This window comes from Bacteroides sp. NSJ-48, from assembly GCF_014287405.1.
Lineage (GTDB): Bacteria > Bacteroidota > Bacteroidia > Bacteroidales > Bacteroidaceae > Bacteroides > Bacteroides stercoris.
This window is the reverse complement of record NZ_JACOOD010000038.1, coordinates 1-42,770: the sequence shown is the minus strand read 5'-3', so window position 1 is coordinate 42,770 and position 42,770 is coordinate 1. Positions and strand designations below refer to the sequence as shown.

At 43.6% G+C, this 42,770-nt stretch carries 39 protein-coding genes; 24 read left to right on the top strand and 15 right to left on the bottom strand.

Annotated features, from left to right (window positions below; all coding sequences use genetic code 11):
• Window positions 1-93 precede the first annotated feature (93 nt).
• The 4 genes from H8S52_RS15350 to H8S52_RS15335 form a co-directional block, all read right to left on the bottom strand.
• On the bottom strand, window positions 94-1,359 hold the full coding sequence (locus tag H8S52_RS15350; protein ID WP_255470094.1) for a zinc-dependent metalloproteinase lipoprotein: 1,266 nt from the start codon (window positions 1,357-1,359) through the stop codon (window positions 94-96).
• Between the two features lie 64 nt (window positions 1,360-1,423).
• Window positions 1,424-2,197: a biotin--[acetyl-CoA-carboxylase] ligase gene (locus H8S52_RS15345; protein WP_186910165.1), complete on the bottom strand. Its 774-nt coding sequence runs from the start codon at window positions 2,195-2,197 to the stop codon at window positions 1,424-1,426.
• The gene (locus H8S52_RS15340) at window positions 2,181-2,537 is read right to left on the bottom strand and encodes an MmcQ/YjbR family DNA-binding protein (RefSeq protein ID WP_005657644.1); all 357 of its coding nucleotides are present in this window, start codon (window positions 2,535-2,537) and stop codon (window positions 2,181-2,183) included. Before H8S52_RS15340 ends, H8S52_RS15345 begins: the two co-directional genes overlap by 17 nt.
• 23 nt (window positions 2,538-2,560) lie before the next feature.
• Window positions 2,561-2,926, bottom strand: coding sequence for a YraN family protein (locus H8S52_RS15335; RefSeq protein ID WP_117856958.1), 366 nt, complete (start codon window positions 2,924-2,926; stop codon window positions 2,561-2,563).
• Window positions 2,927-3,327: 401 nt separating this feature from the next.
• On the opposite strand from H8S52_RS15335, the gene H8S52_RS15330 reads away from it, so the two are divergent.
• From H8S52_RS15330 to H8S52_RS15235, 20 genes are all read left to right on the top strand, one after another.
• Window positions 3,328-4,386: a helix-turn-helix domain-containing protein gene (locus H8S52_RS15330; RefSeq protein ID WP_186910160.1), complete on the top strand. Its 1,059-nt coding sequence runs from the start codon at window positions 3,328-3,330 to the stop codon at window positions 4,384-4,386.
• A 152-nt stretch (window positions 4,387-4,538) separates the two neighbouring features.
• Window positions 4,539-4,778 carry an NVEALA domain-containing protein gene (locus H8S52_RS15325; protein ID WP_186910159.1) on the top strand — a complete coding sequence of 80 codons (240 nt, stop codon included), beginning with the start codon at window positions 4,539-4,541 and terminating at the stop codon, window positions 4,776-4,778.
• Window positions 4,762-5,811, top strand: coding sequence for a BF3164 family lipoprotein (locus H8S52_RS15320; RefSeq protein ID WP_186910158.1), 1,050 nt, complete (start codon window positions 4,762-4,764; stop codon window positions 5,809-5,811). Before H8S52_RS15325 ends, H8S52_RS15320 begins: the two co-directional genes overlap by 17 nt.
• Before the next feature lie 207 nt (window positions 5,812-6,018).
• A complete protein-coding gene (locus H8S52_RS15315; protein ID WP_186910157.1) occupies window positions 6,019-6,315 on the top strand; it encodes an NVEALA domain-containing protein in 297 nt (98 codons plus the stop codon).
• A gap of 64 nt (window positions 6,316-6,379) precedes the next feature.
• Window positions 6,380-7,414 carry a 6-bladed beta-propeller gene (locus H8S52_RS15310; RefSeq protein WP_117742552.1) on the top strand — a complete coding sequence of 345 codons (1,035 nt, stop codon included), beginning with the start codon at window positions 6,380-6,382 and terminating at the stop codon, window positions 7,412-7,414.
• Window positions 7,415-7,622: 208 nt separating this feature from the next.
• Complete coding sequence (locus H8S52_RS15305) at window positions 7,623-8,483, top strand: DUF1573 domain-containing protein (RefSeq protein ID WP_186910156.1); 861 nt, start codon at window positions 7,623-7,625, stop codon at window positions 8,481-8,483.
• Window positions 8,484-8,918: 435 nt separating this feature from the next.
• Complete coding sequence (locus tag H8S52_RS15300) at window positions 8,919-9,158, top strand: NVEALA domain-containing protein (protein ID WP_186910155.1); 240 nt, start codon at window positions 8,919-8,921, stop codon at window positions 9,156-9,158.
• Window positions 9,159-9,337: 179 nt separating this feature from the next.
• The gene (locus H8S52_RS15295) at window positions 9,338-10,405 is read left to right on the top strand and encodes a BF3164 family lipoprotein (protein ID WP_186910154.1); all 1,068 of its coding nucleotides are present in this window, start codon (window positions 9,338-9,340) and stop codon (window positions 10,403-10,405) included.
• A 44-nt stretch (window positions 10,406-10,449) separates the two neighbouring features.
• On the top strand, window positions 10,450-11,334 hold the full coding sequence (locus H8S52_RS15290) for a DUF1573 domain-containing protein (RefSeq protein ID WP_186910164.1): 885 nt from the start codon (window positions 10,450-10,452) through the stop codon (window positions 11,332-11,334).
• Between the two features lie 40 nt (window positions 11,335-11,374).
• Window positions 11,375-13,087, top strand: coding sequence for a family 43 glycosylhydrolase (locus H8S52_RS15285; RefSeq protein WP_186910153.1), 1,713 nt, complete (start codon window positions 11,375-11,377; stop codon window positions 13,085-13,087).
• Window positions 13,088-13,119: 32 nt separating this feature from the next.
• Entirely contained in the window at window positions 13,120-15,054 is a 1,935-nt protein-coding gene (locus H8S52_RS15280) for a hypothetical protein (RefSeq protein ID WP_186910152.1), read from the top strand.
• A gap of 36 nt (window positions 15,055-15,090) precedes the next feature.
• The gene (gene lepB / locus H8S52_RS15275; protein WP_186910163.1) at window positions 15,091-15,975 is read left to right on the top strand and encodes a signal peptidase I; all 885 of its coding nucleotides are present in this window, start codon (window positions 15,091-15,093) and stop codon (window positions 15,973-15,975) included.
• A 122-nt stretch (window positions 15,976-16,097) separates the two neighbouring features.
• On the top strand, window positions 16,098-17,114 hold the full coding sequence (locus tag H8S52_RS15270; RefSeq protein WP_186910151.1) for a 6-bladed beta-propeller: 1,017 nt from the start codon (window positions 16,098-16,100) through the stop codon (window positions 17,112-17,114).
• Between the two features lie 37 nt (window positions 17,115-17,151).
• A complete protein-coding gene (locus H8S52_RS15265) occupies window positions 17,152-18,774 on the top strand; it encodes an O-antigen ligase family protein (RefSeq protein WP_186910162.1) in 1,623 nt (540 codons plus the stop codon).
• Window position 18,775: 1 nt separating this feature from the next.
• A complete protein-coding gene (locus H8S52_RS15260; RefSeq protein WP_186910150.1) occupies window positions 18,776-19,879 on the top strand; it encodes an efflux RND transporter periplasmic adaptor subunit in 1,104 nt (367 codons plus the stop codon).
• Between the two features lie 37 nt (window positions 19,880-19,916).
• Window positions 19,917-22,994 (top strand): efflux RND transporter permease subunit, encoded by a 3,078-nt coding sequence (locus H8S52_RS15255; protein WP_186910149.1) that lies wholly within the window; start codon window positions 19,917-19,919, stop codon window positions 22,992-22,994.
• Window positions 22,995-23,021: 27 nt separating this feature from the next.
• On the top strand, window positions 23,022-24,494 hold the full coding sequence (locus H8S52_RS15250; RefSeq protein WP_186910161.1) for a TolC family protein: 1,473 nt from the start codon (window positions 23,022-23,024) through the stop codon (window positions 24,492-24,494).
• A gap of 42 nt (window positions 24,495-24,536) precedes the next feature.
• Entirely contained in the window at window positions 24,537-27,725 is a 3,189-nt protein-coding gene (locus tag H8S52_RS15245) for an efflux RND transporter permease subunit (protein ID WP_186910148.1), read from the top strand.
• Window positions 27,726-27,914: 189 nt separating this feature from the next.
• Complete coding sequence (locus tag H8S52_RS15240; RefSeq protein ID WP_004293731.1) at window positions 27,915-28,148, top strand: hypothetical protein; 234 nt, start codon at window positions 27,915-27,917, stop codon at window positions 28,146-28,148.
• Between the two features lie 62 nt (window positions 28,149-28,210).
• Window positions 28,211-28,645, top strand: a complete 435-nt coding sequence (locus tag H8S52_RS15235; protein WP_005657638.1) for a nucleoside deaminase — start codon at window positions 28,211-28,213, stop codon at window positions 28,643-28,645.
• 107 nt (window positions 28,646-28,752) lie between these two features.
• Here H8S52_RS15235 and H8S52_RS15230 read toward each other — a convergent pair whose 3' ends face one another.
• From H8S52_RS15230 to H8S52_RS15220, 3 genes are all read right to left on the bottom strand, one after another.
• Complete coding sequence (locus H8S52_RS15230) at window positions 28,753-29,067, bottom strand: DUF4834 family protein (protein WP_005657637.1); 315 nt, start codon at window positions 29,065-29,067, stop codon at window positions 28,753-28,755.
• A 67-nt stretch (window positions 29,068-29,134) separates the two neighbouring features.
• Window positions 29,135-29,842: a CDP-diacylglycerol--serine O-phosphatidyltransferase gene (pssA, locus tag H8S52_RS15225; RefSeq protein ID WP_186910147.1), complete on the bottom strand. Its 708-nt coding sequence runs from the start codon at window positions 29,840-29,842 to the stop codon at window positions 29,135-29,137.
• Between the two features lie 2 nt (window positions 29,843-29,844).
• Entirely contained in the window at window positions 29,845-30,534 is a 690-nt protein-coding gene (locus H8S52_RS15220) for a phosphatidylserine decarboxylase family protein (RefSeq protein WP_005657633.1), read from the bottom strand.
• Between the two features lie 172 nt (window positions 30,535-30,706).
• Between H8S52_RS15220 and dnaE the strand changes: the two genes are divergently transcribed.
• The 3 genes from dnaE to H8S52_RS15205 all read left to right on the top strand — a co-directional run bounded on the left by dnaE (window position 30,707) and on the right by H8S52_RS15205 (window position 35,273).
• The gene (gene dnaE / locus H8S52_RS15215) at window positions 30,707-34,504 is read left to right on the top strand and encodes a DNA polymerase III subunit alpha (RefSeq protein WP_182416735.1); all 3,798 of its coding nucleotides are present in this window, start codon (window positions 30,707-30,709) and stop codon (window positions 34,502-34,504) included.
• Window positions 34,505-34,588: 84 nt separating this feature from the next.
• Complete coding sequence (gene trxA / locus H8S52_RS15210) at window positions 34,589-34,903, top strand: thioredoxin (protein ID WP_005657629.1); 315 nt, start codon at window positions 34,589-34,591, stop codon at window positions 34,901-34,903.
• 37 nt (window positions 34,904-34,940) lie between these two features.
• Window positions 34,941-35,273, top strand: coding sequence for a hypothetical protein (locus H8S52_RS15205; RefSeq protein ID WP_022103869.1), 333 nt, complete (start codon window positions 34,941-34,943; stop codon window positions 35,271-35,273).
• 93 nt (window positions 35,274-35,366) lie between these two features.
• On the opposite strand, the gene H8S52_RS15200 is transcribed toward H8S52_RS15205, so the two are convergent.
• From H8S52_RS15200 to H8S52_RS15165, 8 genes are all read right to left on the bottom strand, one after another.
• Window positions 35,367-35,585, bottom strand: coding sequence for an immunity 17 family protein (locus tag H8S52_RS15200; RefSeq protein WP_005657624.1), 219 nt, complete (start codon window positions 35,583-35,585; stop codon window positions 35,367-35,369).
• Window positions 35,586-35,621: 36 nt separating this feature from the next.
• Window positions 35,622-36,047, bottom strand: coding sequence for a tRNA (adenosine(37)-N6)-threonylcarbamoyltransferase complex ATPase subunit type 1 TsaE (tsaE, locus tag H8S52_RS15195; RefSeq protein ID WP_016661944.1), 426 nt, complete (start codon window positions 36,045-36,047; stop codon window positions 35,622-35,624).
• A gap of 81 nt (window positions 36,048-36,128) precedes the next feature.
• A complete protein-coding gene (locus tag H8S52_RS15190) occupies window positions 36,129-36,950 on the bottom strand; it encodes a metal ABC transporter permease (RefSeq protein ID WP_060385326.1) in 822 nt (273 codons plus the stop codon).
• Between the two features lie 10 nt (window positions 36,951-36,960).
• A complete protein-coding gene (locus H8S52_RS15185) occupies window positions 36,961-37,383 on the bottom strand; it encodes a hypothetical protein (protein ID WP_005657616.1) in 423 nt (140 codons plus the stop codon).
• Window positions 37,384-37,546: 163 nt separating this feature from the next.
• Window positions 37,547-38,821, bottom strand: a complete 1,275-nt coding sequence (locus H8S52_RS15180) for a 3-phosphoshikimate 1-carboxyvinyltransferase (RefSeq protein ID WP_117856963.1) — start codon at window positions 38,819-38,821, stop codon at window positions 37,547-37,549.
• Window positions 38,822-38,925: 104 nt separating this feature from the next.
• A complete protein-coding gene (locus tag H8S52_RS15175; protein WP_186910146.1) occupies window positions 38,926-39,525 on the bottom strand; it encodes an aminotransferase class IV family protein in 600 nt (199 codons plus the stop codon).
• The gene (locus H8S52_RS15170) at window positions 39,509-40,492 is read right to left on the bottom strand and encodes an aminodeoxychorismate synthase component I (RefSeq protein ID WP_186910145.1); all 984 of its coding nucleotides are present in this window, start codon (window positions 40,490-40,492) and stop codon (window positions 39,509-39,511) included. Before H8S52_RS15170 ends, H8S52_RS15175 begins: the two co-directional genes overlap by 17 nt.
• A 4-nt stretch (window positions 40,493-40,496) precedes the next feature.
• Window positions 40,497-42,092, bottom strand: coding sequence for an aspartate:alanine exchanger family transporter (locus H8S52_RS15165; RefSeq protein ID WP_117903567.1), 1,596 nt, complete (start codon window positions 42,090-42,092; stop codon window positions 40,497-40,499).
• A gap of 130 nt (window positions 42,093-42,222) precedes the next feature.
• On the opposite strand from H8S52_RS15165, the gene H8S52_RS15160 reads away from it, so the two are divergent.
• On the top strand, window positions 42,223-42,612 hold the full coding sequence (locus H8S52_RS15160) for a DUF2721 domain-containing protein (protein WP_005657607.1): 390 nt from the start codon (window positions 42,223-42,225) through the stop codon (window positions 42,610-42,612).
• The last annotated feature ends 158 nt before the right edge of the window (window positions 42,613-42,770 follow it).

The window sequence follows — 42,770 nt, the reverse complement described above, 5'->3', positions numbered from 1 at the left end:
GGATAGAATTATGTGAGAAAGCACCGAAAAATGGCAATAAGAATGGCATATGAAGTGGTCATGTCCTATCATCTTCATATGCCATCTTATTTTTTAGGGACATTTACTGAATATCCCTATCAGAGGACTGTATAACAAGACATGCCGGATGCGTGCCCGCTGCTCGGGAGTAAATTGGTCGGAATAGCTGATTGCGTAATCCATGATGTTGTGTGAGACAAAGGTTTCGCCTGTCAGGCAGTTCTCACGGTTCACCAAATTGGCAAATGTGAAGTTTTCCGGTTCATTCACCGCGATATATGCGTAATTCATATCATATTCTTCCTTATTGTAGGTGGGAGTATCTGTGCAATAGTCGGTATCTTCACAACTGTTTCCTCTTTCTGTTTCGGAGAATACATGGTGTAATCCTAAATAATGCCCTAATTCATGAGCCAACGTAACGGTAATGTCTGCTGGTTTGTATATGGTTCCCTTACTTTCTTCGTTGATGAACAGACTGTTGATGGACACACAATAGGGAAAGGGCAAGTCCTTCAGTTCTAATCGGGATACATTGATTTCACTGAGGCCTGCCAGACTGTTCGCCCCTTTTGCGGTAAACGGCAGATGGGATATTCCTAATGTCGTTGTATTGCTGCCGGGCTCATTGGCAAAGTTGTAGACCATTATATTGATATATCTGTTGGGGTCCCATACATATCTTACATACCCTTTTCCCGTAGTTTTGTTTATATCATCATTCATAAAGACATCGCAATCTATCGGATAGCTGCCCGGCCATGAAATGTATTCCACTCCCGGCTGGTCCATCTTTTCTCCATCTGGATTTACGGTGGCGAGTGTAAAAGTAAGGTTCATGTCTGCACTTTGCATGCTCTTCTTATAAAGCCGGTTTACTGCGTTCAATATTTCAGATAAGCGGTTGGGGCTGACATACTGTAGCGGGGCGGACTTGTCTTGGTAAAGCACATGAAAGATCACCGGCAGATTATAGTGATATTGTTCTATGGGTGTATATCCAGCCGCTTGAGTGATTTCTATTTTCCTGCTCATCTTGGTGGCTGGTGATGCGACTGTTACTGTAACTTTTCTTTCTTTACTGTCGGGGTTGGCTTCTATTTGCAGGGTCAATGCCTGATTTCCGAAGCCTTTGCTTGGAGTGACGTTGCACCATTGTGCCGTTTTGGATATTTGCCACTCCACATCGCTTGTTACGGCAACCGTCGATGTGGCTCCGTCGCCATCGACATTGCTGAATGACGATTCGGAGAGTTCCAAATAATTAGTTTCATTATCTTCGCAACCATATAAAATAAAACTTGATATAACGGCTGCAATTAAGACTTGTATCTTCATGAATTTATAGATTGATTTTATACAAAACATGTTTTACAAAGATAATGTTTGCCAATTTGTCTAATCAGATAATGTATTGCACCTCTTTAAATAAATATTCCCGTTCCTTGCCGTTCTCGTCTTCCAGGACAAAACGTCCGTCTTGTTCCACACGCAGCAGGCGGGCAGAGAATTTGCCGCCGGCATCTTCGTAAGGGTGAAAACCTCTGCGGCGGAATAGGGAGCGGGCATAACGGGCGGTTATTTCAGCGGTATAAGTACCGCTGTCTTCCGTTTGCAAACCGTTGTAGTAGATTTGTACCCTTTTCAGTATGTGCGATAGAAGCTCATAGCGGTCGTGTTCCTGACCGGTAATTTGTTTCAGCGATACCGGATTGGGGGCATCACTGTGAAACTCATTCTGATTGATATTGATTCCGATGCCGGAAATGCTGCGTCCGATGAAGTGTCCGGATAGGTCGTTCTCTATCAGTATGCCGCATATTTTCTTGTCTCTCCAGTAAATGTCATTCGGCCACTTTATCGTAATTTCGTCCGACCATCTGTCCAGCTCTTCCTTAATGGAAAGAGACACGATTTGTGATAGGATAAACTGGCGGCGCGCTTCCAGAAAAGTAGGATAGAGGACAAAGCTGAAAAGCAGGTTCTTGCCTCTTTCCGCTTCCCAGGTATTGCCGCGCTGGCCTTTGCCGGCTGTTTGAAATTCGGCTGTAACTGTAGTCAGTTCGGCAACGGATTCTTGCAACTCATTACATAACTGGCTGATGTACCGGTTGGTTGAGTCGGTTTCATCCAACGCTATCAGCGGATAAGGAAACGTTTCAGGGCAGGGCTTCATACTCATTGCGCATTTTTTTAGTGAATTTCTTTATTACTTCTTCGTAGGAGTGGTCTATCAGATGCTTTATCAGTTTGTCATCTGCATCACTGTCCAGGAGCACCTGGTTCCAATACTTCTTGTTGAAGTGCCAGGCTCCTTCAACGGCATTGTAGCGGTCGCGCAATTCCAGCGCGTATTCCGGGTCGCATTTCATGGTGATGCGGTCGGGAGTGTTGAGATTGATGCATAAAAACATCTTTCCCATTACCCGGATAACGAGGAAATCCTCACCGAAAGGAGTATCTTCGGTTGCGGCCTTTTTACTGAGGCAATATTCGCGGGCGGTTTCTATATTCATTGTATTCAGGGGTTAGGGTTCTTTTAAAACACAGGCGGGTAAAATGCTTCTTTGATGTGCTCTATCTCGAAAGCACCGGCATCGCCCACCGCTGTAATGATGTCGAAGCGCACGGGGGCGTCAATGCGGAAATGTTTTACGTAAGCATCGGCTGCTATGACAATGCGGCGTATTTTCTGCCAGTTGACGGCATCTTGCGGCTTGATGTATTCCGTGTTACTTCGGGTTTTTACTTCTACAATAATCAATCCGTTGTCCTTGGTGGCAACAATGTCCAGTTCCAAACGGTTTTTCCGCCAGTTCCGGTCGCGTATCACATATCCGTTATGTTCCAGATAAGCCGCAACCGCATCTTCTCCGGCTTTTCCCAGAGCATTATGTATTGCCATAGTACAATTTTCTTTCTTTCAGTACAAAAATACGTTTTTTGTTCGAAAGTGGAAATATTTGTTCCTGTATATTCTCAAAGAGCTATAAATTAATCATATATTGAGGTGCTAAACTTCAAACTTGAAATTAGAGCATTCATTTCTTTTCGTACTTATAACCAAATATTGTAACCTTACTTGGTATTGTTATTGAAATAAGATTTATACAGTTACATGTTTAATTATTGCGGTTTCTTCTTTGGCATTTAATCTGGTACAGTTGCGTTGTTTATGTTTGTGTCGGCTATGTAATATAGACAAAAGAATATGTAACATAATAATTGCCTTGATATTTTATAACGATTTACATTTGCAGTTGGTATGATATTTATTGTTATTGATAGATCATATTTGAACACAACATGAAGAAGGAAAGAGAGAACTTAGAACTACTATTGATATGTATGGTTATAGGTATCATAGCGGCTTGTATTACCGGATATTTCTTGTATGAGAATAAAAAGGAATATTGGGAGGTGCAGGCTCGTGATACTTTTGATGAGGCTTTGACGGAAGAGATGCAGAAGCGAAGTGGAATGGAAGTGTTTTTTTGTACAGAAGGAAATATTCATATGCCAGTTGATAAGAAGAAAGAACCAATAACAGTTTTTATGGAAACTGAGTATGGTAAAAAGAACTTTGTTATTCCCTATGAAAAGCATACCCATAATATAATTCGGTCCTCAGATCAGAGAATGTTATATACATATTTGTTATATAAAGATCCTTTGAAGGCTGATTCTTTGAATATGATTTGGAGCGATTTATTGGCAAAAGTGAAATTTCCTGGCAAGACAATAGTGCGTGTATCTGTAACAGACTGGTGGGAACATGAAACTAACGCATACTCGAATGATTTATCCTATTTATCAAAATCGGATAGTCTCGTATCTTGTTATTTAGGATATAGGTGCGAGGTTGGTGTGACTGGATTTACATATTCTGCTTGGTGGAAGGTTCTTACCTTGAAAGATAAGATTTTATTAGGTGCTTTGGTCGTTGCCTCTCTTTTGTTATTCTTTGTTCAGGAGTTTATGATTCGGATTTACCGCCGTTTATTTATCAAAGAAATACCTGTGATTGCCATGGATAAAAGTCAATCGCATATTTATCAGTTGGAAGATGATTGTTTCTTTGACGCAGGCTCTATGAATTTAAAGAGCTCTGCTGTTAATGTGAAATTAACTCCTCTGCCAGCCACATTATTACAAGGCTTTTTGGACGCCCAAGATAACAAACTATCCATTAATGAAATTATGATGTTATTGTGGCCGGATGGTACAGGTACATCTGAAAGGGTACATACTACTATTAGAAGATTGCGTAAATATTTGTCTGAAATTGATTGGGTAGTAGAAATTGGTAATTCTGCTTATCAATTAAAAAATTGCCATTCCATCGAAGAAAAGCTTGAGAAATAGAGCTTGGTGTGTAGGTTGACAATATCTGACATGATAAAAATGAACGTTTGTCAGACTTTGTCAGTCAATTAATTTCTAATTATCTTTTGTTGCCGCTACATTTAACACATCATTTAGAAAAAGAATTTATTAACGTGAAAAACATAACAAGCATGAAAAAGAAAGTATTGCTTATCAGCTTATTTTTGGTAGCAACAGTAGTTGCATCTTTTCAATTTAGTTCAGAAAAAGAAAATTTGCAGAGTTTAATGTTGGAGAATATAGATGCTTTGGCATCCGATGAATGGGGGGGAACTCCTCGTTGTATTGGGTCCGGTTCTGTGGATTGTCCGATTGCTAATGTAAAAGTCTATGCTGTAGGAGGGCCTTATAGTCTTGAAGAATCCTATTAACATATTACTCCTATTTGTTTTACTGGCTGCATGTACTTCAGTACCTGCCGGTAAAGGTATCTCTTATTCTGATTTTCCGAAAACGGTTAAGTTGGAGGGGCAGGTAATCCTGTTAGATACGGCTGTTTTCCGCTATCCTTTTCGCATACGGATACAAGGTGGCAGGGCAGTAGTGCTTGATTTGCATGGTACAGATCATTTTTTTCAGATATTCACTTATCCCGATGGGAACTATCTTACCTCTTATGGAAAGCGTGGTGATTCATCGGTTGATATGCTCTCTGCCGAAAACTTTCGATGGAATGGGCATAAATTGTGGATGTTGGATGCTAATAAAAGCGAATTAACAGGGGTTGTTTTCTCTGAATCCGGTGACTCACTGCTTCGTAAGGAAGCGGTGACACTGGACAAAGAAATCCTTCGTGCTTTGGATTTTGTACAGTACGATGATTCCACCTTTATTATTCCTGATTACTCGGGAAATAATCGTTTCTGTTTTTTCAATCGTAAAGGGGAACTGCTTCGTAAGTTCGGTAATATCCCTACAGCTAAAGAAGAGGCTTTGGAACGTTCTCGCCCTGCATTGGCGCAGGCATGGCGTAGCTTTATTGATTATAATCCTAAAAATGGTGTGTTGGCTACTGCCACTCAATTGGGGGAAGTTCTTGAAATCTATAATTTGAAGGACAGTACACAGGTGGTACGCATCGGTCCGCATAACGAACCGGAGTTCAAAGTTTCCCAAGGGTATGGTATTCCTGTCGGTATAATGGGCTTTAGTGATATACAAGTGACTGACCAAGCTATTTATACGGTTTTCCACGGACGTACCTTTAGGGAATTGTCACAGCAGCCCAGGGGTAAAGAAATTGATGGCGGACAATATATTTATGTATTTAGTCTAAAAGGAGAACCTCTAATGAGATATGTCTTAGATCGTTATATCTATGGAATTTCAGTAGATGAGGAGCGGGGCGTTATTACAGCTACGGATGTAAATAGTGATGAACCGATTGTGGAATTTAAGATGTAATGGTTTTATAAAAAGATTATATAACTGAAAAAGGAACAGATTTGAATGTTTGTTGGAGCAAGCTATTCCATCCGTTCCATAACCCGCTAAAGAAAGGAGGTCGTGGCAAAGATATAACTAAGAATTGAATGTAGCAAGCTATTTGCTTTACTGCTGAAATGATAGATGCAGAAATTAATTTATAGATAATCATAAATGAAAAACAAAATGAAAAAAGTAGTAAAATTGGCTTTTGTTGCAGCATTTGTAGCAGTTGCTGGATATGGAGTTTATGCTAATCAAACATCAGATGCAATGTCTGATTTGGCTTTGGCTAATGTAGAAGCCTTGGCAATGGATGAGTATCCCGGCCCCGACCCTATTGATCCTAATAAAGCTTATGGCTATCAGTTGCAAAATTGTTATGATAAAAGTAATCCGCCCAGAGTAATAGGTGCTACTTGTGTACAAGTGGAAGATAGAGAGGCAGACTGTCTTTATAGTAGTTGCTGGGGTAAGTGTTAATTAATATAGAGATTGTATTGTGAAAATGTAGCAATACAATCTTTATTATACAAAAATAGTAAACATGAGAGTTTGTAAAGTTTTAAATATGTTATTGTTTGCTGTGCTTATAATATCTTGTACAGAACTTAAAACTACGTCCAAATGGGAGCCGAATTTACAAAACGAAGCAGTAGACAGTATTGGATATTCTTTGTTTGTGGACTCTATTGAGTATGTTTATTTAGAAACAAATGATAGTTGTTTGATTAGAAGTATTACTGACATGGCAGTAAATAATAATCGTTTGTTTGTATTTGATGAACCGCAACAAACTATATGGGTTTTTAATCGTGAAGGCAAATATATAAATAAAATATGTAAGAAAGGTAGCGGTCCGGGTGAGTACTCTCAAATTTATCAATTTGAATATGATCAAAGAAATAATCAGATAGTTATTTTATCTTCTTGGGAACGTAAACTGTTGTTTTATACTCCTGATGGTGATTACTTAAATACGATTGAACTGAATCTTAAAATGAAAGATTTCAAGATATGTCCTCAAGGAGGTTTTATTCTATCGAATTCGGGAATTGATAAGACGACTGCCGGCATTTATTATGTGAATGCCCAAGGTAAAGAAGAAAAATTATTGGTCGGTAGGCAAAACAACCATTTAGTTTATATTACTCCTCTTTGGGAATTATGTTCTTATGGGGATGTAATTTGTTTTATGGCTCCTAATTTCAATAATGCGGTCTATCATTATGAAAATCAACAACTATCCTTAGAATATCCCTTTCGGATGAAACCGGATCTGAAACATGACTACAAAGAAACAGTTTCTTTACAGCGTTTTGAAGATTTTATTCGTACCTTTTATTTGGAAGGCGAGAAATGGATTTATGCTGGCTATTGGTCGTCTGTTGATGATACGCGAGCATTTCTCTATTCTAAAGAAAAAGGTGAGTATTGGATAGGTAAGTTTATGGTGAATGATTTGGATGATAAAGGAACCGGAACGACAACCTCTTTCAGTGATAATAATATGTTCGTAACTTATATGAATAATGATAATCCGGACGAGAACCCGGTTATTGGTATTTTGCATCTGAAATAATACAGTTGATAAGGAATGTAGCTTGATGAATATTATATAAAAATGTTGAATGTATTATTTGTTGTAGTAATATTTACAGTAATTGCAAGAATAAGATAACCGATTGATACAGTTATTAAAAGGAACAATGAAAAATGATAATCTTATTTTTATTGCTTTTTTCATTTAAGAAATAGATGATTGTTTTATAAATAATTTTAGTAATGTAATGAAAAGATTTGTTTTCATACTTTTCATATTTTCATTGTTTTCTTGTAAAGAAACAAAGAAAGAAAATATATCCCATTTAGTGAAAGAATGGAATAATAAAAAAATTGTTTATCCTGATATAATGCATTTTACGGTATTAGGTGCTGACACGAACTTTTTATTCAAAAGTGAATATCGGATTATTACTTATGTGGACTCGGCTGGTTGCACGAGTTGTAAGTTAAAATTAGAATGGTGGAAAAAGTTCATTAGTCAGTTGGATACTATTGGAAACTTACCTGTTTTATTCTTTTTACATCCCAAAAACAGGAAGGAACTTAATTATATCTTGAAACGTGACAACTTCAATTATCCTGTTTGTATTGATGAAAACGATTCCTTGAATAAGTTAAATCATTTTCCATCAGACTTGATGTTTCAAACTTTTTTGTTGGATAAGGATAATAGAGTTCTTGCTATTGGTAATCCTATTCATAATCCTAAAGTAAAAGAGCTTTATTTAAAAATAATTCAAGGAGAGAAAGTAGAGAAAGACAAGGGAACTGAGGTGATAAATACTAAAGTCACTATAGATAAAACTTCTATTTCTTTGGGTCGCTTTAATTGGCAAAAAGAGCAGAAAGTAACTTTTACATTGAAAAATACGGGAAATAAGCCATTGGTGGTGCAGGATATAAATACTTCTTGTGGCTGTACTTCTGTTTCTTATTCTAAAGAACCTGTACAACCGGGTGGAGAATTGAAATTAGAAGTGACATATACAGCTGAACATCCGGAGCATTTTAATAAAACTATAATGGTGTATTGTAACATGGAATCTTCGCCATTGGTTTTGAAAATTATGGGAGATGCAGAATAGCACTTGTTCCATCTAAAAAATGGAGGTAATAAAGCTTGTTTTACAAATTAGTGGTATCTGACATGACGAAAATTAGTGTTTGTCAGACTTTGTCAGTCGATTAATTTTTATATATCCTTTGTTGCCGCTATTTTTGATACGTCGTTATAAAATGAAATCACTCAAAGAATTATTACGGTTACGGATGTAAATAGTGATGAGCCGATTGTGGAATTTAAGATGTAATGGCTTTTATAAAACGATTATATAACTGAAAAAGGAACAGATGTTGAATGTTTGTTGGAGCAAGCTATTCCATCTGTTCCATAACCCGCTAAAGAAAGGAGGTCGTGGCAAAGATATAACTAAGAATTGAATGTAGCAAGGATATTTGCTTTACTGCTGAAAGGATAGATGCAGAAATTAATTTATAGATAATCATTAATGAAGAACATAATGAAAAAAGTAATAAAATTGGCTTTTGTTGCAGCATTTGTTGCAGTTGCAGGATATGGAGTTTATGCTAATCAAACATCAAATGCTATGTCAGATTTGGCTTTAGCTAATGTAGAAGCATTGGCTCAAGGTGAAAGTGGAGGTGGAGGAAGTTATTGTTGTGCACCATATAGCATTGTTTGCTATTATGTTTTGGGTGGAGGTGTTGTCTATGGACTGAAACTTCCTTTGCCTTGCTAAGAGGATTTGTTTGAAATCTAATTCCATGTCATTCATGACACTATAATAATATGAAATGAGTGTTTTGCGTGATTCCAAACCTTTAGGTTCCGACTTTAATTCGGATTATATTAAGCATAACTATGTTAAAGTGAAAGTGATGGCATGGAATTGGAGATTATATATAAAATAGAAACTATATGAATAAAATGAGTAGATTCTTTTTGGGGGTATTGTGCATAGGTTTCTTGGGTGCCTGCAATAATAAACCATCCCAAACAATTGAGGAATTATTTCCTGAAACAGTTTCTTTGAATCAAAGAAAAGAATGTCTGATCAGTGAGGATTCTTTGGGACGTGTAGAAGGTATTGCATGTGATGAAGAAAATCTGGTTGTTTTTGATACACGTTCTAATCAATGTTTCACGTTGTTTGATCAATCATCTGGTAGGCAGATTGCTCGTTTCGGGAATATAGGACAAGGTCCCTTGGAAGTTTTGTTTGGTAGTAGTGGCTATTTAGGAAAAAAATGTCTTATAGCCTATAATGACCAAAGCAAAATAGTAATGAAATATAACCTTGACTCTTTACGATGCGGTGTGATCGATGGCGCTCCTATTCGATTAACAAAGCATAATATATCGAATGCGCTAATATCAAGGCTTATTCCTATTGATGATTCTACATTTGTAGCAGGAGGAACGTATAAAACACATTATCAGCATTTAATATTTGATTCTTATGGTCGTGTGTTGGATTATGGTATAGATGTTTATAATGCTGCCGATAGCAGTTTCAATACTGAAACTAGATTCCTTTCCAATCAAGGCTATATGGCAAAACATCCATATAAAAACAAGTTTGCCTATTCTGTAAATTTTTCTTCTAACTTGGACTTTTTTGAAGTAGTCAACAATAAAATTGAACTCAAGAGATCTTTGCGTTTGGGGAACCCAGCGTGCGAATCTTTGGTTGAGAATGGTGGACAATTATTCAGTGCGCGTCCAACCAAAGAAAGTATTCATGGTTTCATTGAAGTGTGTGCGACACCTAAGTATCTGTATGCTCTATATTCTGATGGAAAAATTTATGAGGTTCAAAGAAAATCGAAAACTGTATTTGTCTTTGATTGGGATGGTAATCCTATAAAAGAGCTTCTACTTGATACGGATGTGTTCCATATTGCTGTAAATGAAAAAGAACAAAATCTGTTTGCGGTCGTAAAAAATGAAGACGGTGGTTTTAATGTCATATGTTATGTATTATGAATATCATAGCAGTATACGAATTGAATAAGCATATTTCTGTAGTGATGAAAAGTAGAAAAAAAGTGGCAATATACATTGTGGTATCATTGATTCTGTTTTCCTCATGTCAGAACGGAATAAAGAATGTTGAACAATTGGTGAGAGAATGGGAGGGTAAAGAAATACAATTTCCTCCTAATTCGGTGTTTACTGTTCAGGGGAAAGACACGATAGAATATATGGGAAATAGTAGTAGTTATAAGATAGTGACATATGTTGACTCTATAGGCTGCACTAGTTGTAAATTGCAATTGTTGAGTTGGGAAGAATTTATACATAGAGTGGATTCTGTAAGTTATGGTAAAGTGTCATTCCTTTTTTACTTTCATCCTAAAGATAAGTCTGAATTACGTTTAATATTTCGTCGTGATAATTTTGAATATCCTGTTTGCCTGGATGAGAATGATTGTTTTAATAAGCTAAATCATTTTCCTTCAGATATGATGTTTCAAACTTTTCTATTAGACAGAGATAATAAAGTACTTGCTATTGGTAATCCTGTTCATAATTTTAAAGTGAAAGAACTCTATCTGAAGATTATTCAAGGCGAGATATCAGGACAAACGAAAGAAGCCGAAGCGATAATGACCGAAGTCGCTATAGATAAAACTTCTATTTCTTTAGGTCGTTTTAATTGGCAAAAAGAGCAAAAGGCAACTTTTACATTGAAAAATACGGGAAATAGACCTTTGGCAGTGCAGGATGTGGATACTTCTTGTGGCTGTACTTCTGTTTCTTATTCTAAAGAGCCGGTTCAACCGGGTAGAGAACTGAATTTGGAGGTGACATATAAGGCTGAACATCCGGAGCATTTTAATAAAACTATAACGGTGTATTGCAATACAGAATCCTCACCATTGATTTTGAAGATTATGGGAGATGCGGAATAGAATGATGATTATATCCTAATGAAATGAAAAATACCATTGTATGAATAAATTGTATGTATGCTTGGCTTTGTTACTGATATTGTTTAGTTCCTGTCATTTTATGAACGACGCAGAGGTAAACGCTACAATGTGTAATCCCCTTCCGTTAAACTATGATTTTACGGTAGAAGAAGGGGTATCAAGGCGTGACGGAGCGCATCCTTGTGTCGTTTTGTTTCGGGATGTATATTATCTTTTTATGTCTAATATACAAGGGTATTATAAATCGGATGATTTACTGCATTGGACTTTGGTAACTACCAATTTGCCAACTACTGGCAATGCTCCTGCCGCAGTAGAGATGGACGGGCAGCTTTATCTTACTTTCTCCGGTGCAACGGGTACATTTTATCGCACTGCCATGCCTGAATCGGGACAATGGGAGGTGGCTACAAATAGTTTCCCTTATGATGTGGCAGAACCGTCACTTTTCTATGATGAGGGACGTTTGTTCTTGTATTCCGGGTCAGGAAATAAAGTATCTCTGACCGGCATAGAGATTGACCCGAAAACTTTTCTTCCGCTTACACAAACTATACCTCTGATAACAAACTGCAAGCAGACGAATGGTTGGGAAGTGGCTGGCGACTATCATGAATGGAAAACTCTCAGTTCGTGGATAGAGGGTACATGGATGACGAAGCGTGACGGCAGATATTACCTGCAATATGCGTCTTCGGGCATTCAGTATACAGGTTCCAATCAAGGAGTGTATGTTGCCGATAACCCTGTAGGACCATTTGTCTTGGCTACCCACAATCCGTTTGTTTATAAGCCCGAAGGTTTCACTAAGGGAGCCGGGAACGGATGCCTGTTCCAGGACAGGTATGGGAATGATTGGTATATGGGTACAACGGGCGTGTCGGTCAGGCATATTTTTGAAAGAAGAATTGTACTACATCCTGTTTTCTTTGATAAAGACAGTTTGATGTATGCTTATACAGGCTTTGGAGATTATCCCATGTCTATGCCAACAAAAAAGATCAATTCTCCCGAAGAATTGGCTACCGGATGGATGCTGCTGTCTTATCGCAAGTTGGTGCGTGTATCGTCCGAGCAAAGAAAACATCCGGCCTGTTGTGCTGTAGACGAGAGCATACGTTCGTGGTGGAGTGCAGAAACTGGAGATACCGGGGAGTTTTTATCTCTGGATTTGGGGGAAGTTTGCGAGGTTCGTGCTATTCAGATAAACTTTGCCGATGAAGATGCGCAACTTTCAGGCAGTGTCTCCGATACTTATCAATATCATTTGGAAACGTCTACTGATGGGAAGAAATGGAAGCCGGTGGGAGAAAAGTCGTTGCGAATTACTGATACACCGCATGACTATGTTGTGTTGGAGAAACCTTTGGCAAGCCGCTATTTGCGTATCACAAACGTGCACGTACCTGCCGGGAAGTTTTCTGTTTCGGGGTTTCGTGTTTTTGGTAAAGCGGATAAGCCTGCACCAAGTATGGTGGACTCATGGCATGGATTGCGTGATATAAATGATCGTCGTAATGCTACTTTAAGATGGAATAATGTGGAGGATGCCGTAGGTTATAACATCCGTTATGGAATATCACCGGATAAGCTATACCATAATTATATAGTGTATGGAGACAACGAGATAATTATCAAGGGACTGCATGCCGAATGGGAGTACTATTTCGCGATAGATAGTTTCAATGAGGGAGGTATTACCCGAGGAGAGAAGGTTGAGAAGGTTTTATAAATTTAGGTTCCTAAAATATCAGACGATAAAATATGAGAAAGCTTATTATATATGGAGTGCTGCTACTGCTCTTGGCAAGTTGTCGAAAAGAGTGTTTTATCTCTGCGACTGATGTGCTGGAACAAAATCCTCGGTTGGAGGAGGTATTGGAGGCTTGTGGCGATGACTCCTTGAAGCGGCAGGCTGCTTTATTTCTCTTGGAGAATCTTCCGTATTATTATTCGTATGAGAGAAGTACCGCATTGGATGCACATCTCAAGACTTATGAACTGTATGGAACGGGGAAGTATTCGTTGGAAGAAGTGCAGGATTCTGTTAGGAAGTTATATGGTAATACAAATCTTGCCGGATTGCGTTTAGTGTCCGATGTAAAGATAAAGCCCGATTTGTTGATTGACCATCTGGATTGGGCTTTCAAAGTATGGCGTGAGCAGCCATGGGGAAAAAATGTTTCGTTCCGTGATTTTTGTGAATATATCTTGCCCTATCGTATCAAGGATGAACCATTAAAGGCGTGGCGTGAGGAAATTTATAAAAAATACAATCCGATGCTGGATGCCGTGAGGAAACTGCCGGAAGCGGAAGATCCTCTCTTTGTGGCGCGTGTACTGCTGGATTCTGTTTCAAGGGAAGACTCTCATTTCAATGCATCATTGGGTTATGGACCTCATGTAGGGCCGGACTTGGTGAAATGGGTGTCAGGTAATTGTCGTGAACTGACGGACAGACTTATCTACATTTTTCGCGCTGTAGGTATTCCTTGCGGGTGCGACTACATGCCGCTTCGAGGAGAACTAAACGTAGCACATTATTGGAACTTTGTACAGGACAAGTACGGGGATTCTTATTATATGTATGAGAAAAGGGCAATAGAACCTGTACGTACTTTCTTTGGGGCAAGGTCAAAGATTTACCGGCAGACTTTCAGCCTGAATCGTGATATGCAGGCAGGCAAAAGGGGAAAACCGGAAGATGTATGGCCTGGTTTCCGTTATCCTTGTTCACAGGATGTCACTCGTTTGTACAGCGGTAAGAATACCTATGATTTTGTGATTCCTGTGGAAAAATGTTTTCGTGCAATAGCTTCTGATGAAGTGGTTTATCTTTGCGCTTCTACTCGTTTGGACTGGCAGCCTGTGGCATGGACTTATCCTTCGGAGGAAGGGATGATATTTAAAGAAGTGGCCGGTGGAGTAGTGCTTATGCTGGCTGTTTATGAGTCCGGCAGGCTTGTGCCTGTTTCCGAGCCTTTCGAATTAAACAAGGAGACCGGAGGCATACACTATTTTAAGGTTTCCGATAAGCAGGAAGAGGTCTGTTTGCTTAACAAATATAATCAGTTGTATGAACTTTTCCCTCAACACATGGTGGGGGGAGTCTTTGAAGGTAGCAACAGCCGTGATTTCAGCGTGAAGGATACATTGTTTGTCATCAATCAAAATCCGCTGCGCTTACATAATGTGGTTGTGTTAAGGGGGATGAAGCCTTATCGGTATGTTCGCTATTATGGCCCTGAGAATAGTTACTGTGATGTATCCGAAGTGGCATTTTACGAAACAGCGAAAGATACTTGTGCTCTGCAAGGAAAGCCGATGGGAACTTCTAATGCACCCGATGGTGACCTTACACACGATTATACAAATGTTTTTGATGGCGATCATTGTACTTCTTTCCGCTATCGTTTGTCGTCAGGCGGATGGGCAGGGCTTGATCTGGGTTGTCCGTATCGGATAGGAAAGATTGTATTTACTCCTCGTAATCGGGATAACTATATCTATAAAGGTGAAACCTATGAGCTGTTTTATTCTTCGCAAGGCGAATGGAACTCGGCAGGAACCCAGGTAGCAGTTTCCGATTCACTTCTTTATACTGTTCCTAAAGGAGCTTTATTTTACTTGAAGAACTATACAAGAGGGAAAGATGAGCGGATTTTTGAATATGATGAAGGGATACAGCGATATTGGTAATACTGCCGATGTGCTGAAAAAAGAATAGATATGAAAATGAAAGAACGACAACAAATAGTTCGTTGGGTAAGCAGATTGATAAACTTATTTTTCTACTTGTGTTTACTGGTTGCTATTTATATAGTGATGCAGGTGTTTGTTGTGACCTCTTTCAGTATACCATCGGACTCAATGTCGCCTTCTATGTTGGCGGGTGATTGTGTATTGGTGGATAAATGTTCGGGCGGGGCAAGGATATTCAATGTATTGAAGGCATTGGATAGTAAGGATGTGAATATCTACCGTATGCCGGGATGGAGAAACTTTAAAAGAAATGATGTGTTGGTTTTTAATTTCCCATATAAGGCAGAGCGTTGGGACAGTATTGCATTTGATGTAATGAAATACTATGTGAAACGCTGTGTTGCTTTGCCGGGAGATACATTGGAGATCAGAAACGGATATTATAAACTACGTGGGGTAAGCGGAGAAATCGGAAGCCTGATTGCCCAACAGCGGATTGCCGCTTTACCGGATAGCGGAACGAATGTTGTGATACCATGCTTCCCGTGGAGCGATGAGTTGAAATGGACTATCAAAGAATTCGGTCCTCTGCCGGTTCCTGCTAAAGGGCAGGTTGTAAAGATGAATTCTTTATCATACACCCTCTATAGGCAGTTAATAAACTGGGAACAAAAACAACTGTCACGAATAAACGAAGCCGGTGAGATATTATTGGGTGATAGTGTGGTACGGGAATACTGTTTTCAAGAGAACTACTATTTTATGGCAGGGGACAATGCTTATAATTCGCAAGATTCCCGTTACTGGGGGATGTTACCCGAAAGTTTTATAGTAGGCAGGGCTGTAAGAGTTTGGAAATCTGTAAATCCTGATACCGATGAAATAAGGTGGAATCGGATTTTGAGGAAAATAGAATGATATTCATGGCTTAAATTTAGTTGAAATATAAAGGAGATATGAAACATATATTATTTTCAGCAGTATGCTCTTGGAGCTTGTATATCTTTTGTGGGTGTTCTTCTCATAGAGTATGTGATTGTATGAGTACAATACAAGTGGACTTGTCACATCTTCAAGAACATTTGAATCTTTCATCGTTCATTAAAGATGTGAATGCAATAAAATTGGAGTTACCTGAACCTTATTTTTTTGGTGTAATAACTAATGTTTTGTTTACGGACTCAACTCTATTCGTGGTTGATAAAAAGCAAGGCAGTATTTTTCGCTTTACAAAAGATGGATTGTTCTTAAACAAGATAGGTAGTAGAGGAGAAGCGCCGGGCGAATTCTTTAGTCTGCATCATGTATGTGTAGATGATGAATATGTTTATGTGAGTGATATAAATGTGCGAAAAGTACACTATTATATGCATGATGGAACATTTGTAAAATCATTGGCTTTCTCCTTTGATTTAGTTTATGACGATTTTGAAATATTGCCTGACGGGAAATTTTTGTGCCATGACATACAGGGAAGGAAAGGGGAAAGTAAAATTTGGGTGATGAGTGAGAAGGGAGAGAAAGAGCAAACTCTTTTATATCATGATGCTGTTTTTCCATTTAGTTATACTGATTGGAGTACGATTACTTTTCGACGGAGAGATAATCAGATAGAGGTTTTAGACCCTATTACATGTAGTTTATACGCGATTGATTCTCGAACAAGGAAAATAGAAAAAATTCAATGTCTGGTTTCAGATAAGAAAGGATTAAACTCTTATAAAGATGTGGAGAACTTGATGGATGTGCAGGATGAATATGCTTGTCCTTCTTTCGTCGTAAATACAGAGAATTATCTTTATTCGATTTGGACTATTTCAGAATCTCCAGGATTGTATTCTCTCTATGAAAAAAGTCGGAATAAGAGCTGCTCATTTGAAAGACAGGAAATGGACATTGCAGAATATTCGATATATCCACTTCCTGTATCAACCAATCTTCCTGATGTTTTGATAGCAATATCAACCGATGAATATCCTTCGGAATATTTTCCGGAAGCATTAAGAAATGATATATCGGAACGAATGGCAGTTGTGTATAAAATGAATTTCAAATAGTGGCAGATAGTAATCTCGAATATTTATACCGTATGTGATGGAGATAAAAAGCTATATAGCCTTTGGCTTTCAGTGGGTCGCAGTAATGGCGTTGCTGTCATTAGTACTTGTCGTGCATCCTGAACTTCCCGCCGATGAAACGATCGGGCAGTGGGTATGGTTTGACAAAGCGGCTATCATAGCAAGCGTCTGTATTTTATTGTCAATCCTATTGGGCAAGAGGGCGTTGAAGCTGACTACTACTGTGACGTGGGCCTTAATAGTCCTTGGAGGTATAGAGGCTATATGGGGATTACGTCAACTTTATGGATTTACCGCTTCCGGACATTCACGGTATGCGCTGACTGGTTCTTTCTTTAATCCCGGACCATATTCAGGCTATTTGGCACTGATACTTCCGCTTTGTTTCTATCAATACCTTTCCTTGCACAACAGTCGTTTGCTTAAGACATGGTGGGTAAAGAATATGGTTGCAGGCAGTGTGATGCTGCTCATTCTTTGTGTGCTTCCTGCGGGTATGAGCCGTTCGGCTTGGTTGGCGGCGGGATTTTCTTGTTTGTGGGTATATGCCTGTCATGTCGGTTGGGGAGTTTGGTTACGTGAGGTGTGGATACACCATCGGAAACGTTTGTTTACGGCTATAGCTGTGGGAGTAGGTATCATGGTATTGGCTGGCTACTTGCTGTTCTCGTTAAAGCCGGATTCGGCAAGAGGACGTTTGTTTATGTGGAAGATTACTTGCCGGGCTATTATGGAGAAACCGTTGGCCGGACATGGAACGGATAACTTTGCAGTGGCTTATGGGAAGGCTCAGGAGGATTATTTTGCAACAGGCAATTATGAGCCGTGGGAAGAACGTGTGGCAGGAAGTCCGGAATATGCTTTTAATGAATACTTGCAGGCAGCGGTGGAGTGGGGAGTTCCTTTGACCTTTTGCGGATTGGCTGCTATTGTTATTTGTCTATATATAGGAATTAAGAAAAGTCGGTATGGCATTTGCGGAGCAATTCTTTCTTTACTGATTTTTTCTTTTTCTTCTTATCCGCTGCAACTTCCGGTATTTATTATTACATTTATTGCGTTGCTTCTGGCCTGTGTTTGTGGGAATAGCCGTTGGGAATGGATAGGGTTGGCAATATTGACAGTAGCAGTCGGTGGTTTTCGCTTAAAGAACGATCTTCGTATTGAACAGGCTTGTAGAGAATGGATGAACGTCAGGGTACTTTATAAGGCAGGAGCGTATGAAAGTGGTGAAAGGGAATATGTCTCCCTTTATCCATTGTTGAAAGAATGTGCTGCTTTCTTGTTTGAATATGGGCATGGATTGCATAAACTGCGGAGAGCAGAAGCGTCTAACAGGATAATGAGAGAGGCCTTGAGGCGAAGTTGCGATCCTATGATACTAAATATAATGGGAAAAAATTATCAACAAAAGGGAGATTATCTGGCGGCAGAGGAGTGCTTTATCCGTTCTACCCGTCGTCTGCCGGGGCGAATATATCCTTATTATCTGCTGGCTAAACTTTATGCAGAACCTGCATTTAGACAACCGGACAAGTTTGAGAAGATGAAGCGTATTGTGTTGACGAAGGAACCGAAAGTACAATCTACGGCTATAAAAGAGATGAGGGAAGAATTAAATAAAATACTTATATACTGATATGAAGACACATTATCATAAAGCATTGTTATGCACGACATTGTTATTGCTGACCGCTTGTTCCGGCAATAAGAACGAGGAAGTTAACGACGAAGGGGTGGCCACCGTTTTACCCACCACCGACAACGAAGTGACGGTAGAAGTACTGAAACAGCGTGCTTTCAACCATGAGTTGGTAAGTAACGGCAAGATAGTTGCCGGCGGACAGGCTGACTTACGTTTCGAGACGTCCGGTGTTATTGCCCGTATTTACGTAAAGAACGGTGAGAAGGTGTTCAAGGGGCAGAAATTGGCTGAACTGGATAAATTCCGCTTGTCTAATCGTACTGCCCAAGCCAAAGATGCGCTTGAAAAGTCCAAACTCGAATTGCAGGATGTGCTGATAGGTCAAGGTTATCCAGCGGATGATTCTTCCAAAGTACCTGCAGATATCATGAAGCTTGCCCGCGTGAAAAGCGGATATGACCAGAGCCTTTCTCAGTATGAGTTAGCTCAATATGAGGAAGAGCATGCTACGTTGACGGCACCTTTCGATGGTGTGATTGCCAACCTTTTCTCCAAGCCTTTTAATGCTGCCAATACTTCGGAGGTCTTCTGTACCGTTGTGGGTACAAATGGCATGGAGGCGGATTTCACTGTGCTTGAAAGTGAACTGTCTTTGATACAGTCCGGTGATCGCGTATTTATCAGTCCTTATTCGGATGCTGCGTCCCGTTACGAGGGAGTCGTTACGCAAATCAATCCGTTGGTGGACGAGAAGGGTATGGTGAAGGTCAAGGCGTCGGTAAACGGCAAGGGCAGACTGTTCAGTGGTATGAATGTACGTGTAAATGTGTTCCGTTCGCTGGACAAACAATTTGTTATCCCCAAGAGTGCCGTTGTGTTGCGTTCGGGCAGACAGGTAGTTTTTACCTTGAAGAATGGGCAGGCCAAGTGGAACTATGTCCAAACGGGATTGGAGAATGCAGAGGAATATACCTTGGTGGGGGCATCTCAAACCGATGAGATTGCGGAAGGCGACACGGTTATTGTGACGGGGAACGTGAATCTGGCGCATGAGGCTCCGGTGAAGGTGGTTGATAAAGGTGATAAAGTGAAAAGGTGATAAAGACGGTGATGTGATAACTTGTAATTGATAACTTATGGTGGATTTCCTTATACGACGGCCTATAGCTGTGCTGATGGCATTTACAGCATGCTTTATCGTTGGGATGGTGACTTATTTCACGTTGCCTGTCTCCTTGTTGCCCGATATTGCTATTCCTGAGATTACCGTTCAGGTAGCCGTACCCAATACATCGGCACGGGAACTGGAAAATACAGTGGTGAAGCCTCTGCGACAACAACTTATACAAGTGGGTAAGTTGAAGGATATGGACAGTCAGACACGTGACGGAGCGGGTATTATCCGCTTGAAATTTGATTTCGGTACGAATACGGATTTAGCCTTTATTGAGGTGAATGAAAAGATTGATGCCGCGATGAACTATCTTCCTAAGGATACTGAACGTCCCAAAGTAGTGAAAGCGAGTGCTACGGATATTCCCGTATTCTACTTGAACCTGACGCTGAAGAATGATAGCGCATACAGCCGTGGGGATGACCGTGCTTTTCTTGAATTGTGCAGTTTTGCAGAAAACGTCATCAAGCGCCGTATCGAACAGCTGACCGAGGTGGCGATGGTGGATGTTACCGGTATAGTGGAGCAGCAATTGCAGATTGTGCCCGATGCGGATAAATTGGCTGTATTGGGATTGTCGCTTTCGGATATGGAAAACGTGTTGGCAGACAACAATGTGGAGCCTGGCAGTATGACGGTACGGGATGGCTATTACGAGTATAATATCAAATTCTCTACTTTACTGCGTACCCGGGAGGATGTGGAGAACATCCTTTTGCGTAAAGGGGAACGAATAATCCGCTTGGGTGACTTCTGCAAGATAGCCATTGTCCCTGCTAAAGAGACCGGTGTATCTATGAGTAATGGGAAGCGTGCCGTGACACTTGCCGTCATCAAGCAGGCGGATGAGAATATGGATGATATGAAACAGGCTATTATCGGTACCATGAATTACTTCCGGAAGGTGTATCCGGATATTGAATTCAGCGTCAGCCGTAATCAGACTGAACTTTTGGACTATACAATATCTAACCTGCAACAGAATCTTTCATTGGGCTTTCTTTTTATCTGTATTGTTGCTGTTCTTTTTCTGGGTGATATCAAGTCACCGTTTATTATCGGACTTAGTATGACAGTCTCCATTGTCATCTGTTTTCTTTTTTTCTATTTGTTCAAGATGTCGCTTAATATTATCTCCTTGTCAGGACTTATTTTGGCACTGGGTATGATGATTGACAGCAGCATCATTGTGACGGAGAATATTTCCCAGTACCGTGAACGGGGCTACTCGCTCAGACGGGCCTGTGTGACGGGGACGAGCGAGGTGATTACGCCCATGCTTAGTTCATCGCTGACTACCATAGCTGTTTTTGTTCCCTTGATTTTTATGAGCGGTATTGCCGGTGCTCTTTTTTACGATCAGGCATTTTCCGTGACGGTGGGACTGATGGTATCCTATTTTACGGGTATCATGTTGCTGCCGGTACTCTATATGCTGGTTTACCGTACCGGATTGCGCAGTCGTTCATGGTTTTCCCGCATCCGTATCAGCAATCCTTTGAAAGAACATACCTTGGACCGCTTTTATGATGCGGGGGTAGATTGGGTATTTGCCCATAAGACCGTGAGCGTTGCTTTTTGTATTCTTTCCGTCCCGCTTTGCGTATTCCTTTTCTATTTTATCGGTAAGGAACGTATGCCGGATATAGACCAGAACGAACTCATAGCCCGTGTGGAGTGGAACGAAAACATTCATGTAGATGAGAATCGTAGGCGGGTGGATGCCTTGTTCAGTGATTTTGAGCAGCAAACAATCGAACAGACAGCGGCTGTGGGGCAACAGGATTATCTGCTGAATCGTGAGCGTGCACTGTCTTCTTCAGAAGCCGAACTGTATTTCAAAACGGGCAGTCCGCGCGAAATAGAAGCTTTGCAGCAAAAGGTGAATCAACGCCTGAAGGCGGAATATCCTTTGGCAGTCGTCTCCTTTTCCCCACCGGAAACAGTGTTTGAGAAACTGTTCGTAACCGGAGAGGCTGACATCGTGGCGGAACTTTATGCTCGTAACAAGGAGAAAGCACCCGTTGCGGAGGAATTGCGGGAATTGGAGAATCACATTGCCCGATTAACGGGAACTGCCCCTACCGGCATCGCTTTTGAAAATCAGTTGAATATAAGTGTACAGAATGAAAAGCTGCTATTATATAATGTCTCTTACGATGATTTGTACCGGGTACTGAAAACAGCCTTCAAAGAGAATAGTGTGGCTATGCTCCATTCTTACCAGCAATATCTGCCTATCAGTATTGCGGGGGAGGAACGTACGGTGAATGATGTGTTACGGCAGACATTGATACCGACTCGTGCTGATGGTAAAGGAACGGTTGAATATATTCCGCTTCGCGATTTGGTGAAGGTTACCCCCGCCGAGGATTTGAAAACAATTACTGCAGGACGTAATGGGGAGTACATTCCTTTCTGTTTTTATGAGACCGATGACGCTGAGTTATTGATGACGAAAGTGAGACGAATTATTGAGGAGACCGGAGACTGGGAAACTGCTTTTTCCGGTAGTTTCTTTTCCAATCGGGAGATGCTGGACGAACTGGTGGTGATTCTCTTTATTTCCATCCTGTTGATGTACTTTATTCTTGCCGCCCAGTTCGAGAGTTTTGTACAGCCTCTGATTGTATTGCTTGAAATTCCGATAGACGTGGCATTCGCTCTGTTATTGTTGTGGATGTGCGGGCATACGCTTAATCTGATGTCAGCCATTGGATTGATAGTGACTTGCGGTATCATAATCAATGACTCCATCTTGAAACTGGATGCTATCAACGAATTGAGAAAAACAGGGATGCCATTGCTGGAAGCTATCCATGAAGCAGGGCGCAGAAGGCTTCGTCCTATCATCATGACTTCGCTGACTACCATATTTGCTATGGTGCCTTTGTTGTTCTCTTTCGATATGGGTTCGGAGTTGCAAAAACCGTTGTCTGTCGCTATGATTGGAGCTATGTTTGTCGGAACTCTGGTCAGCCTTTTTATCATTCCGTTGATATATTGGTTTATTTATAGGAATAAGGAAGTGGTTAAGTAGTCAAGTTGAATAGCTTAGAAGAATATGATGAAAAAGATAAGTCTTATATTATTATTGGGATTGGGAACGCTTTCCGCCTTTTCTCAGCAAAGGATTACATTAGACTTGCAACAGACGATTGCCATGGCTAATGATAGTTCATTGGAAGCTTTTCGTACCAAGAATATGTATCTGTCAGGTTATTGGGAGTACCGTACTTTTAAGGCCAACCGTCTGCCGAGTCTGACTTTGAACATGACTCCCGCCCAGTATAACCGTGACATCACCAAGCGTTATGACTCCGAACAGGACCTGGATATTTATCGTAGCCAGCAATCATTCTATGCCTATGGAAATCTTGCTATCCGGCAGAATTTTGACTTGACGGGCGGTACTTTCTATCTGGATACGGAACTGGGGTTTATGAGAAGTTTCGGAAGTAATCCTTATACGCAATTTACCAGTGTTCCGGTACGACTGGGGTATTCTCAAAGTCTGGTAGGGTATAATGCTTTCCGTTGGGAACGTAGGATAGAGCCATTGAAATATGAAAAGATTAAAAAGGAATATATTTATAATGCCGAACAGGTTTCCGAACAAGCTACCAACTATTTCTTTACGCTTGCCATGGCGCAGGCGGAGTATGACCTTGCCAAAGAAAATGCAATTTCTACCGATACGCTTTACCGCATCGGTATGCAGCGCCTGAAGATAGCTTCCATCAGTCGTGCCGACTTGTTGACGCTGAAACTTGATGTGGTAAATGCCCGTAATACGTTGCAGAATGCTGCCAGTTCGCTGAAGCGTGCCATGTTTTCATTGGCCTCCTTCTTGAACTTGGAGAAGAATACCGAAATAAAGGTCAGTCTTCCCGGTCGTCCCCAATCGTTAATTATTCCGGTGGATGAGGCGCTGATGGCAGCCAAAAACAATAACCCGGACTTTCTGGAGTTGCGCCAGAATATTCTGGAAGCCGAACAACGGGTGGACAAGACGAAAAAAGAATCGCGCTTCAATGCCGGTATCAATGCCAGCATCGGGTTCAACCAGGTTTCGGAGAAGTTCAATCAGGCCTATCGGCATCCTATGCAGCAAGAGATGGTTTCGGTAAGCGTTTCCGTTCCACTGATAGATTGGGGGGTAAGAAAAGGCAAGTATAATATGGCGAAAAACAATCTCAATATCGTAAAGACTTCTGCTCGTCAGAGTGAAATCAGCATAGAGGAGGAAGTTATTATGACCGTATCCGACTTTAATGTACAGCAAGGGTTGGTAGCCAGCGCAGAGGAAGCGCTCGACCTTTCTATCCTTGCCTATAATGAAACCCGGCAGCGTTTTATAATAGGTAAAGCGGATATCAACAGCCTTACACTTTCACTGAACCGCCAGCAGGAAGCACAACGGAACTATATTTTAGCTTTAAAAAATTATTGGTTGAACTATTATAAGATACGTAAGCTGACGTTGCATGATTTTGCTTCGGGATTTTCTCTTTCTGAAAAGTTTGATTATGACTTATGAAAAGAAAAATCAGTTTCAACTTATTTAATTATTGAGTAGTGAATGAATAAAGTTTCTTCTTTTACTGTCATCGTGACTTTCGTTTGTCTGGCTTTGGTGGGGCTGGCATTGATACCGCTTCTTCCCGTCAAGTTGAATCCGTCCCGTAACCTACCGGGATTTACGGTAGGATTCAGTATGCCGGGTGCTTCTTCCCGGGTAGTAGAGATGGAGGTAACCAGCAAACTGGAATCTATGCTGGCACGTATACGCGGGGTGAAGAATCTGAACTCTACTTCGGGTAACGGTTCGGGAAGTATCACTGTAGAGTTGGACAAACACGCCGATGTGGATGCGGTGCGTTTTGAGGCCTCTACCATTATCCGGCAGACATGGCCGCAACTTCCTGAAGGTGTCAGTTATCCGACTATTCGGATGAAGACGTCCGACAATAATGCGCTCCGTCCTTTTATGTCCTTTACATTAAATGCTCCGTCTACTCCCATTTTGATACAACAATATGCAGAAGAGCATATAAAACCTCAGCTGGCACGTCTGCCGGGAGTCTATAAAATAGATTTGAGCGGGGCAACGCCTATGGAATGGCGGTTGGAATATGACAGTGAGCAATTACGTTTGTTGGGAGTAACTTTATCGGATATTCATAATGCGGTGAGACGATATTACCGGAAAGAGTTTCTGGGAACACACAATATCGATACCGGTAAAGGCGGTGAACAATGGATACGTCTGGCTTTGGTTCCTGAAATAGGTAGTGATGTTTTTGATCCGTCTGTTATCACAGTGACAAATGCAGGTGGAAAGATACTTCGCTTGGATGAATTGGTGAAAGTAACCCGGATGGAAGAAGAACCGCAAAGCTATTATCGCATCAACGGCTTGAATTCCATTTATTTATCGGTTACAGCGGAAGAAAGGGCTAACCAGTTGCAACTTAGCCATGCCGTCATGACTGAGATGGAGGCTATAAAGAGGGTACTTCCGGCCGGATATGAGATACATGTCAGTTATGATGCTACCGAGTATATCCGCGAGGAACTGGACAAGATTTATTTTCGTACCGGATTAACGGTACTTATTCTTCTGGTCTTCGTCTGGTTGATTACCCGTAAGTTGAAGTATATGCTACTGATCGTAACCAGTCTGGCGATTAATATAGCTGTGGCGCTGATCTTTTATTATCTTTTCGGTCTGGAGATGCAACTTTATTCATTGGCGGGTATTACGGTTTCACTGAATCTGGTGATAGACAGTACTATCATCATGACTGACCATATCTTACACCGGCGCAACCTGAAAGCCTTTATATCCGTACTTGCAGCAACACTGACTACAGTAGGGGCATTGGTTATCATCTTCTTTTTGGATGAAAAGATACGGTTAAACCTGCAGGACTTTGCTGCGGTGATGATTATTAATCTGGGTATATCATTACTGGTGGCACTCTTCTTTGTTCCGGCAATGATTGACAAGACCGGTATGTTGTCGACTGAAACTGTCGTTACAAGAAAGCCACGCAAAGGTTTGATGCAATTCGTCAGAGGGCGGGGACTTCGTCGGTTGACTGTCCATTTTACGCGTTTTTATGCTATCTTGATTCGTTTCCTTTGTCGTTGGCGATGGGCGGTATGCATATTGCTCTTGCTTGGTTTCGGGCTTCCGGTTTTTCTCCTACCGGAAAAGTTGGACGGAGAAGGATGCTGGGAAAAATTTTATAATGAGACTTTAGGTTCCTCTACTTATAAGGAATCGGTAAAGCCGATTGTCGATAAAGCCTTGGGAGGTGCTTTACGCCTGTTTGTACAAAAAGTATATGAAGGTAGCTATTTTACCCGTAATGAAGAGGTGGTGCTTACAGTAAATGCCAACCTGCCTAATGGTAGTACCCTTGAACAGATGAACTCTCTGGTGAAGCGTATGGAAACGTATCTAAGTGAATTTAAGGAAATCAGGCAGTTTCATACATCGGTTTATAGTGCCCGGCGTGCCAGTATCAATATCTATTTTAAGAAAGAATATCAAAATAGTGGTTTTCCATACACACTGAAGGCTAATGTGATAAATAAGGCGTTGCAGTTGGGTGGCGGCAGTTGGGGAGTATATGGATTGGAAGACCAGGGATTCAGCAATGATGTACGTGAAAGTGCAGGTTCCTATCGTGTCAGGATGTATGGTTATAATTATGACGAACTTTATAGTTGGGCGGAGAAACTGAAAACTAAGTTGCTGAGCCATCGTCGTATTAAGGAGGTGCTAATAAATTCGGAATTTTCATGGTGGAAGGATGATTACCAGGAATTTTATTTTAACTTGAATAAAGAGAGGATGGCGCAGGAGGGTATTGACGCCCGTCAACTTTTCGCTTCTATTCAACCTGTTTTTGGAAGGAATATGGAGATTGGTTCTGTGTTGTCGGAGGAAGGGGTGGAAAAGATAAAACTTTCTTCACGTCAGTCGTATGTCCATGATATATGGGCAATGCAATTCTTTCCTTATGGAATGAAAGAGGGTAAGCATTATAAACTTTCAGAATTGGCAGTGATGGAAAAGGGGCAAATGCCACAGGAGATTGCAAAGGAAAGGCAGCAATACCGTCTTTGCCTACAGTATGAGTATATCGGTTCGAATGAGATGGGTAATAAGATACTGGAACGTGATTTGGAAGATTTTAATGACATCCTGCCTATGGGGTATACTGCCGAATCGGACAGTTACTCATGGTCATGGGGTAAAAAAGATAATAAACAATACTTGCTTTTGTTGGTAGTTATCGCAATTATATTTTTTACGACAAGTATCCTGTTCAATTCATTGAAGCAACCGTTGGCTATCATCTTTGTTATTCCTGTTTCTTATATCGGGGTGTTTCTTACTTTTTATTGGTTCCGGTTGAACTTTGACCAGGGTGGTTTTGCCTCATTTGTCCTATTGTGTGGCATTACGGTGAATGCCAGTATTTACATTTTAAATGAATATAACAGTATCCGGCGTCGTTTTCCCCGGCTTTCAATGCTTCGTGCCTATACCAAAGCCTGGAATGCAAAAGTCGTTCCTATTTTTCTAACGGTGGTTTCAACAATTCTGGGTTTTATTCCTTTTATGGTGGGAGCCGATAAGGAGGCGTTTTGGTTTCCATTGGCAGCTGGCACTATTGGAGGACTGATGATGTCGCTTGTTGGAATATTCTTTTTTCTTCCAGTGTTCTGCCTGAACAGAAAAAAGTCAATGTAAATAATTGATAATTGAGATGCGGTTTTGGAGTTTAAAAAGAATTGTTACTTTTGTGGTCTTCTACTTAAAATATATAAGTACGATAAAGAAGTTTTTCTGTTCTTAAATATTCAATTATCAGCGCACGGATTAAAAATACGTTTTTTCTGCTTTGTTTTTACAGAAGTAAAGCTAATTTTGCAAAGAAATATGAGAAAAAGAGACAAAACGTGTGCAAAAGCAACACCGGAAGAACCTAAACGCGAGCAGCGCATGGTATGCCTGATGAGCGAAGAAGAGCTGCGGATTGTGGATCGTTATCTGGAGAAGTATAAGATAACGAACAAATCGCGCTGGCTGAGGGAAACCATTCTCATGTTTATCCATAAGAATATGGAAGAAGATTATCCTACACTGTTCGGTGAGCATGACATGCGAAGATGAGAAGTGGTGGAATAGGATAGATGTGCGATGTGGAATGAGATAAACTGCAAGTAGTAAGAATTATGACAGATACGGATTATATGAAGCAGGCGCTTTTGGAAGCGCAAAAAGCAGGTGAGCGGGGTGAAGTGCCCGTTGGTGCCGTTGTTGTTTGCAAAGACCGTATCATTGCCCGTGCCCATAATCTGACTGAAACGCTGACGGATGTCACCGCACATGCCGAAATGCAGGCTATTACTGCCGCCGCTGCTACGCTTGGTGGCAAATATCTGAACGAATGTACTCTTTATGTGACCGTTGAACCATGCGTGATGTGTGCCGGTGCTATAGCATGGGCACAAATGGGACGGCTGGTATTTGGTGCGGAAGATGAGAAACGGGGATACCAGCGTTATGCACCAAAGGCTTTGCATCCTAAAACTGCGGTAGTGAAAGGAGTATTGGCGGATGAATGCGCTGCATTAATGAAAGACTTTTTTGCTGCAAAACGCAGATAATACTTTTCTGAAAAATTTCGCTATAACAGGTTTGTTTTGTAGTGTGGAATACAAATAAATTATCCTACGGGAGAATTATTATGTAATGATATGACTCTCTGCAATTGTTATTCTTCTTTGATTTCTTCGAAATCCACATATTCCCCCTCGTCCTGGGAAAACAATTTCTTGTGCCTGCCATGTGCGGTTTCTTCTTTTATCCTTGTTTTAGGTTCTTCGTTGGAAGAAGAGCCGGACTGTTGTCTGCCATTGAAAGAATACCCTCTTCCGGATTGATAATTTCCATTGTCGTTCCGGTAAGTGTTTGATGAGCGGCGGCTACCCAAGCCGAAAATACTCCGGATAACAGTGCCGATGATGCTAAGTCCGATAAGCAGGATGGCGATTATAATGATAAATAAAAATCCTAAAAAATGAAACATGGGCTAATGTCTTTTTATGTGTTCGTTTTCAGCGAACGATAATACAACAACCGTGCCAAGAAAATGTTTACTTACGCTTTCCTGTGAGAAGTGACAGCAAGATGTACCATACAATTACTGCTGCGAAACCGCTGACTTTCAAAAAAACAAGAAACGGAATACAGATAATCAGGAAACTGAAACTTACTTTGTTGTCTTTCCATGAGAGGCTCTTGAATTTCAATGAGAACATCGGTATTTCCGATACCAGCAACCACGAAAACAAGCAAATCAATGCTAAGAGATAAAGCGGATTAAAGCTCTCCGAGATAAGTATGGGATGTATTCCCGCCACTAACGACGCCCAAAAAAGGGCATTGGCAGGAACCGGTACGCCGATAAAGGAATTGGTCTGGCGGGTGTCGTTGTTGAACTTAGCCAGACGCAACGCCGAGAATACGGAAATGAGGAATGCTGTGTAAGGCATATAAGGAGCGATGAACTCCATGGATGCCGGATAATGCATTTCTTTAAATAAAGAGTACACTATTAGTGAGGGCGCTACGCCGAAACTTACATCATCCGCCAGCGAATCCAAGTCTTTGCCGATGGGAGAGTGTGCATTCAGCAGACGTGCCATCATGCCGTCGAAAAAATCGAATACGGCACTGAGAATAATGAATGCAAGCGCCAGGTTGTAGTTGGCTTCAAAAGCCATGACGCAGGCGATACACCCGGAGAACAGGTTCAGGCAGGTTAAGGTATTCGGTATGGAGCGGGTAATGCAGTTTGCCATTGTTACTTGAGTTTTGCTATTACGGTCTGGTTGCCGGTAGTCAGTTGTCCGAGTTTAACAAGAACTTCCGTACCCAGCGGAAGGAATACATCCACACGCGAACCGAACTTGATGAAGCCCATATGTTCGTCGATATAACACTCTTCGCCCGGTTCGGCATAAGTTACGATACGGCGTGCCATGGCGCCGGCAATCTGGCGTGCCATGATTTCTACACCTTCGGGGGTTTCGATTACTACAGTGGAACGTTCATTGTCGGTGCTTGCTTTGGGCAACCAGGCCTTCATGAACTTACCGTTCTGGTGAGATACCGACTTCACGGTTCCATCCACCGGATACCAGTTGGCATGTACGTTGACCAGACTCATAAATATGGAAACCATGATACGGCGGTCATGAAAATATTCGGTTTCTTCAACCTCTTCCACTACCACAATCTTTCCGTCAGCTGGGGCAACCACGATTTTTTCAGTATTTTCCTGGCCGAACAAACGTATAGGACAACGGAAGAAGTTCACTAAAATGCCATAAACCACAAGGCTGATAACTGCCACTACATAGAAGGGAATCTTACATTCCAAACCGAAGTAAAGCCCTGCGTTTACGGCGAGTATCAACAATAAACTGCCGGCCAATGTATGTGTTCCTTCACGGTGAATACGTATTTTCTTTAATTTTTTAAGTCGACCCATGTATCTTGTTTTATTCTTTCTAATGCAAATTATCTGCAAAAATAGGCTTATTTTGAAAATCTAACAAGAATTTAGTCATAGAATTACAGATGTTGATAACTTTTTGAGGAATATTTTTGTTAGATGTAGCATAGGTCGTACCTTTATGCTCACTTATAGAAAGGATAAATTTATGCAGGATTTTGTTCATTTGCACGTACACACCCAGTATTCACTTCTTGACGGTCAGGCCAGCGTAAGCCGGCTGGTAGACAAGGCGATGAAGGATGGTATGAAAGGTATAGCCGTTACCGATCATGGCAATATGTTCGGTATCAAGGAATTCACCAACTATGTCAATAAGAAGAACAGCGGTCCGAAAGGGGAGATAAAAGACCTGAAAAAACGGATTGCCGGCATAGAGAGCGGTGAGATAGAATGTGAGGATAAGGAAGCGGAGATAGCGGCTTGCAGAGCAAAAATAACGGAAGCCGAAAATAAACTGTTCAAGCCCATTATCGGTTGTGAGATGTATGTGGCACGCCGCACGATGGACAAGAAAGAGGGCAAGCCCGACCAGAGCGGTTATCACCTGATTGTATTGGCAAAGAATGAAAAAGGTTATCACAATCTTATAAAGCTGGTGTCCCGTGCATGGACTATGGGATACTATATGCGTCCGCGTACCGACCGCAATGAATTGGAGAAGTATCATGAAGGATTGATAGTCTGTTCCGCCTGTATCGGTGGGGAGGTTCCTAAAAAGATTATCAACGACCAGTTGGAAGAAGCGGAAGAGGCCATCCGTTGGTATAAGAATCTTTTCGGGGATGATTATTATCTGGAATTGCAACGTCATAAGGCAACTGTTTCCCGTGCCAATCATGAGGCTTATCCTTTACAGCAAAAAGCCAATGCCAAACTGTTGGAATATGCCAGGAAGTACAATATAAAAGTAATCTGTTCCAATGACGTTCATTTTGTGGACGAGGAGAATGCTGAGGCGCACGACCGCCTTATCTGTTTGAGTACGGGCAAGGATTTGGACGACCCGAGCCGTATGCTTTACACCAAGCAGGAATGGATGAAGACCAAGGCGGAGATGAACGAGCTTTTTGCCGATGTTCCCGAAGCGCTTTCCAATACACTGGAGATTTTGGACAAGGTGGAATATTACTCCATAGACCATGCTCCTATCATGCCTACTTTTGCCATTCCCGAAGATTTCGGAACGGAAGAGGAATACAGGCGGAAATATACGGAAAAAGATTTGTTCGACGAGTTTACGCAGGACGAAAACGGAAATGTCGTCTTGGACGAGGAAGCCGCCAAAGCCAAAATCAAGCGTTTAGGCGGTTACGAAAAACTTTATCGTATTAAATTGGAAGCCGACTATCTTGCCAAACTGGCATTTGATGGTGCCAAACGGCTTTATGGTGACCCGTTGTCGGACGAGGTGAAAGAACGTTTGGTTTTTGAGTTGTACATTATGAAGACGATGGGTTTCCCCGGTTACTTCTTGATTGTACAGGACTTTATCAATGCCGCCCGTACGCAATTGGGCGTTTCGGTGGGACCGGGACGTGGTTCGGCTGCCGGTTCGGCCGTGGCGTACTGCTTGGGCATAACCAAGATAGACCCTATCCAGTACGACCTGCTGTTTGAGCGTTTCCTTAATCCCGACCGTATTTCCTTGCCTGATATTGATGTGGACTTCGATGATGACGGACGCGGTGAAGTATTGCGCTGGGTAACGGAAAAGTATGGTCAGGAAAAGGTGGCGCATATCATCACGTATGGTACTATGGCAACCAAACTGGCCATCAAGGATGTCGCCCGTGTACAAAAGCTGCCTTTGTCGGAATCCGACCGTCTGGCAAAATTAGTTCCCGATAAAATTCCCGATAAGAAACTGAATCTCCCCAATGCCATCGCCTATGTGCCTGAGCTTCAGGCTGCGGAAGCATCGCCCGACCCGTTGGTGCGCGATACGCTGAAGTATGCCAAGATGCTGGAAGGTAACGTGCGCGGTACGGGTGTGCATGCCTGCGGTACGATTATCTGTCGTGACGACATCACCGACTGGGTTCCTGTGAGCACGGCAGATGATAAGGAAACGGGAGAGAAGATGCTCGTTACCCAGTACGAGGGTTCGGTCATTGAAGATACCGGATTGATTAAAATGGACTTCCTGGGACTGAAGACCCTTTCCATTATCAAGGAAGCCGTTGAAAATGTACGTTTACACCGGGGACTGTCGTTGGATATCGACAAGATTTCCATTAAAGACCCCGCTACCTATAAATTATACTGCGACGGACGGACTATCGGTACCTTCCAGTTCGAGTCCGCCGGCATGCAGAAATACCTGCGCGAGTTGCAGCCGAGTACTTTCGAGGACCTGATTGCCATGAATGCCCTTTATCGTCCGGGACCTATGGACTATATCCCTGACTTCATCGACCGTAAATGGGGACGCAAGCCTATCGAGTATGATATTCCCATCATGGAGAAATATCTGAAAGATACCTACGGCATTACCGTCTATCAGGAGCAGGTGATGCTTCTGTCCCGTTTGTTGGCAGACTTTACCCGTGGTGAGTCCGATGCCTTGCGTAAGGCAATGGGTAAGAAACTGCGCGACAAGCTGGACCATATGAAGCCGAAGTTCATTGCTGGCGGACAGAAGAACGGACACGATGCGAAGGTGCTCGAAAAGATTTGGGCGGACTGGGAGAAGTTTGCATCCTATGCTTTCAATAAGTCTCATGCCACCTGCTATTCATGGGTTGCCTATCAGACGGCGTTCCTGAAAGCCAATTATCCGGCAGAGTACATGGCTGCCGTAATGAGCCGAAGCTTGTCCGATATAACGACGATAACCAAACTCATGGACGAATGTAAGTCCATGGGCATCAAAGTGCTTGGACCCGATGTGAACGAATCGAACCTGAAGTTTACCGTGAACCCCGAAGGTAATATCCGTTTCGGATTGGGTGCGGTGAAAGGAGTAGGTGAGGGTGCTGTGCAAAGTATCATGGAAGAGCGTGCGAAGAACGGGCCTTATACCGGTATTTTCGATTTTGTGCAGCGCGTCAATCTGAATGCCTGCAACAAGAAGAACTTGGAATGCCTTGCCCTTGCCGGTGGTTTTGACAGCTTCCCTGAGTTGAAGCGCGAACAGTATTTTGCCGTCAATACCAAGAATGAAGTCTTTATTGAAACATTGGTACGCTATGGCAACCGTTATCAGGCAGATAAGGCAGCAGCGGTCAACTCCCTGTTCGGCGGAGAAAATGTAGTGGACATAGCCACTCCCGAAATTCCGCAGGCAGAACGTTGGAGTGATCTCGACCGGTTGAACAAGGAGCGGGACTTGGTAGGCATTTATCTCTCCGCTCATCCCTTGGATGAATATGCCGTGGTGCTGGAATATGTTTGTAACACACACATGGCGGAACTGGAGGACAAGACCGCCCTTGTGGGACGTGAAATAACTATGGGGGGCATCGTTACTTCCGTCCGTCGGGGCATCAGTAAAAACGGCAATCCTTACGGCATTGCCAAGATAGAGGACTATTCCGGTTCGGCAGAGTTGCCTTTCTTCGGAAACGACTGGGTGACTTACCAGGGATACCTGGGCGAGCGTACCTTCCTTTATATAAAGGCGCGCTGCCAGCCTAGACAGTGGCGGCAGGACGAACTGGAGCTGAAGATTACCTCAATGGAACTGCTTCCCGATGTAAAGGAAAAACTGATAGAGAAGATAACAATCCTTATCCCGCTCGGCGTGCTGAACAAGGCATTGGTGACGGAATTGGCGGAACTGACGAAGGAGCGTCCCGGTACAACGGAACTTTACTTTAAAGTGACCGACCCGGAGAGCAAGATGACCCTTGACCTGGTGTCCCGTCCGGTGAAGCTTTCCGTAGGCCGTGAGCTGATCTCTTATTTAAAAGAGCGTCCGGAGCTTGATTTTCGGATAAATTAATTATCTTTGCTTCACTGATGGCAGTAGGCGGATAACGCTGATACTGTACTGTTGAATTGATATTTAACTTAATATTTAGAAGAAATGGCATTAGAAATTACAGACAACAACTTCAAGGAAATCCTGGCAGAGGGTAAACCTGTGGTAATTGATTTTTGGGCGCCGTGGTGCGGACCTTGCAAAATGGTGGGTCCTATCATTGAAGAACTGGCCGGCGAATATGAAGGCAAAGCGCTTATCGGTAAATGCGATGTAGACGAAAACGGAGATGTTGCCGCCGAATACGGTATTCGCAATATTCCTACCGTACTGTTCTTCAAGAATGGAGAACTGGTGGACAAGCAAGTGGGTTCTGCTCCTAAACCGACTTATGCAGCGAAAATTGAAGCACTGTTGTAAGCTGGTGGTACTATTAATCCTTTAAAAATATAAAACTATGGGACTGGAAGACGATTTTTTGAAGAATGATCTCGATGATGAAAAGACCATTGAGTACATCAAAAACTATTTGCCGCAGGAGTTGAAAGAGAAGTTCTCTGACGATGAGTTTTATTATTTTCTCGATTTGATTGACGAGTATTATTCCGAGAGCGGCATCCTCGATGTGCAGCCCGACGGTGACGGATATATCGAAATCGATCTGGGAAAAATCGTAGATTACATCATCAAGGAAGCTCATAAAGACGAAATGGGCGATTATGATCCGGATGAAATCCTTTTCATCGTGCAGGGCGAAATGGAATACACGGAGTCATTGGAGGATGAGTAATTCACAGTTTGGATTATAATGAAAAAGGAAAGGCGCGGGATGAAAACCTGCGCCTTTCCTTTTTTCCGGTATGTTGTATATCAGTCTTTCCGTTTATGCTACCGGCGGAGTATTCAGAAAAAAGAATACCGCCGTGCCGATAAGTATCATTCCCAATACCCCGTAAAACCAGCGTGCTTGCCGGCGGCCTACATTCCGTACGACAAACTGCGTGTTCTGGGCGGTAAAGAACCAATCCCAATCTAAGATTGCAGCCAGCAGGGAGATAATTCCCGCAACGGCAAAAATACCCTGAACGATGTACTGGCTCATGTAGTGCGATTAGTGGTTGATGATTAACGGCCGGTACTAATCCAGCGGTTGCAGTGTAACTTCCCGTTCACCGTTTTCTATCTCTTCGATGGTGACTTTCACGGTATTTCCCGGCAGCAGCTCTTCAATCAGTTCCGGCCATTCGATAAAGCAGAGCGCACCGCTGTACAGATAATCTTCGTATCCCATATCGTACACCTCTTCCAGTTTCTTGATCCGGTAGAAATCGAAGTGGTAAATCAACTCTCCGGCAATCTCGGAACGGTATTCGTTTACGATGGCGAAAGTAGGAGAGGTAATGACATCGGATACGCCGAGCTCTTCGCAAACCGCCTTGATAAAGGTGGTCTTGCCGGCTCCCATTTTGCCGTAAAAAGCAAACACGGTATTGTCGCCCATTGCCTCAACGAACCGGCGGGCGGCTTCATGAATCTGGTCTAATGACTGAATCTTGATTTCCATTATTTTGTATTTTTCTGCAAAGATAATGCAAACCGAGAGCATAAAAAATGAACGTGTTCATTTTTTATGCCGAGGCGCAGCTTATCTTCGCTTTTTCTGCAAAGATAACCAAAAACTTTTTCCCCCTTTACAGATTGCATAAATAATAATGGAGAAGAAGATGATGGCTGCTCCCGAAGGAACATTGAGATAGTATGAAATGAGCAGTCCGCCCAGGCAACTGAGGTAACCGATGCCCACAGACAGCCAGATGATGCGGTGAAACCTATGCGAAAAGAGATTGGCAGTCATCTGCGGGATTGTCAGCAATGAGATGACCAGCACGATGCCTACCATACGCAGGCAGGCTACGATAGTCAGCGCAATGAACATCATCAGTACATACTCAAAGGTCTGTACGGGTATTCCTTGCGAACGGGCGAATTCGCGGTCGAATGCCACATAGATTATCGGATGCAGGAAAAACGAGAAGAACAGGATGAGCAGTGCTGCCAGTCCGCCCAGCAGGGCGATGTCGCCAAACGTAATAGTCAGGATATTCCCGAACAGGTAGGCGGAGAGGTCGGGTGCAAATCCGGGAGACAGGAATGTGAATATGATGCCCAATGCCATTCCCAGTGTCCAGAATACCGCAATGGCAGAGTCCTCGCGCATGTCTTTCCGCTTGCTGAGCCATTCCACGCCGAATGCCGACAGTACGGAAAAGACCGCTGCCGACAGAATCGGTGAAATTCCCGCATACAGTCCCAGGCCTATACCGCCGAAAGAGGCATGCGTCAGTCCGCCGCTGATAAAAACCAGCCTCCGGGTGACGATGTACGTACCGATAATTCCGCAGACAATGCTTGCCAGCAGACTGCCGATGAGGGCATGTTGAAAGAATGTATATTGTAAAAGTTCCATGCGGCGGGGGTTAGTGGTTATTTCTTCTTTCTCCTACAATCAGGAATACTTCGTCTTTTATATTGTCGGGCAGTGCAATGCCGCGCAGTTGCAGGCTGCGCACCCACCCTGCCACGTCTTCCGACTGCATGGTGTAGAACACGTCACGGAACTCATCTTCCTGTTCGGGCGTATACTCGTCGGGAGCGGTTCCGATGTATTTGTCCAGCTCCTCGTCGTCATAGTATTCTATCTTCTTGCTGACGGCGGCGAGCAGGCTCTCTTTTTCGCATACCTCGTGCTGTCCGCAACATTCCGCATCCACTTCCTGCACTTCGGGCATAGCGTCCAGTTCGCCATTGTCAATTTTCTTCTGGAGTCTGCGGTTGCGTACGGTTCCGGCTATGGCAGCTACGACGGCAAGGGCAATCAGGCTAATAATCAGTATCCACATACGTTCTCTTTCCTTGAAAAAAAGTGTCCTTATACAATAGAACGGACAAAGATACACATTGTTTTCGTATCTGCCCGCTTTTGAACAGGCAAAAAGAAAGTGTGCCGGAATGCTTTTCGACCGTCATGCAATCAGGCTGTCCGCAGCGGTGCGTCGGGCGATGTTAATGACAGATGGTAAAGCCTGCTTGCTTCAAATCTTCCCAATAGCCCGGATAGGATTTGGATACTACCTGGGGTTCGTCAATCCTTATCTGCGGCAGTGCGATGCAGGCGGGGGCAAATGCCATTGCCATGCGGTGATCTTCGTAGGTGGCGATAACGGGAGCGCTTTCGGCAGGGCAGCGTTCACCCTCCCACAGCAGGATGCTGTCCTGCTCGGAACGTACCGCATAGCCTAATTTGCGCAGTTCGGCGATAAGGGCGGTGATGCGGTCGGTCTCTTTGATTTTGAGGCTTTGCAGACCGGTGAAGCGGAAAGGGATATTCATCAGGCAGCAAGTGACGACAAAGGTCTGCGCAAGGTCGGGAATATCTACCATATCTTCTTCAAGACGGTCAACGGGCGTCCCCGCGAGCGTGAGCCGTACCCCTTTGTCCGTGTATTCGGTGTGTACGCCCAGGCGGGAGAAAATCTCCGCACCGCGGCTGTCACCCTGGTAACTGTGGGGGAACAGTCCGAGCAGCTCTACCGTTTCCTCTTCATTCCCTTTCGGTGACTCTCCACTCCCCGTTTTCCGTTCTTCATTCCCCCTCAACGCCAGTATCTGATACCAGTAGGATGCCGCGCTCCAGTCGCTCTCTACAGTGAACGGAACATCCCGGTAACCGCCGGGATATACAGTGATACTGTTTTCGGAACTCCATTCGGTATGTCCGCCGAAGTCCCGTATGAGCTTGAGGGTGAGGTCGATGTAGGGACGGGAAATGATACAGCCCGTAAGATGCAGGTGCAGCCCTTTGGGAAGAACAGCTCCTATCATCAGCAAGGCGGATATATATTGTGAACTCACGTTTCCGGCAAGTGATATTTCACAGCCTTGCAATTCCGAACCGGTGATGCGCAGGGGCGGGAAGCCCTCATTGCCTGCGTACTCGATGTTTGCACCGAGCTGGCGCAGGGCGTCTGTCAGAATACGGATGGGCCGCTGCTGCATACGTTGCGTTCCGGTAATGATACGGACACCGGGCGTTACGCTGAGGTAGGCGGTGAGAAAACGCATGGCCGTCCCTGCCGCCATGATGTCTATATGTTCGGGATTGCCTTGCAGCGCGCGCACCATGACGCGGGTATCGTCGCAATCGCTCAGATTGCAGAGTGTCTGCCTGCCATGGGCAAGGGCGTGCAGGATAAGCGCACGGTTACTGATACTTTTGGATGCCGGCAGCCGGATAGCGGCATGCATCGGTACATCGGGAGCGGAAACGGTATAACGCATAGTTGTATTTGTTAAGTTACGGTAGCGGATGACTTTATACTCCGCTTGCAAAAGTAAGACAAATCTTTGGGAAATGGAAACTGTTGGCTCTACATTCGTGCTTTTCAGAATACCGGATGCAGGCAATCGGTGGGCAGTTCCGCTTCGCCCCAGTCTATCATTGCATTGAACAGGCGTATGGTGGAATAAGCCGGAAGTTCTTCCATGCGTATGTCCTTTTCCGTAAGAATACCTTTGTCCAGCAGTTCGGCGCGTTTGGTCCCTTTCAGCAGGGGATGTTGCGGAGTATGCCAATGGCTGCCATCAAAGAGGGCGATGTTGGCGATGCTGGTGTCGGTGAGCAGATGCCGGCGTACAATCAGAATATCATCATACGCGCCGCGCCGGGCAAACAACCGGTTGAGCGCACTGCGGTCGGTGCTTTTGCAGGCGTAGTCGATGTCGTCGGCCTGTATCAGTGCCAGTGAGCGGACGGGGCGCAGGGTATAAGGGGTACAGGTCACTTCCTCGATGCCGTTTTGCCCGTACACTATACGCAGCTTGTGTACGCCGCTTCCGGGAATGGCGGGCAGATAGCCGGCAAGTTGCAGAGCGGGGCTTTCAGGCCAGAAGTGCGTACGGGTATCGTTCGTTCTCCGTTCATGGTAAGCCATGTTGCGCACTTCTCCGCAATCCACCCGTATGGTTTCAATAAATCGGCACATATATTTTCTGTATTACTTCGTTGTATTCGCTTTCCCAACGGCTTTGGGCGGTGATGCCGCCGCCGGCTTTGAAATAGAGCTGTCCGTCTTCCTGCTCGATGAAGCGTATCATGACGGCGCTGTCCAGCCGTCCGTCGGTGTAGCAGCCCATGACTCCGGTGTAGAATCCCCGTTCGTAGCCTTCCGCTTCGGCAATGATTTGCATGGTACGCGGTTTGGGAGCGCCGGTAATGGAGCCGGCGGGCAGCAGGCTGAACAGAATATCGCCGAGACGCTTTGTGTAATCGCCGGGCAGCATGCCGCATATTTCGGAGCTTGTCTGCAGGATAGGCCCTTTGTTGGTCTGCAGGCGGTCTATGTAGCGGTAGGACGCTACGGTGACGTGTTCGGAAACCATGCTGAGGTCATTGCGTATCAAGTCTACAATCGTGGCATGTTCGGCAACTTCTTTGGCATCGTCCAGCAGGATTGATTCGGCATGGGGCAAGGTGGCGTCAATCGTGCCTTTCATCGGAAAGGATTTTATCCTGCCCTCTTCCATGCGGACGAAGATTTCGGGCGAGAAGCAGACGAACCGGTCTTTCAGCCAGAGCTTGTACAGGGCGTGTGAATGCAGGAACACATCTTTCAGCGTCAGGTTGGTGCGGAGCGGCACTTTGCATGTCAGATTGGTCAGGTAGCTGTTGCCGCCCAGCAGGTTGCGCCTCACGGTATCGAAAGAACGGCGATAGTCGGCGGGAGCGGGCGGCGCGAATTCCCAGTCTATCGTTCCGGCATACCGGGCATCGGCATCAGGTGCATTGCCTGTTCCTCTGAACTGGTAGAGGCATACGGACGTATCTATCCCGTCGAGAGGTTCTACGTACGAATGTTCCTGCATATAGTCGATAACAAACAGGAAGGGCGTACCGTTGCGCCCGAACGTATTCATCCGGGCAATAGCTGTTTCTTTATCCAGTGCTTTCATTGTCTTAAATCATTGTAGCTATGATTTGAATGGACAGTATGAGGAATACCATTGCAATGGGGTAGACCGTTGCGTATGCCACGCTCGGAATATTACTGTCGGTCATGGAATCGGCGGCCGCCAGACCGGGGGTACTTGTCATGCCGCCGGTAATGGTTCCCAAGAGGTCGAGAATACTGATTTTAAACACCATCCTGCCTACAATCACGGCTATCAGCATGGGAACCAGGGTAATGGCTGCGCCTACTCCGAACAGTAGCCAGCCGCTTTCCTGGAAGGTGGCAACCAGGTTCTTTCCTGCCGACGTACCTACTTCGGCGAGGAACAGCAGCAGTCCCAACTGTCGCAGCAGTTGGTTGGCAGGGCCCGACATCGACCAGATGACAGGCCCCGTCTTGCCTATTGCGCTGAGGAACAGGGCCACTATCAGGATACCGCCCGTCAGTCCCGGTGAGAACGACAAACCGCCGGGAAAGGATATATTCAGTTTGCCGAACAGCACTCCGAGCACAATACCCATTGCAATCGGGAAGAAATCGGTATCGGACAGTTTCTTGGCGTTATTGCCCAAGAGGCGCGCCAGTCCTTTCAGTCCTTCCTTTTCGCCTACCACCGTCAGCTTGTCGCCGAATTTCAGCGCGAGGTCGGGCGAGGGGGCAAGGTCTATTCCGCTTCGGCGGACACGCGTCACGGTACAGCCGAAGTTCTTCATCAGGTTCAGGTCGCCCAGTTGCTTGTTTATCATATCCTTTTTGGTCAGCAGCAGGGATTCTATCTCTTGGGTGTGGCTGAGCGGGAGTTCCCCTTCCTCGCGTTCGCCCACCAGGGTGGCAAGCTGGTTCAGGGCTTCGTCACTGCCCACTGCCTGTATGTAGTCGTTTTCACGGAGTACGGTGTGTGCGGTGGGGATGGAGATTTGCTCGCCGTGCTTGTGGCGGGAGATTACGGCACCGGTTATGGCACGGGCATTGATTTGCATCAGGCTGCGTCCGAAAACGACGGGGTTTGTGACACGGTAGATGCAGGTGAGTAGTTCGGGAAACTGTCCGCGGCGCTCTTTCTCCAGGCGGCGGGCTTCCCGGTCGAGGTCAATGTGCATGATGCGTGGCAGCAGTTTCACGAACAGGATAACGCCGATTACTCCGAACGGATAGGCGATACCGTAGGCAATGGATGCCAGCGGCGAGTGGGTGCTGTCAATGGCAACGGCAAGTCCCGGCGTACTGGTAAGCGCTCCGGCTATGAGTCCCACCACGCTCGGCGTGTCGATGTCGAAGGCATATTTCAGCCCCGTTGCCGTGAGGGCGGCGGAGCAGATAATGAGCAGGGTGATGATGATGAGGGTCTTCCCTTTGCTCCGGAAGGAGTCGAAGAAGCCGGGTCCCGCCTGTATGCCGATGGTGAAGATGAACAGTACGAGTCCGAAGTTACCCAGTTCCTTGGGGATGATGACGCCGAAATGCCCGAATAGCAGGGCGATGAAAATAACGGCGGATACGTCGAGTGACAATCCTTTGATTTTAATCCTTCCCAACATGAAGCCGAGGGCTACGATGAGGAACAGGGCGAAATAAGAGGAATTGAGCAAGTCTGTGAACATAGGCTTTGATGAATTAGGTCTTTTCTTGGGAACAAAGGTAATGGAAAAAAGTTAGATAGGGAAGGCTATTTTCCTTTTCGGTTTTATTGCTTACCTTTGCAGGTTTTAAAAGAATGAAGAAAAACGTTTTATGGAAATCGATTTAACTACCCCCGCTTTGCTGTTCTCGGCAATATCTTTGATAATGTTGGCATATACCAACCGTTTTCTGTCCTATGCCGGTCTTGTACGTGCTTTGAAAGAGCAACATCAGAAGAGTCATTCGTCGGTGACGGCCGCACAGATTGCCAATCTGCGGCAACGGCTTTACCTGACGCGGGCTATGCAGGTAACCGGCATAGCAAGCCTGCTGCTGTGTGTGGTCAGCATGTTCTTTATCTATATCCGGCTTCATCTGGTATCGGTCTATATCTTCGGCCTGGCATTGGTGCTGCTGATTATCTCGCTGGCAATTTCGGTGTATGAGATTTATATCTCGGTGAAGGCATTGGAGATACATCTGAATGATATGGGCGATTGAAAAGGAGCTGCCGGAAGCCCCGACATATTGTTATACGAAAAGAGGTTGTGTCAAAACGTTGGCACAACCTCATTTATATTTTAAGTTCTGCTATATTTTCTTTTGGCTATGCTGCTTTTTCCTCATGCATTTGGCAACAAGTTGCTATATTCCAATTA

Excerpts from the sequence above, each read along its gene's own strand:
- H8S52_RS15350 (WP_255470094.1), bottom strand. The coding sequence starts at position 1,359 with ATGAAGATACAAGTCTTAATTGCAGCCGTTATATCAAGTTTTATTTTA.
- H8S52_RS15345 (WP_186910165.1), bottom strand. The coding sequence starts at position 2,197 with ATGAAGCCCTGCCCTGAAACGTTTCCTTATCCGCTGATAGCGTTGGAT.
- H8S52_RS15340 (WP_005657644.1), bottom strand. The coding sequence starts at position 2,537 with ATGAATATAGAAACCGCCCGCGAATATTGCCTCAGTAAAAAGGCCGCA.
- H8S52_RS15335 (WP_117856958.1), bottom strand. The coding sequence starts at position 2,926 with ATGGCAATACATAATGCTCTGGGAAAAGCCGGAGAAGATGCGGTTGCG.
- H8S52_RS15330 (WP_186910160.1), top strand. The coding sequence starts at position 3,328 with ATGAAGAAGGAAAGAGAGAACTTAGAACTACTATTGATATGTATGGTT.
- H8S52_RS15325 (WP_186910159.1), top strand. The coding sequence starts at position 4,539 with ATGAAAAAGAAAGTATTGCTTATCAGCTTATTTTTGGTAGCAACAGTA.
- H8S52_RS15315 (WP_186910157.1), top strand. The coding sequence starts at position 6,019 with ATGAAAAAAGTAGTAAAATTGGCTTTTGTTGCAGCATTTGTAGCAGTT.
- H8S52_RS15310 (WP_117742552.1), top strand. The coding sequence starts at position 6,380 with ATGAGAGTTTGTAAAGTTTTAAATATGTTATTGTTTGCTGTGCTTATA.
- H8S52_RS15305 (WP_186910156.1), top strand. The coding sequence starts at position 7,623 with ATGAAAAGATTTGTTTTCATACTTTTCATATTTTCATTGTTTTCTTGT.
- H8S52_RS15300 (WP_186910155.1), top strand. The coding sequence starts at position 8,919 with ATGAAAAAAGTAATAAAATTGGCTTTTGTTGCAGCATTTGTTGCAGTT.
- H8S52_RS15295 (WP_186910154.1), top strand. The coding sequence starts at position 9,338 with ATGAATAAAATGAGTAGATTCTTTTTGGGGGTATTGTGCATAGGTTTC.
- H8S52_RS15290 (WP_186910164.1), top strand. The coding sequence starts at position 10,450 with ATGAAAAGTAGAAAAAAAGTGGCAATATACATTGTGGTATCATTGATT.
- H8S52_RS15285 (WP_186910153.1), top strand. The coding sequence starts at position 11,375 with ATGAATAAATTGTATGTATGCTTGGCTTTGTTACTGATATTGTTTAGT.
- H8S52_RS15280 (WP_186910152.1), top strand. The coding sequence starts at position 13,120 with ATGAGAAAGCTTATTATATATGGAGTGCTGCTACTGCTCTTGGCAAGT.
- lepB (WP_186910163.1), top strand. The coding sequence starts at position 15,091 with ATGAAAGAACGACAACAAATAGTTCGTTGGGTAAGCAGATTGATAAAC.
- H8S52_RS15270 (WP_186910151.1), top strand. The coding sequence starts at position 16,098 with ATGAGTACAATACAAGTGGACTTGTCACATCTTCAAGAACATTTGAAT.
- H8S52_RS15265 (WP_186910162.1), top strand. The coding sequence starts at position 17,152 with ATGGAGATAAAAAGCTATATAGCCTTTGGCTTTCAGTGGGTCGCAGTA.
- H8S52_RS15260 (WP_186910150.1), top strand. The coding sequence starts at position 18,776 with ATGAAGACACATTATCATAAAGCATTGTTATGCACGACATTGTTATTG.
- H8S52_RS15255 (WP_186910149.1), top strand. The coding sequence starts at position 19,917 with ATGGTGGATTTCCTTATACGACGGCCTATAGCTGTGCTGATGGCATTT.
- H8S52_RS15250 (WP_186910161.1), top strand. The coding sequence starts at position 23,022 with ATGAAAAAGATAAGTCTTATATTATTATTGGGATTGGGAACGCTTTCC.
- H8S52_RS15245 (WP_186910148.1), top strand. The coding sequence starts at position 24,537 with ATGAATAAAGTTTCTTCTTTTACTGTCATCGTGACTTTCGTTTGTCTG.
- H8S52_RS15240 (WP_004293731.1), top strand. The coding sequence starts at position 27,915 with ATGAGAAAAAGAGACAAAACGTGTGCAAAAGCAACACCGGAAGAACCT.
- H8S52_RS15235 (WP_005657638.1), top strand. The coding sequence starts at position 28,211 with ATGACAGATACGGATTATATGAAGCAGGCGCTTTTGGAAGCGCAAAAA.
- H8S52_RS15230 (WP_005657637.1), bottom strand. The coding sequence starts at position 29,067 with ATGTTTCATTTTTTAGGATTTTTATTTATCATTATAATCGCCATCCTG.
- pssA (WP_186910147.1), bottom strand. The coding sequence starts at position 29,842 with ATGGCAAACTGCATTACCCGCTCCATACCGAATACCTTAACCTGCCTG.
- H8S52_RS15220 (WP_005657633.1), bottom strand. The coding sequence starts at position 30,534 with ATGGGTCGACTTAAAAAATTAAAGAAAATACGTATTCACCGTGAAGGA.
- dnaE (WP_182416735.1), top strand. The coding sequence starts at position 30,707 with ATGCAGGATTTTGTTCATTTGCACGTACACACCCAGTATTCACTTCTT.
- trxA (WP_005657629.1), top strand. The coding sequence starts at position 34,589 with ATGGCATTAGAAATTACAGACAACAACTTCAAGGAAATCCTGGCAGAG.
- H8S52_RS15205 (WP_022103869.1), top strand. The coding sequence starts at position 34,941 with ATGGGACTGGAAGACGATTTTTTGAAGAATGATCTCGATGATGAAAAG.
- H8S52_RS15200 (WP_005657624.1), bottom strand. The coding sequence starts at position 35,585 with ATGAGCCAGTACATCGTTCAGGGTATTTTTGCCGTTGCGGGAATTATC.
- tsaE (WP_016661944.1), bottom strand. The coding sequence starts at position 36,047 with ATGGAAATCAAGATTCAGTCATTAGACCAGATTCATGAAGCCGCCCGC.
- H8S52_RS15190 (WP_060385326.1), bottom strand. The coding sequence starts at position 36,950 with ATGGAACTTTTACAATATACATTCTTTCAACATGCCCTCATCGGCAGT.
- H8S52_RS15185 (WP_005657616.1), bottom strand. The coding sequence starts at position 37,383 with ATGTGGATACTGATTATTAGCCTGATTGCCCTTGCCGTCGTAGCTGCC.
- H8S52_RS15180 (WP_117856963.1), bottom strand. The coding sequence starts at position 38,821 with ATGCGTTATACCGTTTCCGCTCCCGATGTACCGATGCATGCCGCTATC.
- H8S52_RS15175 (WP_186910146.1), bottom strand. The coding sequence starts at position 39,525 with ATGTGCCGATTTATTGAAACCATACGGGTGGATTGCGGAGAAGTGCGC.
- H8S52_RS15170 (WP_186910145.1), bottom strand. The coding sequence starts at position 40,492 with ATGAAAGCACTGGATAAAGAAACAGCTATTGCCCGGATGAATACGTTC.
- H8S52_RS15165 (WP_117903567.1), bottom strand. The coding sequence starts at position 42,092 with ATGTTCACAGACTTGCTCAATTCCTCTTATTTCGCCCTGTTCCTCATC.
- H8S52_RS15160 (WP_005657607.1), top strand. The coding sequence starts at position 42,223 with ATGGAAATCGATTTAACTACCCCCGCTTTGCTGTTCTCGGCAATATCT.